Source organism: Paenibacillus phocaeensis (genome assembly GCF_900021165.1).
Lineage (GTDB): Bacteria > Bacillota > Bacilli > Paenibacillales > Paenibacillaceae > Fontibacillus > Fontibacillus phocaensis.
The window spans coordinates 1-57,671 of record NZ_FCOQ01000005.1 but is presented as its reverse complement, the minus strand read 5'-3'; the positions used below and the strand labels follow the sequence as shown (position 1 = coordinate 57,671).

Below are 57,671 nucleotides of genomic sequence, written 5' to 3'. Positions count from 1 at the left end.
GCTCCCGTGTGGGGCATGGCCGTAGAAAGTTGGTTTGGAGCGCTAAAAGAACTAGGCAGCACTGTGTAACAAGGGCGAGGGACTAATTAGAGGTTAGAAGTTAGAAGTAACAGGTTAGATTAAGTGGTAGTAAAACTTCACCTTATTTTCCAACCGTTCGGCGCAAATGAGAGGGAAGTGCAAGATTGCCCGACATGCCTGCGTCCCAGCAGAAACAATAGCGGTAAATTATACCGCTATTATCGCTGAGATCACCAGTTTGGAGCGGATAGCGGTAAAAAGTGGCCTTATTGCGGGCATTTTGGCCTCCAGGGACTGTGAAACGGCCCAATAAGGCCATAAATGACCGCTATTTGCGGCGAAGCTGATCGCTGGAGTCGAATAGCGGTATTTTTTACCGCTATTCGACGGCCCGGGAGCCTTGGTTGCACGACGATTGCGATAGGGAGTAGCATAACATTATAAGATCATCCTATTTGGCCCGAAACCCTGGTTTTGGGCCAAATAGCGTTAAAACTTCACCTTATTTTCCAACCGTTCGGCGCAAATGAGAGGGAAGTGCAAGTTTGCCCGACATGCCTGCGTCTCAGTAGAAACAATAGCGGTAAATTATACCGCTATTATCACTGAGATCACCAGTTTGGAGCGGATAGCGGTAAAAAGTGGCCTTATTGCGGGCATTTTGGCCTCCAGGGGCCGTGAACCGGCCCAATAAGGCCATAAATGACCGCTATTTGCGGCGAAGCTGATCGCGTGAGTCGAATAGCGGTATTTTTTACCGCTATTCGGCGGCCCGGGAGCCTTGGTTGCACGACGATTGCGATAGGGAGCAGCATAACATTATAAGATCATCCTATTTGGCCCGAAACTCCGGTTTTGGGCCAAATAGCGTTAAAACTTCACCTTATTTTCCAAAACGTTTGGCGCAAATCAGAGGAAAGTGTGAGTTTGCCCGATATGCCTGCGTCTCAGCACAAATAATAGCGGTAAATTATACCGCTATTATCACTGACNCTCCCGCGCCTTCCCTTCCTGCCGTTGCCGGGGGCTTGCCCCCGACAACGCGGTTTACATCATCCGGTTTTCCACGGATTTCATATGGTTTTGCGTGTCCGGCTCGCGGTGCTCCTCGCCCTCGACTTGGCCGAGATCGGGCGTTGCTCCGCCGCCGGTTACGCTGTGGGCAAAATTCGTGAACTGCTGCTTATGCGCATCCTCCGCATGTTTGGCGGCGAGAAGCTCCTCCGGGTCATTCGTCAATTTACGCTTTTGCTCTTGCTCTGCCATAGCTGTACCCTCCTTGGTGTGTAATGAACGCAGCGTAGCGTTATTTCTTCGCGGCTTCGTAACGGCGGTTCACTTCATCCCAGTTGATCACGTTCCAGAACGCCGCGATGTAATCCGGCCGTTTATTTTGATATTTCAGATAATAGGCATGCTCCCACACGTCGAGGCCGAGGATCGGCGTCAAGCCTTCGGAGAGCGGGTTGTCCTGGTTTGGCGTGCTGGTGACGGCAAGCTTGCCGTCCTTCCCGACAACGAGCCAGGCCCATCCGCTGCCGAACCGGGTCGTTGCCGCTTTGGTGAATTCCTCTTTGAACTTATCGAAGCCGCCCAGATCGCTGTCAATGGCGGACGCAACGGCACCGGTGGGTGCGCCTCCGCCGCCGGGGCCGATCACCTTCCAGAACAAGCTGTGGTTGGCGTGGCCACCGCCGTTGTTGCGCACGGCCGTACGGATATTTTCCGGAACGGCATTCAGATTGGAGATCAGTTCCTCTACGCTCTTGTTCTGCAGATCCGGCGCGCTCTCCAAAGCTGCGTTCAGGTTGGTCACATACGTGTTATGGTGCCGGTCATGGTGGATATTCATCGTTTGTTCATCAATATGAGGTTCCAATGCGTTTGCCGGATAAGGCAACGCAGGCAATTCATGTGCCATCGTCCATCTTACCTCCCGTTTGAATTGGCTCCAGCCTCGTTATCCGAATGTAAAATAAGCGGGGCAAGCCCCTCTCTTTAACAACCGCATAACAATCCTATTATTGGCAACGCATAAAAATATATGCATAACTGTGAGACAGATAAGGAGATTCTGTAAAAGTTCATAATTGTAAACGCTTAATCTGAAGCGCTTTCAGAAGAAAAATGATGTATTTGGGAGATATCTATGGTTTAATGGACAAGGAAGCAGTTTTTTTCTCGTTTTTTGTCTGGAATCAAATATTCGGTTGATGTAAAGACAGGGGGTCTTTTTTTACATCGACCTATCTTGCGTGAAGAAAAGGGAGATCATAGCATGCTTATTCGTTCCTTTCAGTTGAGCGATGTAAATCAAGTGATGGAGCTATTGCAGGTGGCCTTATCGGAAGATTGCTACGAAGACACCAAGTGCGCGTTTGCCAGACAACTTTCCTGGGATTCCGAACTGATTATGGTTGCGGAAGTCGAGGAAGAGATTAAGGGGGTATTGATCGGCACGATCGATCAGAATACGGGATGCATTTACCGCATGGCCGTACACCCTGAGTACCGTCGGCGCGGCGTTGGCCGCAGCCTCGTATCCGCGATGGAACAACGGTTCCAGCAGCGGAATGTCCGTCGGATTATGGTCGCTGGAGACGAACACAATAAAGCGATCATGCCGCTGTACGAAGCGATGGGTTATGGAGCCAGCAAGTTTTTGGAGGCATTTCAGAAGCTTGGCATCGCGGCAGCCCGGACGTTAACGGGATCTAATTGATGAAACTTCCCAAGGCAGAATTGGGAAATGTTGAAGCATATCTTCCATCCGTTGCAAATGGGTGAAGGATATGCTTTTCTATTATATAGATGCTTTAAATTTGATGAGGTGCAGAATGGAACCGGTGATGGATTCGGAAAGCAAGACCCAGGCAGCTCCCGAGGGTCCCGCTGGCAAGCCGCGGGCGGACGCCCCGCAAAGCCGTTGGGCTGCAGAGCTGTGGGAGATGCTGAAGACGATTGTGATCGCCTTCGCCATTATGCTGCTGTTGAATGTATTCGTATTTAACTTATCCCTGGTCAAGGGGCAATCGATGGAGCCAACCTTGGAAGAGCAGGAGCGGCTGTTCGTGGACAAGCTGGTGTATCGGTTGGGCCATCCCAAGCGCGGCGAGGTTGTCGTGCTGAAGGATCCCAGCGTGGATGCCGATCGCAAGCCGTATCTGGTCAAGCGGGTGGTCGCCGTGCCCGGAGATACAGTCGAGGTACGAAGCGGAGAACTGCTCGTCAATGGAATTCCCCAGAATGAGCCGTACACCGATTCGCGGATTGAGGACGGCAACATGGCGGAGGTTCAGCTCGGTGCAGGGGATTATTTTGTGATGGGCGATAACCGCCATGCCGGACGGAGCAAAGATAGCCGTTACTTTGGCAGCGTCAAGGAGAAATGGATCGTAGGCCGCGCCGAGTTCGTCTTTTGGCCGATTGCCAAGATCCGTGATTTATAAGCCGTTGGCTTGGGAGGATGAACAGTGAAGGAAGTTACCATTTATACAGACGGGGCCTGCTCCGGGAACCCGGGACCGGGAGGATGGGGCGCGGTGCTGCTGTTTAACGGGCATCGTAAAGACCTGTCCGGCGGCGAAAAAATGACCACCAACAACCGCATGGAAATTCAAGCGGTCATCTCAGCGCTCAGCCAATTGAAGGAGCCTTGCCAGGTGAAGGTGTACAGCGACTCGGCCTACGTGGTCAACTGCTTCCAGCAGAACTGGATTCGCGGGTGGCTGAAGAACGGCTGGAAGAACAGCAAGAACCAGCCCGTCGAGAATCGCGATCTTTGGGAAGAACTGTGGCGGCTAATGGGTATCCACAAGGTGGAGTACGTCAAAGTGAAGGGACATAGCGATAACGAGCTCAACAATCATTGCGACCTGTTGGCACGGGAAGCGATCAAACGCTTGTCTTCCTAAAAAATAAAGGCGGATTGCCCTAGCGGCAACAGGAGCTGCCACATCAACTGCGAGAGGAGGGCGCACACATGTCAATGGCGGAAACCGGCTTGAGCCGTTTGCCGGCAGGGGATCCCCGCTGGGCCGAGCTGAAGCGGGAGATCCAGGAAGCAGCGTCGGAGCTCGGCATCGACGATATCGGCTTTGCCAGCGCCGATCCGTTTCTGTCGCTGAAGGCGATCTTGCAGGATCGGCGCGACAAAGGGTACGAATCGGGCTTCGAGGAGCCGGATCTGGATAAGCGGGTCTACCCGGAATTGTCGTTAACCCAACCGGCCTCCCTGATCTCGATCGCAGTCGCGTATCCGTCGAAGATGGAGAATCCCCCGAAGTCAGCCCCCGGAGAGCGGCGGGGGATTTTGGCCCGATCGGCCTGGGGGAGGGATTATCATCAGGTGCTCCGCGAAGCGATGGAGAAGCTTGAGAGCTTCATTCGCGAACGGGTGCCCGAAGCTCGGATCGAGAGCATGGTAGACACCGGGGCTTTGGTGGACCGGGCCGTGGCGGAGCGCGCAGGGATCGGCTTCAAAGGCAAGAACTGCGCGATTATCTCCCCCAAATGGGGATCATGGATTTACCTTGGCGAGCTGATCACCAACGTTCCCTTTCCTCCGGACACCCCGGTAACGGAGGATTGCGGGGAATGCACCAAATGCATCGACGCGTGCCCGACGGGAGCGTTAGTTGGCCCGGGTGAATTGAACGCGCAGCGGTGCATTTCTTTTTTGACGCAAACCAAGGGGTTTCTGGAAGAAGAATTTATGGTAAAAATCGGCAACCGCCTCTATGGCTGCGATACATGCCAGGTCGTCTGCCCGAAGAACAAAGGCAAGTCCTGGAACCACCGGCCGGAGCTGGCGCCTGATCCCGAGAAGGTCAAGCCGTTGCTGCTGCCGCTGCTGGACTTAAGCAACCGTGAGTTTAAGGAACGCTTCGGAGACAGCGCTGCAGCCTGGAGAGGCAAGAAACCGATTCAACGCAATGCGGTCATTGCGCTCGGCAACTTCAAAGATCCGACCTCCGTGCCGAAATTAATAGATATACTGCTTCATGATCCGCGGCCGGAGCTAAGGGGAACCGCAGCCTGGGCGCTAAGTCAAATCGGGGGCACAGAGGCTGAGCAGGCAATCCGCCAGGCCCTTGACGCGGAGCAGGATGAAGAAGTACGGGTTCGGCTTCGGGCCGCCAAGCAGAAGTTGCAGGCTTCCATCGGGGACTGATATCCGGCAAGGGGGATAAAACGATTATGCGTTACATCAGTATTGAGGATATCGAACCGGGGCAATTATTGGGCAAAACCGTGTATTCCGCAAATGGAACCGTGCTGTTATCGGCGGGGGTTCAGCTTACGGTTTTTATGATCAATACGCTGAAGCGGATCGGCGTGACGATGTTATATATCAAGGATCCGGATTTTGAGGATATCAAAATCGAGGATGTACTCAGCGAGTCAACCAAACAAGCGGTGTTCCGGGAAATGTCCGAAACGCTGCAGGCGATCCGTTCCGGCAAGGACTGGAGCACGCGCAAGATCAGTGCCAGCGTCGATTCCCTGTTGACCGATGTGCTGAATAACAAGGAAGTGCTGCTGCAGCTCACCGACATTCGAACGGTGGACAATGCCTCTTATCTTCACGCGGTTAATGTCAGCCTGATCTCCTCGATGATTGGATTGAATCTGGGGTTGGGGTATTCCCAGCTTAAGGATTTGGCGATTGGCGCGCTGCTGCACGATATCGGCAAATCGCTGGAACTGCCGGAAGGAGCCAATCCGGAAGATCCCAAAAACCATCACACATGGCGGGGATACGAGCTGCTGCGCCATAAGCGCGAGTTCAATCTGTTGATTGCCCACACGGCGCTGCAGCATCATGAACGCCCGGATGGAGGCGGTATCCCGCGGGGGATCGCGGGAGACGAAATCCATCTGTTCCCGCGGATCGTCGCCGTCGCCAATATGTATGACAATCTGATCAGCGGCGGGGGCAAGGACGGGCGGGTCTTACTGCCGCATGAGGCCTGCGAGCATTTGCTGGCCGGCTCGGAACAGGAGCTGGACCACGAGGTGCTGGTGGAATTTATGCGCATCATCTCCGTTTATCCGAATGGAACCTCCGTTCGGCTCGGGACCAAGGAGATCGGTGTGGTAGTCAGGCAGCACCGGGGGCTACCGGGCCGGCCGGTCATCCGGATCGTGCGGGGCACCGGCGATGAACTGGACGTAAACGAGGTTGACCTGGCAACGGAAACCACGTTGTTTATCGAGGCGGTTTTGGCTTGAATTCTTGAATCGCGTCAGGCGGGATGCTATGATATTTGAAGTGCGCCGGCCTTAGGGCAGGGGCAGCACGATTATAACCCAGGGGTGGCTGAAACATGGATATCGTTATTCCAATCATTACTTTAATCGTCGGTCTGGTCGGCGGCTTCGCGATCGGGGTCTTTTACCTCCGCAGACAGCTTACGAAGATGCAGAACGACCCGCAAATGCTGCAGAAGATGGCGAAGCAGATGGGGTATAACCTCAACAGCAAGCAGATGCAACGCGCGCAGCAAATGATGAAGAACCAAGGCGGACAAGCGCCGGGAGCGGGACATCCGACGAAGAAGAGAAAATAAAGTAAGTTTCGCCATACTTTATTGAAAGGAGGAGGCGCTGAAGATGGCTGGATTGAAGGATTACGTGAATAAGCAAGTAGGCGACAACCGGGAGCAGATCGAACATCATGTTCGGGAAATCCTGAAATTGATCGGGGAAGACGTGGAACGCGAAGGACTGCTCGAAACGCCGGCCCGGGTGACCCGGATGTATGAAGAGATTTTTGCCGGGTATGAAGTGGATCCGCGGGACGTGCTGGGCGTGACCTTTGAGGAGAACCACGAGGAGCTTGTTATCGTGAAGGACATCGTCTACTACAGTCAATGCGAGCATCATATGGCGCCTTTCTTCGGTAAAGCCCATATCGGCTATATTCCGAGCGGCCGGATCGCCGGGCTCAGCAAGCTGGCCCGTCTGGTTGAGGCGGTAACCCGTCGTCTGCAGGTGCAGGAGCGGATTACTTCGCAAATTGCGGACATTATGGATGAGGTGCTGAAGCCCAAAGGCGTGATGGTTGTCGTCGAAGGCGAGCATCTGTGCATGTGCTCCCGCGGCGTCAAGAAGCCGGGCAGCAAAACCGTGACCTCCGCCGTACGCGGAAGCTTCCGCAAGGATGCGGCTTCCCGGGCAGAGTTCTTGTCTTTGCTGAAGGAATAGAGTCCACTTGTCGAAAAAAATGGCAGCCGTTTAAAACGGTTGCCATTTTAATTTTCTCGCGGCTTCGTAACGTTTGGCGACCGCCGGCCAATATACGACGTTCCACCATGCTTTAATGTAGTCGGCACGCACGTTTTGATGCTTCAGGTAATACGCATGCTCCCAAACGTCCAGCGGAAGCAGCGGGACAATGTCCCATTGCGACAGGTTCTGGTGCTTCTCGGCGGTGAGGATCTCCAGCCGATGGCTGCGCGGGCTCCACACGAGGATCGCCCAGCCGCCGCCTTCAACCTTCGCGGCCGCCTCGGAGAATTGTTTATGGAACGCGTCGTAGCTGCCGAAATCCCGTTTGATTTGCTGAAGCAGCTCGCCTTCCGGTTTGCCGCCCCCCTGCGGATTCATAATGTCCCAGAAAATCGTATGAAGGTAATGCCCCGCTCCGTTAAACGCCAGCTCCCGCTCCCAATGCTTCACTAAATCGAAGTTGCCGGATTTGCGAGCATCCTGCAGCTTAAGCTCCGCTTTGTTCAAATCGTCGACATACGTCTTATGGTGTTTGTCGTGGTGAATGCGCATCGTCTGCTCATCGATGTGGGGCTCCAGCGCGTTATACGGGTAGGGCAGGGGCGGCAGCGTATGACCGCCAATCGGGACGGGGCGTTCCGGTACGAGCGCTGCGTCCGCTGCGGCGGCGTTCTCGACAGCCGCCGGCTCCCGGCGAAGGGAGGGTTCTTCCGGCGCGGCTTCCAGCCCGTCATTGGCGGTGTCATTCGCCGCATCGCTCCCCCCGACTGCGTCTGCACGGTTTAACACGTCGGAAATGGCGGCCGCCGTTGGCGCTTTCAAGACCGGCGGCTCAGGCGTCGCCGTCGTCTCTTGTTCATCCCGATTATAAGGCAACGGTGCTCCGGGTACCGGGGGAGAAGGATAGGTTGGCGTCCCGGCCATACTGCCGGCAATTTCCCCCGGCCGGTTCAGCCGCTCGAGCACCTCGAGGAAATACGCCGATTCGCGAATAATGTGCAGCAAGACGACGGGGGCAAGCGGTACCTGTTTGACAGCAGGACTATGCTTCAGCATGAACTCGAGCTGGCGGATGAATTCCCGCGACTGCTGAAATGAAGCCTGCAGAAGCCGTTCCGTCTGCCGGATGACCTCCGGGCTCGAGGGGCCGTGAGGGGTGGCTAAGGCATAACGCAGCAGCCTGTCGGCCGCCGCCTCCGTCCCCGCAAAGATCGGCTTCCATTCTTCCAGCAGCCGGACGTAATTGGCCTCCAGGCCGGGGACAATGGCCTGAATCACCTCCGTATGCTCCGCCTCTTGCTGCTTCCAGAAGCGGATTTCCTCCAAAATGCGTACAGGCAAAAAAGGCCCGTATACGAACAACATCGGCCTACCTCCTCAGGATTAAGAAGTCATTATTACCAGCTTATGGGCGAGGAGGGTTGGCTTATGCTATTCAGATACGGACCCGGTAGGTACATTTGTATGATCGGATGTCAGCTTGATCTGACCGAGGAACAGCGACACCTTGCGTAAATACTCTTTAGGATGCTCGCGAAAAATCATCTCATGATGGGCGCCGTCCACGATCCACACGCCGGAATTCGGGTTGGTCTGGTTCGCCGCCAGCTTTTCGGCGATCGGGTAGGGCGCTTTTTCATCCTCGGTGCCGTGAATGAACAAGGTCGGAAAGGGATAATCCTCCGTTTTGACCTGGGCGTACGGAATTTGCCGCAGGCTGGTCCCGTTGAGCACCGGAAGCAGCATGCCGATGATCTCCAGCGACGGATGGCGGGGCAGTCCGATATGCTGACGGAGGTTATGGTACATCGTATCCGGCTCTAAAAGGAAGGTGCTGTCGAGGATCATGCCGTCGATGTCCGGGCTTTTCAAAGCGGCTTGCAAGGCGGTTCCGGCTCCCATGGAGAAGCCCCAGACGATGATCTCCTGACCCCCTCGCTGCTTGGCAACCTGAATCGCTCCGAGCAGCTGCTGCGCTTCCTTCTTGCCCCCGGTGGCGACTTCTTTGCTGTTCTGGGCGGCAAAGCCGTAATCAAACATCAGGACATTGAAGTTCAACCGATGGGCGAAATTGGCCAGATCATACATCGGAATCCAGGATTCCTCGCGATTGGCCCCATATCCATGGCTAAACACGATCGTTTTGACGGAATCCTCCGCGGGGATATACCACCCTTGCATTATTCGGCTCCCGTCGGCCGCGGGAAAAGCGATGTCCTCGTATTCGAGGTTGATGGACAGCTTTGGATTGGAATATAGCGGTGCCACCTTCGGGTTGGACAACACCCAGGCGATATAGCCGTGCAGGGAGACGAAACAGAAGATCAGGAAAAACAGCACGGACAGCAAAAGCGCTACGAGGATATTCTTGACACGGATGCGCCGGGCGACGGCCACGGGAGCATCGCCGGTAACGTAAGCCGAAGAAGGCAAGGGAAGGTCATTTCGGCCGGTGTGGCTCATACGCTTCCCTCCCATTACTAGATTATATGATGGCGTTCTGGACAGTTTCCCATTAGAAAAACGTTTTGATTAGCAGATAAATCCGAGGAATTGTCGAAATAACACGATTCTCCTGAATTTAATCGTAAGTCGATCCTTTATCAATGTCAATGGCATGTCGATGGAAGGTGTTTCATTGACGGAAATTCGCTTCTTTCATATAATTTATGTAACTGAGTTTCATATGGTGAAACCTAAGGGGGATGCCGGATGGAAGACCGGAAGCTGACGGTGCGCGCGGTTGAGCGGGCGTTGGATATATTGGGTTGCTTCACGAAAGCAAGCGATTTGGGGTTGACGGAGATTGCCGCCGAAATCAGTCTGCATAAAAGCACGGTCCACCGCTTGTTAACCACGCTGGAGGAACGGGGGTTTGTCGTTCGCGATCCAGCGACGGAGAAATACCGCCTGGGTCTCAAGGTGTGGGAACTGTCGACGCATATGTCCCACAGCGACGATCCGGCCGTGCTGTTGCTGCCGCAGATGGAGCGGCTGCGCGACCGGCTCGGCGAGACGGTCAGCCTGTATTTGCGCGATGGCATCGAGCGGCTGCGAATCCAGGCGGTGCAGAGCAACCAGGCGATCCGCCGGGTCGCGCCGGTCGGGGCACGGCTGCCGCTGTACGTGGGCGCGTCCAGCAAGGTGCTCGTCGCCTACTCGGGCGACGAGGTGCTCCAGGCGGTGCTGGACAGCCCGGATTGGCCGCCGGCGGTTGACCGGGCGGCTTACGTGGCGCAGCTGGAGGAGATCCGTGAACACGGATATGCCACCAGCTACGAGGAGCGGGAGCCGGGGGCGTCCGCCGTCTCCGCGCCGATCTTCGACCGGACGGGGAAGCTGGCTGCGGCCCTGTCCGTGTCGGGGCCGGTCAGCCGCTTGACGCTGCAGCGGCTGGAGGAATACGGGCCGATCCTGGTGGAAGCGGCCCGGGAGATGGGAATGATGATGTAGCCGGTGACATCCGATGGGGAAATAAGGTGATTTGTTCACCTTATTTTTTTGTGCCTGCTCCTGGCTGCGGCAGGCTGCATCCGGAGCACACCCAAGCCGCGATATCGTCGATGATCTCCTTGGAGACGTTGGACGGCTGGGCGTATTCGGCGCCGGTAGAGAGGCTGTTCACCTTGGCCAGCAGGTGATTGACCTGCGGGTACGACTTGAACGTGACGTCGTTGCGGTTCTGAAGCGCTGCTTTCCAGCTCTCGAATTGCTTCATCGTCACCTGCCAGTCGTTTTCACCTTGCAGGATCAGCATCGGTCCGGACTGCTGCTTGGCGAGCTCGGCCGGGACGTAATTCTTCTGCTCAAACCACCAATATGCGGGTTGGGCGGGGAACTGCTCCGGCATATGGTCGACCGTATACTGCGGATCGTTGACCATCGCGGCGATCGACGTATAGACAGCGGCTTGCTGCTCGTACGGCGCCGGGTCCAGTCCCAACTGCTTCACGCGGCTGACGAGTTCGGCTTGCTGCTCGGTTAATACGTCGGCGAATTTGCCGCTGGGCCCGGACAGCAAGATCGTTCCGGCGATGTCGCCGTTCGCATCGCCGGCGGTGATCAGCGGCATTGCGTAGCCGCCCTGGCTGTGGCCGGCCACGAAGATGCGGGAAGCATCGACTTCCGGCGTCCGCTTCAGTAACTCGACGGCCTTCAAGGCATCGTCGACGGTTTCTTTTTTCAGCGTGAACTTTGAATCGGCGGCCACTTTAAACGTATGTTCGTACGTGACTTTGTCGTATCGCAGCACGGCGATCCCTTGTGCGGCCAGGCCAACCGCGAGGTCGCGGAACGGCTTGGCGCTGCCGATCGTCTCGTCGCGGTCGTTCGTGCCGGAGCCGTGTACCAGCACGATCGCCGGGAACGGGCCGTCGCCCGCCGGCAGCGTCAATGTGCCCGGCAGAGCCATGGCCCCTTCGCCAATGGTCACTTCCCGCTCGATGTAGGCGGCAGCGTCTTCGTAGGCGGGCTTTTGATACGCCGAGTTGGCCTGGGCCGCGATATACATATCATCGATCTCCCCGGCGGCGTTGAGCCGCAGGGTCAGGTTCACCGGAACCGCGGAGGTTTGGAAGGTATACGTTACGTTGCGATGAACCTGATTAACGGTTTCGCTCTTGGAGGGTGCGCCGACCGCTTTGCCGAACACCGCCTCATAGTTCGCCCACAACGAGTCCAGCATGGCGGCGGGGAGAGCGTACGCCGACGAAGCGCTGACGTATTTCGCCGCTTCAGCCCCGTTTCCGGCCAGCAGCGCCTCCAGGAACAAGTCGGCGTGATCGCGGGCCTCAGCGGTTTCCGTCTGCGCAGAATCCTTCACCTTAAATGCTTCGGCCAGGAATTCAGCGTCGACAAGCGCGCGCCCCTCGGCAATACGTACCGGCTCCTCTAAAGCAACGTGCTTCCCGTCCAGCAAGGCCTCCGCCGAACCCAGGGTCAGCACCAACTTATGGCCGTCCTTCGTCACAAGAATTGTAGCGCTGCTGGATTCCCAGTGAACCTGCGCGCCGAAGCTCTCGGCGGTTTCTCGAAGCGGGACCAGCGCTGTGGCGCTTTGCTTCGCCGCGAGGACGGAAGCCGAAGGCAAGGCCAGGCTGAGTGCCAGCGTGGCGGCAGCCGCATTTTTAAACCATGGGGATCGTTGGGTCATAGGAAATTCCTCCTTAAGGTAAGATCTATTTGGCAAACCAGGCAGAACAGGCGATAACGACCAGAATGCCCAGCAGGGTGAGCCAGGAAATCGGGTTGGCGAAGTTCAGGGTCCAGCCGATCCCGGATCTTTTCTCCACAAACAGGGAGGGGTCTTGAGGATTGAAATAAATGGATCCCAGCTTCCAGTAACGGTCATCCTTAACCGGCGCGGTGCCCGAGCGCACAGCGGACGGCCTGCGGCCGATCCGGCTGCCGCCTTGTCCTGTCGTGAAGGACAACACCAGGGCAAACAGCACGATAAACATGGGGACGGCCAGACTGACCAATGAAACGATGCCTATATCCATGGGACGAATCATATTGATTTGCATGAACGAAAACATCAGGACCATCGCCAGGGACGAGCTCAGCGTAAATACGGACCATCTGCGGCGGAACGCGGCGTTTTGGCGAAGCGAGCGCTCCGGATCAGCAGCTTGAAGCTGCTGCTTGCTATGATGGATCGACCAGTTCACAAACCAGAATAGAAGGGTCATGATCAACTGCATCACGTTAGGAAATAACACGACGCGGTACGATTTGGCGGCACTGCTGACCACTTGACCCGTAAAATCAAACTTCATCGCGACCGGATCGGGAATGTCTGCGTAATGACTTATAGTCAGGGCGATACTTGCGAGAATGAGAACCACGTGAATCAGAAACCATTTTCCGGATAACGCCAGCTTTTGCCGGCGGAAGCTCGTGTCCACCGCAATCAGGGCAGGAGCGGACGGGACTGCGGGCAGGGTTGCACGCATTTTTTTCATCCGAAAGTAAAAGCCCAGATGAATTCCCATGGAAAGGACCACCGTTAATCCGATGTATAGGCCAAGCAACGCGCCTTGTTCATTCGTATCCTTGTTCCAAAGGCTAACTACGCAGGCGAGCAGCAGGAGCGTATAGATGGTGCCGCTAGTAAAAGCAAACTGCCGTCGCAGCCGTCGCACCGCAGGGCTCCAGTATTGCTCCTCGCTGACGGATACGCCGAAACTTACCGTCTCCCGGGTCAAATAAGGCATAAAGGCCAGGGCTGCTAACAAGGGCAGAAACATAAGCAACAATAGAAACGTAGATATCAGCTGCATATTGCTTTACTCCTCTCGGGTAATGTCTTGATGAATTTGCTCCACGATCCGCAGCAGTTCGTCCTTGTCCATCCCGCGGCAGATGGCTTCGGCCACGATCGGGCGCAGTTCAAGCCGCTGCTTCTCCCGAAATTCCGGCGTGATCGGCGGCATGGAGACCGGATCGACGACAACGCCTTTTTGGCGGTGGATCTGGATGTAGCCTTCCTGCTTCAGGAGCGTATAGGCTTTGTTCACCGTATGCAGGTTGACCCCAATATCGGAAGCCAGGCTGCGGACCGACGGGAGGGGTTCTCCCAATTGAAGCCGCCCGCTGGCAATCCCTTCGATAATTTGGTTGACCAGCTGTGTATAGATCGGGATGTCCGATTGTAAATCCAGCTGAATAATCACAGTTGGCATCTCCTTCGTTATATCTGTTATACATATAATATAACAGATGGTTAATATAGTGTAAAGCCGGACTCAAATGATAAACGGTTCTTAATCCCAGCCCGTATACTATCCACAGGGGGAATTTATAGAGTGGCCTACCTAACCATTGAGAAATTATCGGATTTTACATCGTCTTCTCTGGACCCCATCCGAAGTCTGGAACAGTTGTGCCGACAAGCGGACGGATCGAAGCTGAACGTTGGTCTGGACCATTTGAGACAAGAAAGCGGAGATCAGGCCTTCCTTTGCCTGGTTGAAGGGAGTTTGGTCGGCTTCTTAAGCTGGTATACCGCAGATGGGGGCGAGGCGAACGTTAACGCCATGGTTCATCCGGAGTGGCGTCGCCGGGGCGTGTTTCGGCGTTTGCTTGAGGCCGCAGCGGGGGAAATGGGCGAGCAGGGGATCCAAGCCCGGCGATTTAAGGTCCCCGCCGATTCCGCGCCTGGCCTTCGCTGTGCGGAGCACCTGGGCGCACGGTTTGATGGCTCGCAATTTGCTATGGAGCTTACCGCTTTGCAGGAGGGGGGCGCGCCCGAACCTTCGAACCTGACGCTTCGGCCGGAGGAGCTTGAGGATTTTGGCTTTATGGTACGCTGCATGTCCCAGGCGTTCGGCGATACCGAGGAATGGACCCTCCAATATTTAGGTCATACCCGAGAGCCCAGCCGCCGCAACTACATTGGCTTCCATGGGGAGGAGCGGATCGGCTTGATCCGCGTGAATCTTCTCGGGAGCGAGACGGCGGTGATCCATGATTTTTGCGTGCTGCCGACCTGCCAAGGACGCGGGTACGGGCGAGAGATCTTGGCCCGGACGGTGCGGCTCCTTCTGGCACAAGGCCGTACACGGATTCGGCTCAGCGTAGCCGCCGAGAATCGCAGCGCATTGGAGTTGTACAGGAAGGCCGGGTTCGCCCTCGTATCGGAATCGCGTTATTACATCAGCCCATAAAAAAGAGGGTGTCCCAAAAGTAAACTCTGGGACACCCTCAGCAGCCAAATTGGATGGGATTCATAAAAAACCAAGGAGCTAGGCGGTCTGTTCTCGCTTAGCTCCTTGGTTTTTGGCGTCCACCGCTGCTTTCTTGAGCAGATTGTGGGCAAGGGAAAGCCACCCCACCTCCAAACTTACTTTGGGTAAGCCTCGAAGCAGGAACCTTTTAAAGCCTCGGTTGTTCTTTACATGGCCAAACACAGGCTCCGGCTCGATCATGCGCCTTACGGCTAGGGCATGACCTTCTTCACTGCGGAGCTTTTGCCTGGCCTGGTTCTTTAGCCGCCAATACTTCATACTCACCTTGATCTCGCGATCACCTTGGGCTTGGGTACACTGCGGTTTTAGCGGACAACCCTCACAGCCGGCGCTTCGGTAATGTCGGTATTCGATTTCATACCCGCTTTCCGTTTTCTCCTTACTCCCTCTTCGAAAATGGAGCGTTTGTCCGGCCGCACATGTCCATGTATCTTGTTCACTGTTATAGGTCCAGTTGTCGATCTTGCTGATGTCTTTTTGCCAGGCCTTGCTCTTTTCGCGGTGATACGTGTTGTACTTCACCATGGCTTCGACTTCATTTCGCTCCAAGTAGTCGTAATTTTCTTCACCGCCATAGCCTGCATCGGCGATGACTTTTTTTGGCAGCTTGCCGAACTGCGATTTTATCTTCTCAAAATGCGGGATGAGGCAGCGCGTATCGGTTGGCCGCTGGTGCAAACTGTAACCGATAATGAATTGATTTTCAGTGCCAATCTGAACATTATAGGCTGGCTTTAGCTGGCCGTTTCGCATGTGGTCTTCTTTCATCCGCATAAACGTGGCGTCCGGGTCTGTTTTACTGTAGCTGTTTCTCGTGCCTAAAATCGCTTCCTGCGTCTCATACTTCTGAAGGCGAGGAAGCAAGTCTTTGCGGAGCGTGCGCATCGCCTTCTTGAGCGGCTTGTCCTTTGGTTTCTCCTGCAGACGCTCCTCTAATTGTTTGACGGCTTGCTCCAGCTTTTCACCGGTGAGGGCAGAGGACTCGCCCAGTTCAAGAAGATCCTGGCCCCCGTGAGCACGTTCTTCTTGTTTCTCAGCTTCCTCAATGGCGGCGAACAAGGTTTGGACTTTTTCTTGGAGCTTGGCTTTATGCTTCACTACCGCCTTCCCCCATACAAACGTATATCGGTTGGCATTCGCTTCGATCTTCGTGCCGTCCAAAAATAATGCTCAAGCTGCACGTAGTTTTCCTCGGCCAGAAACTGAAGAACGGCGGTAAACACCGTCTCCAGTACGTTTTTCATTCGCTCTGAACGAAACCGGTTGATGGTGCGGAAATCCGGCTTTTGCCTGGCCGCGATCCACATGAACATGATGTTTTCACGGATCGCTTTGGCGATCTGGCGAGAGGAGTAGATACGCTGCGTGTAGGCGTAAATGATGACTTTGGTGAGCATTTTAGGGTGGTAGCTGTCTCGTCCGCCTCCAGGGTAAGCTGCGTCGAAGATGGCTTCGTCGAGACGATTAACGGCGGCGTTGACCACACGAACGAGGTGATTGGCGGGGATATCTTCTTCTAAATCCATTGGTAAGCAGAGTTGATCCATGGTATATTGAATGTACAAAGAAACCGTCTCCTTTTGGTTTATGGTTGGGTGGTACCTCCATTTTACCAAAGAGTGGTTTCTTTTTGTTTGACGAAATGAAAAAGAGGGTCGCCCCTAGTCATCTATGATGACTTTTGGGACACCCTCTTTTTCAAATAGAATCTTGGGTTTAGGCGTTGGATGCGATCATTTGACGCAATACGGTTTGCAGGATTCCGCCGTTGTGATAGTAATCGACGTCGACCATGCTGTCGAGACGGGCGATGACCGGGAACTGGAACGTAGTCCCGTCCGCACGGGTTGCCGTTACCGTCAATTCTTGCCCCGGCTTCACGTCATTGCTCAAGCCTTCGATATCAAACGTTTCTGTGCCGTCGATGGCCAGCGTATTCCAGCTGACACCGTCCTGGAACTGCAGTGGGAGGACGCCCATGCCAACCAGGTTGCTGCGGTGGATCCGTTCGAAGCTCTCGGCGATCACCGCTTTGACGCCGAGCAGATACGTGCCTTTCGCCGCCCAGTCGCGGGAGCTGCCGGTGCCGTATTCCTTGCCGGCGATGACGACGAGGTTCTGACCTTCCGCTTGATATTTCATCGAAGCGTCGTAGATGGACACGACTTCATCCGTCGGCAGGTATTTGGTCACGCCGCCTTCTGTGCCCGGGGCTACCTGATTGCGGATGCGGATGTTCGCGAACGTCCCGCGCATCATCACCTCGTGGTTGCCGCGGCGGGAACCGTAGGAGTTGAAGTCCTTGCGTTCGACGCCATGCTCGGTCAGGTATTTGCCAGCCGGGCTGCTCGGCGAGATGTTGCCTGCCGGGGAGATGTGGTCCGTCGTGACCGAATCGCCAAGCAAGGCCAGTACGCGAGCGCCGCGGATGTCGGCGATGTCGGACAACCCTTCGCCAATCTTCTCGAAGAACGGCGGGTTCTGGATGTAAGTCGACTTCGCATCCCATTCGTACAGCTCGCCTTGCGGAACGGGAATCGAGTTCCAGCGTTCGTTCTGCGTGAAGACGTGCTCGTATTTGCTGCGGAACATCTCCGGGCTCACCGATTGGCCGATCGCTTCCTTGATTTCCGCCGAAGATGGCCAGATGTCCTTCAGGTATACCGGCTGATTATCGCGATCATAGCCGATCGGATCGTTCTGCAGGTCGATATTGACCGTGCCGGCCAGTGCGTAAGCGACGACAAGCGGCGGGGAAGCCAGGTAGTTGGCTTTCACTTGCGCATGGACGCGGCCTTCAAAGTTCCGGTTGCCCGAGAGCACCGCTGCAACGGTCAGATCGTTATCGGCGATCGCCGTGCTGACTTCGTCCGGCAATGGACCGGAGTTCCCGATACAAGTTGCGCAGCCGTAACCGGCAACGTGGAAGCCGAGCGCTTCCAGCGGCTCGATCAGGCCAGCCTTTTGCAGGTACTCGGTGACCACGAGGGAGCCTGGCGTCAAGCTGCTCTTCACGTAACCCGGCTTGGTCAGGCCGCGTTCCACGGCTTTCTTCGCCAGAAGGCCCGCGCCAACCATAACGCTGGGGTTGGATGTGTTCGTGCAGCTCGTAATCGCCGCGATCACAACCGCCCCGGCTTTAAGTTCGCTGGTCGAGCCGTCCGGATGCTTTACCGGTACGGATTGTTCGATCTTCTCTTCGCTGAGGCCGTAGCCGCCTTTCTCAACCGGCGTGCGGATGATCGTGTTGAAGCTTTCCTTCATCGCGGTGAGTTCGATGCGGTCCTGCGGCCGTTTCGGTCCAGCCAAGCTTGGCACAACGGAGCTAAGATCCAGCTCGATCAGATCGGAGAATTCCGGATCCGGCGTATCGTTCGTACGGAACATGCCTTGCGCCTTGTAATACGCTTCAACCAGAGCGATCTGCTCTTCGGAGCGTCCCGTGCTGCGCAGGTAAGCGAGCGTTTCGGTATCCACCGGGAAGTAACCGATCGTTGCGCCGTATTCCGGGGCCATGTTCGCCACGGTCGCGCGATCGGCCAGGCTGATGTTGGCCAGACCCGGGCCGTAGAATTCCACGAATTTGCCGACAACGCCTTTCTTACGCAGTATTTGCGTTACGGTCAAAGCCAGGTCGGTTGCCGTAGCGCCTTCGGCCAGACTGCCGGTCAACTTAAACCCGATAACTTCCGGCGCGACAAAATAAAGCGGCTGCCCCAGCATGCCGGCTTCGGCTTCGATCCCGCCGACGCCCCAACCCACGACGCCAAGGCCGTTGATCATCGTCGTATGGGAGTCGGTGCCCACGAGGGAATCCGGGTAAACCACCGTTTCGCCGTTTACGGTCTTCGTTGCGGCTACGGAAGCCAGGTACTCCAGGTTGACCTGGTGAACGATCCCTGTAGCCGGGGGCACAGCACGGAAGTTATTGAAGGCGGTTTGCGCCCAGCGCAGGAAGCGATAGCGTTCCTCGTTGCGCTCGAACTCGACCTTCATGTTGTACTCCAGCGCGTCCGGGGAACCAAACGCGTCAACCATGACGGAGTGGTCGATCACGAGATCAACCGGCACGAGAGGGTTGATCTGTTTCGGATCGCCGCCGGCTTTCTTCACGGTATCGCGCATGGCGGCAAGGTCGACGACGACCGGCACGCCGGTGAAATCCTGTAATACGATGCGAGCGGGGATAAACGGAATCTCTTTGTTCTCATCGCGGCCCTCGCTCCAACCGGCGATTTGCTTCACATGCTCCTGAGTGATGGCTCTGCCGTCGTATTGACGGACAGCGGCTTCAAGCAGCACTTTAATGGAGAAGGGCAGTTTGGAGATGCTGCCGAGCCCTTGCTGTTCGAGTGCCTGCAGGTCATAGTAGCGGTAGCTCTTGCCGCCGACCTCCAGCGTACGGGCAGAGGAGAAAAAATCGTTCGCTGACATGAATGTACCTCCTTGATTGGTTTCACCTGATGAAACATAATTTCAAATTTCTTTGATTTAAGTATACCTTCCCTCACGTGGCGAGTAAAGAACTTTTTGCACCCAAATCTTAGCTTGTCGAGGCTGTTCCGGCGCGGATGTACAGGCTTTCAAGCCGATGCGGGACAGGTGCAAAACATACTCCCTCCGGGGTGCTCATATAATGGCTAATAGCGAAAAGGAGGCGTGGATGTATGACGGATGAATGGAAGAAGACATTATCGGTTTACGTGAACGAACAGAACCAGGACGAAGTGGACTATCGCACGCCTAGCGGAGGCACGGTCGTAACCGATGTGGATTATTTGCTGCGGCGGGGCGAACGGAAGCGCAGACTGGAGAGCTGGTATCGCCACCGGGGGGCTGCGCCGCTTCGCTGCGAGACCCGGGCTAAGCTGGTACGTGAGATTGAAAACCGGGAAGGCGAGATCGAGGTCGATTTGCAGCTGTCGCGGAAAATTTATTACGAAAAAGGAGGCGCCCGCCACCAGGAGGAGCGGATCGAGAAGCAGCGTCTCACTTTGGCGCGTGACGGCTCGGGCTGGATCGTCATCAAGGTAGAGCAGCCGATTCCAGAGCGGCATCCGGCGATGGTACTTCCCGTTGAGGAGGAGAGGGAAGAGATGGGCCGCATGAGCGCTTTGCCGCGGCCTTTTCTGAACCGCGAGCTCCTTGGGGAGGGCGGTGCCCGCAGCATCGCTTACCGTCGAGAGGATGCGGTGATTTATGCCGACCGTTGGTGGGATGGCTTTAATCCGGAATTCTCCGCTTTCGAGGTCGACTGCACGAACTATATCTCCCAGTGCCTCTTTGCAGGCGGAGCCCCGATAAACTATACTGGAAAAAGAGAATCGGGCTGGTGGTACAAAGGTTATGTCGGCGGCCGGGAGTTGTGGAGCTACAGCTGGTCGGTGGCCAATGCGCTGGAGCGTCACCTCGGCCAGAGCCGAACCGGACTTCGCGCCGAATTGCTCGAGCGTCCGGAACAGCTTCAACTCGGCGATGTCATCGCCTACGATTGGGACGGGAACGGTACGTTTCAGCACAGCACCATCGTGACCGCGTTTGATGCCGGCGGCATGCCGCTGGTTAACGCGCATACGACGCCAAGCAAGCACCGCTATTGGGACTACCGGGATTCCTACGCCTGGACCGACAATACGGTGTATCGTTTTTTTCATATCGCGGACCGGTTCTAGATGAAGGAAAAGAGGTTAACAATGGGACAGGACAGAATCACCGTAGCTCTCATCTACGGGGGCAAGTCGGGAGAGCATGAAGTTTCGCTGCAGACGGCTTTTGCCGTATCTAAGGCGTTTAACTATGACAAATACGAACTGCTTCCTTTTTATATCGACAAGCAGGGCAAATGGAAGGTTGGCGATAAGCTGAACGCGCCGTTTGCGGCGCTGGAGGAGCTGAAGCTTGCGCAAAGCGCGGGCGGTACATCTGCCGCGATGGAACTTTTGTTCAGCAAGCTTTCGGCGGGTCAATCCGAAATTGATGTGGTGTTCCCTCTGCTGCACGGCACGAATGGTGAAGACGGCACGATTCAGGGGTTGTTCGAGATGGCCGACTTGCCCTACGTCGGTGCCGGAGTGCTGGCTTCCGCAGCCGGCATGGATAAGGTTATCATGAAGAAGCTGTTTGCCGAGGCGGGACTTGAGCAATGCGCCTACTGCTACTTCACCGCATCCGAGTGGGAGCGTGCCAGCCATACGCTGGTTCAGGGCGTCGAAGAGAAGCTCGGCTACCCGTGCTTCGTCAAGCCGGCGAACCTGGGCTCCAGCGTTGGCATCTCCAAAGCAAGAAATCGTGAGGAGCTGTTGGCTTCGGTGGCGCTGGCCTTCCGCTACGACATGAAGGTGATCGTTGAGGAGTTCGTCGACGCCCGTGAGGTGGAGGTCGGAGTGCTCGGCAACGACGAACCGCTGGCTTCCGTGCCGGGCGAAATCGTCTCCTCCGGAGAATACTACGATTACCAGGCCAAATACTTGGACGGCAAATCGCAGATGCTGATTCCCGCCCCAGTCGATACCGAGATGGCTGAGCAGATCCGCGAGCTGGCGGTTAAGGCGTTTAAAGCGATCGCCGGCAGCGGATTGTGCCGAGCCGATTTTTTTGTGCGGAAGTCGGATCTCAAGATCTGGATCAACGAAGTGAATACGATGCCGGGCTTCACGCCCTTCAGCATGTACCCGCTGCTGTGGCGGGAAACCGGGGTGGCTTATGAGGTGCTGCTCGATCGCTTGATCGAGCTGGCTCTGGAGCGCTACGCAGCCCGGCAAGCTCTCGAATTCGAAAGCGGCGTGTAACGGCGGCGGACATCGCCGCCCGAACGACCGGTAAGGGAAAGGAAGGGATGACGGTGGGATTTCAAACGGAATTCAACTCGGTCTGTAAATTCAAGAAAGAGCAGGAGCTTTATGAACTGATGGAATACGGCCGCGGCAAAATGCTCAAAGAAGGGCTGCGCGTATTTCCTACTGGACAGAAGGTCATTGCTTATTCGCCCGATAACCAGGCGGTAGCGATCGTGAAGATCACCGCCTGCGTTGCCGAAATCAACTTCAATGGAGAGGAAGTCACCTCGGTTGAACTGGAGCTGATCCGTCCGCTGACGGATGAGGAGTCTGCCGTACAGACCGCACTGGCGCACGAAATGTTCTTTGGCGATCCTGCTAGAAAATGATTGTGCGCGCATCAGGCCTTAGGTTGAGGACAAGCTGTCGCTTGGCTCCGTCTCTCTTGAAAAATGCAGGGAAATAAGGTAAGTTGTACAAAATGACGGTGTATTTTAGAGGAGGATTTTCATGGGTGATTTGTTAGCGGGGAAAAATGTGATCGTAATGGGGGTCGCCAATGAGCGCAGCATCGCGTGGGCGATCGCGCAGAGCTTGGCGGAGCAAGGCGCCCGTTTGGCGTTTACATATGAGAGCGAACGCGTGGAAGGCCGGGTACGCAAGCTGGCCGAAACGATCCCGGGTTCGCTGATCCTGCCGTGCAACGTGGCGGTGGATGAGGAGATCGACAAGCTGGCCGATACGCTGCGCGGTGAGTTTGGCGTGCTGCATGGTCTCGTGCACAGCATCGCGTTCGCGAAAGGCGAGGACTTGGCTGGTGAATTCGTGGATACGTCCCGCGAAGGCTTCGCGTTGGCTAACGACATCAGCGTCTATTCGCTGGTTGCCGTGTCCAAGCGTCTTGCCCCGCTCATGACGGAAGGCGGCAGCATCATGACAATGACGTACATGGGATCGGAGCGTGTGATGCGCAACTACAATGTGATGGGCGTGGCCAAAGCCGGACTGGAAGCTTCGGTTCGCTATCTGGCGAACGACCTTGGACCGAAGAACATTCGCGTCAACGCGGTATCGGCCGGCCCGATCCGTACGCTGGCTGCCAAGGGCATCAGCGATTTTAACTCGATCCTCAAGCAGGTCGAAGAGAAAGCTCCGCTGCGCAGAACGACAGAAACCGCGGAAGTCGGCGACACCGCGATGTTCCTGATCAGCCACCTGTCGCGCGGGATTACCGGTGAGGTTATTTTCGTAGACGGCGGGTACAATATCGTAGGTGCATAACGAGGAGACCGCAAGCGGTCAGTCAGCAGAAAGTTCGTTTCCGGCGGGGCCAAGCCCCGCTTTTGGACACGGACTTTTTGCATATAAAGTAACGCGGCTTTCGCTTGTATTCCATGGCAAGCAGGCGAAAGGACGCAACTTTGCGATATCACGGACGTATAGTTTTTAGTGAGTAGATTATTAGTTTAAGATGAAAGTAGAGTGAATCGATTGGAATCCAATCCGAAAGTTCCATATGTGGTAGGCAGCAAAAGTCCGATGGCCGTTGCGATTAACTGCGCCGCGAAGGCGGGAGAATGGATTAAGAGCCGGCTTGGGGACTACCGGGATCTAAATACGAAGCAATCGCCGCAGGATTTGGTAACGGACGTGGATAAAGGGGCGGAGGCGATGATCCGCAAGCTGATTCTGACGCATTTTCCGGACCATGATATCCTCGGGGAAGAAAGCGTAGCGCCGGGAGCGGCAGCATCAGCGGCAGCGCTGAAGCAGGCCAGCGAATCGGAGTATTTGTGGATCGTCGACCCTGTAGACGGAACGACCAATTTTGTGCACGGGTTTCCGTTTTTTTGCGTATCGATAGCGCTGGCTTATAAAGGCGAAGTGATCATCGGCGTCATCTATGACCCGATCCGTGATGAAATGTTTGTGGCGGAGAAAGGCAAGGGCGCTTATATCCACGGTCAGCCATCGAGGGTGTCTGCCGATGCGTCTTTGTCCGGCAGCATTATCGCGGTGGGTTTTAACCCGGATCGGGAGTTTGCGCTGCCGGTAAACATGCGTGGACTGAACGCGTTGTCCGGTGAAGTGCGCAGTCTGCGCGCCGCCGGGTCGGCAGCCCTGCATCTGGCCTATGTGGCTGCCGGGCGGCTAAGCGGCTATTACGAGGTGGGGTTGAATGCTTGGGACGTTGCCGCAGGGGCGCTGATCGTGAAAGAATCGGGAGGAATAGTGACCGATACTACAGGCAACCCTTATCACATCGGCGTACGCCATTTAATTGCCAGCAATGGTAAAATCCATGAGGAGCTGCTTGGCGTGATCCGAGCTGCAGATGCGACCGGGCTTTAAGGGCAGCTTAATGACAGGACGCCGGCGCGGAGGTTATGGAAGGAATGAGCGCAATCGGACGTACGCTTAATCCAGAATACCGGAAGGAGTGTCAAGAGTGAGCGATAACAAGGAATTGGAACGCGAGCTCAGCGAGATGCTGACCGAAGGGGAATACGGCAGTGAGGAAGAACGCCGCGAGGAGGAGCGCAGAAGATTGTCACCGAAATACGAAATTCGCATCCAGACAACGTTAGACCCGATCGTAGAGGAGACGCTGAATTACCGGAAGATGGCTAAGGAAATCGATGGCCGTTATGATCAATATTTGAACAAAACCAAGCGCGCGCAGGAGAAGCCGGAATAACGGCGAGAAACGCCCGCGCCCAAACAGCATTAACGGGACCTGAGGACGCTATCCCTAACCTCAGGTCTTTCGCAATTTTATAAGAGGAGTTGAAAAGCTTGAAGGATTCTCGCTTGAACAAAGCTTCCATCTTGGCGGGGGCGCTCGCACTCATTCTATTGTGGTTCAGCGGCCTCGCCGCAAAACCAATCCAAGCCGCCGAGTCTGCCCAAGCTGACGGCTACCTTATTGTGGCGCTGGGCGATTCGATCACCGCCGGGTATGAGCCGGGCATGACGGATACGAGCGTTCCGTACGGCTTCGTTGATCGCCTGAAGGAACAAGGGCTGTTCCACGGGCCTGCCTCCGCAGTTAATTACGGCATCCTCGGTTTGACCAGCGAAGGTTTGAAAAACTACGTGACGGCAATTCTGGCGGGTTCACCGGTTGGCGTTGCGGACATTCAAGCCAATGTGCCGGATCCGAGGATTGCATCCTTCGGCTCCGGCATTGCTCAGGCACAAGCCGACTTGCAGAAGGCCGATCTGATCACAATCACGATTGGCGGGAACGACTTGTTAAAACTGCTGCCGGATGTGAAGAACATCTCGCTGGAGCAGCTCCGCGCTCAAAGCGATGAGGTACTGAAGGCTTATGGAGACAATCTCCGCGAGGTCGTCCGTATCCTGACAGAGCTTAATCCATCGGCGCAAATCGTAATTGCCGACCAATATCAGCCTGTGCCGAAGCTGGCGGGCGCCTCCATTTATGAGGAGCTGCAGCAGATTGCCGGTAAGTTCACCGCGATCGTGGATGGGGTTGTTGCCAATCATGCGACCCAAGCGAAGCCGGTGAAGGCGGCTCATGTGGCAGCAGCTTTCACGGGACGGGAAATTTCGCTGACGCATATTTTTTCCGACACCGATATCCATCCGAATCAAGCCGGGTATGAAGAAATCGCGAAAATTTTTACCGAATCGGTTTGGGGCAGCTACCGGACAACTACGGCAAAGACCGGCGGAGCGCCGATATCCGTTGTCGTTAAAGGCCAAGAGCTGAACACGCCGTACCCGCCGATCTTGAAGAACGGGCAAACGTTCGTGGCAATCAAAGACATAACCGATGCGGTTGGGGCGCAAAGCAAATGGGATTCCCGCAAGGCCACCGCCACCGTTACTTATGGCAGCCGGACGGTGGTGATTCCGGTGGGTTCGAAGCAGATTCAGGTGGACGGCACGCCAGCTGCCACCGCTACACCGGCTTTTCTGCAGAAGGTCGGAAAGGAGAACAAAACCTATGTACCATTGGCCCTGCTCGTACAAGGACTGGGCCTTGATGTTCAATACAGCGGTAAAATGAAGACGGTATTTATCAACGTATTGTAATTTGGGGTAGCCGGAGCGCGGGGGCGTTTCGGTTTTTGTAATTGGGGAGGGGGGGCTGTTGCTGTTTCAGGGGCCTTTGCAAGATTATCCCGTTTGATCAGGTCGCAGCGAAAACGGTAACCCAGGAGTTGGCCGGCCGATCAACAAGTGACAGAGAGACTCAAATTAAAGGTAAATAGGGGAAACGGGTAAGGGAGCCATGATGTAAGTGATGTAAGTGGTGATGTAAGTGATGTAGGCTATGGTTTCTGCGTAAAGATCAGGATCTTTCCTTTCCCTGTTAGCAGCATAATCAGGCTGCAGGAGCGAGAGGGGGATTCGCTTGGTTCGCAATGAGCTGGCGATAAGAAATGCTCTGACTAGCCATACAGATCTGCAGCAGTTTCTGACGCATCGTATTGATCGCTCTGGGCAAGCGAAGTTGGCGTCGAACGGTGAACTCGTTCAGGTACGCCTGCAGATACTTCATTCCTAAAGCCACGTAAGTACATTTTAGCGATTTCCATGCCTCTCGGACCACTTTCCACAAGGGCGTATAAAGCCGAAAAGCCAGGGGGAACAGCTGTACCTCCGACGAACCAACAAGCACATCATTGGTGACAAATGCGGTGAGCTCGCGGCGGTCTGCTCTTTGGCCGTACCCTCTCTTATGGGGTAAAAGACGGATTTTGACCTGCTCCGGTTCTCCCGAATCCGCTACTGTACATCCGGCTACGACCGCCGTCACACCGGACTGAGGAAGCTGGCTCCGTAACGGATCTCGTCTATACTGATCACTGTTTACCTTCACATTCCCGCTCAGCAACTCCCTGGCATCGAATTCCCCAATGGCATGACGAATTTTGTGCAGCATCAACCAGGCTGTCTTGTAGGTGACCCGAATCACCTGGCACAGCCGCATCGCCGAGATACCATCTGGGAGCAAAAATAACTCCAGAGCCTGAAACCACTTTAACAAAGGCAGATGAGTTCCTTCAAAAATCGTACCGACCAATGGGGATGTCTGATGTCTACAACTTCCGCATTCGAACAAGGGGATACGTCGGGAAGTCAGCCGGCTGCATTGGGGATGCGCACAGCGCGGGCATACAAAGCCGGTTGGCCATTTCATCGCAATCAACGCCTCTACGCAATCCTGCTCGTTCGTAAAACGGCTACTGAAGGTTTGCAGATCCATTTCCGTTCCATTCTCCATCTCGTCCACCCCTTATCGTCTCAGAATACGTACATGTGTTCTCTTTTTTTAATTATACCAAACATATGATCCCCAATCAAGAAAAAAATACCAACCTTATTGTCGTGCTTTTCCTGCTCCAAACTCCCAAACTCCATTTCACATCTTGATTAACGAATTCCCCTTTCTCCGGATTCGCCTGACGACCGCCCTGAATGAAAGGGATAATCTTGCAAAGAGGCGGGCGAGAAGGGAACGGGGGCGAAAAGCAGCGAGGGACTTCAACTCCGTATAAACGCACATAAGCTTCTTACTCCTGGACATTTGGCGGCGGCGAACGTTCCGTTAATCTGGATGGGGAGCGGTCTTGTTGGCTACGAAGACAGATCGCAAGCGTGTCAAACACATAGAAGGAGAGGGCGGAGCATGCCGAAAATCGCAGACAAATATTTGCAGGTCGACCCCTGGAAGGTCGTGGAGGAAGGCTTTGATCCGGGACGCAATCGGGTCAGCGAGTCGATTTTTTCGTTGGGGAATGAATATATGGGGGTCAGAGGTTATCCGGAGGAAGGGTATGGCGGGGACACGCTGCTGGGCAGCTATTTCAACGGGTTGTTCGAGGAGAGTCCGGTTACGGCTCACTATAAAGGAATCATCAAACGTTTACGATTCATGGTGAACGCAGTAGACTGGCTGCATACGCGGATCATGTTGGACGGGGAGATGCTGGATTTGGCGGCGAGCCGGTTTAGCGGCTTTCGGCGGGAACTGGATTTGCGCACGGGGGTCTACACCCGGGAGTTCGTGTGGCATACCGCCAGCGGAAAAGACGTCCAGCTCACGTTCGAGCGCTTCGTCAGCATGAAGGTGTCGCATCTCGGGGCGCAGCGGATCACGTTCATGCCGCTGAATTTCTCCGGTTCGATTCAGGTGCGGACCGGACTGAACCTAGCGGTGATCCATGAGGATCAGCAGCGCTGTTATTGGAACCCACTGAAGCAAGGGGAAGAAGCAACAGCTGATGGTTCCAGGATCGCGGGGATGTTGGGAGGAACGGTGAACACGGGGAACCGGCTGTTTTCCGGATTCCGCGTTATTGCACCGGACGCCGTGAACAATCAGCTGGTGCAGGAGGGAAGCTACATCGGCCGAGACCTGACCTTGGAGCTGAAACAGGGGCAGCGCAGCAAACTGGATAAGCTCGTCGTTAACGTAGCGGAGAAAGACCGCTCGATCGGGGACAACGACCTTTGGACGCGGGGGATCGAGCTGTCGGCGCGCTATACACACGCAGGGTACGATGCGGCGGCGGCCGAGCAGCGGGCGTACTGGGCCGAGGTATGGGCGGAATCGGATATCGCAATCGATGGGGATCCGGAGAATCAGCAGGGGATTCGCTTTTGCATTTTTCAGCTATATCAGACTTACCACGGGGATAATCCCGGATTCAATATCGGAGCGAAAGGGTTGACCGGCGAGGCGTACCGGGGACTGGCCTTCTGGGACACGGAATCGTATTGCCTGCCATTCTATATCTTCAACAATCCGAAGGCGGCGCGAAGCTTGCTTGAGTTCCGCTACCAATCGCTTCCCGAAGCTCTAGAACGGGCTAAAGAGCTGGATTGCGAAGGGGCGTTTTATCCGATTGCCACGATCGACGGGACGGAAAGCTGCGACCTGTGGCAGCACTCGAACCTGCAGCTGCATGTAGGCACGGCGGTGGCATACGGGCTTCGCCATTATGTGAACATCACAGGCGACAAGGCGTTCTTGCATGAAAAAGGCGCGGAAATGCTGATTCAAATCAGCCGATTTTACGCGACCCGGGGGCAATGGGGGCAACAGTCGGGGAAATACGGCTATTTCGGCGTAATGGGTCCCGATGAGTTTCAACTCATGGTGAACAACAACTGCTATATCAATCTAATGGCGAAAAAGCTGTTCGAATATACGCTGGAGGTGCTGGAGGCGATGCGGGGTGAAGCCCCGGCGGCATACGGCGAGCTGGCCGCGCGGCTTGGCCTGACCGAGGAAGAACAGAACGATTGGCGTAATAAAGCCCGTCACATGAAAATACCCCGGGACGAACGGACAGGGGTTTTCGAGGAGCATGACGGCTTTTTTGACCTGCCGCATCTGGACATTCACGCGATTCCGGTGACGGAATTTCCGCTGTATTCGCACTGGTCCTATGATCGACTGTACCGGTACGACATGATCAAGCAGCCGGATGTACTGATGTTCATGTTCCTGTACAGCAGCGAATATTCGCTGGAGGAGAAACGCGCCAACTATGATTACTATGAGCCGCGCTGCATCCACGAATCCTCGCTGTCTCCGTCGATTCATTCCATTTTGGCGGCGGAAATCGGGCGAGCGGAGGAGGCGTATAAGTTCTTCGAGTTTGCGACCCGGCTGGATCTCGACAATTATAACCGCAACACGCGGGAAGGCCTGCATACGACCTCGATCGCCGCGGCCTGGATGAACATTGTGTACGGATTCGGCGGGATGCGTTCGGACGGAGACCAGCTCATGCTAAATCCGAGCATTCCTGAACGTTGGAAGAGCTACTCGTTCAGGGTCACCTACCAAGGGGTGAAGATCCTGGTGGAAGTGGATCAAGACCAAGCCTGCATTCGCGCTACATCGGGCGGCGAAGCGGAAGTTTCCGTGTATGGGAGCCCGGTCACCGTCGGTGAAGCGGGGATTCGTGTGCCGCTGCGAAAGGCGGTCATTCAATGAGCTGGATGATTAAGGAAAGCGGGTTCGACCGGGAGCGAATCGCACACCACGGCAATAAGTTCATGATTGGAAATGGGGTGCTGGGCTACCGGGGAACGTTGGAGGAGTTCGGCAAGAATGAGCTGACCGCTACGATCATCGCCGGGTTGTACGACAAGGTCGGGAACAAGTGGCGCGAGCCGGTGAACGCGCCGAATGGCCTGGCGACGGCGGTCCAATGGGACGGGGTGCCGTTAAGCGTGCTAGACGCCGGGAGCCAGACTGAAGCCGGGGGCCAGGGCAAAGCCAGCGGAGGAAACGGCGCAGGGAATGGCAGAGAGAATGGCAGAGGGAATGGCAGAGAGAATGGCGGAGGGGACGCCAGTCCGCAGTTGGCGGCCCATGAGCAGGCGTTGGACCTGCGGCATGCGGTGCACCGCCGCCGATCTGTATTCCGCACCGCGGACGGTGCGGAGGTGTCGATGATGTCGGAGCGGTTTTGCAGCGCGGTGCGCTCTGAGCTGATCGTGAGCCGCTTGACCGTAGAGAGCAGCCTGGACGGCACGCTGACGATCGTCACCGGCATTGACGGGGATGTCTGGGACATCAACGGCCCGCATCTTGAGCGCATAGAGAGCGGCGCGGACGAGGCTGGAGAGGTCTTGCGGGTAACCGCACAGACGCAGGAGCTGGGCGTACCGGTAACGGTCGCGGAAGCCGTGGAGGTGCAGGGCGGCGAAGAGGAGCAGCTTCTCCGCGGGGACCTCTCGATCCGCCGCCGGATCCAATTGCGCTGCCGGGCTGGCGAACCGGTTGAGCTCGTCAAATACGTCGCTGTAGTTACCGGTCAGGACGGGGCACTGGCAGGCGATGTACAGACGGCGGCGGAACAGGCCGCCCGAGAGGCGCGGCAGCTCGGATACGATGTGCTGCTGCGCGAGCACGCCGAGCGCTGGGAGCGCAAGTGGGACGCCTCCGACATCACGGTCGAAGGCGACGAAGAAGCCCAGCTGGCGCTGCGCTACAGCATGTACCAGCTGCACATCATCGCGCCGGACCGCTCGGAACGCGTGTCCATCCCCGCTCGCGGCTTGTCCGGTCAGGTGTACAAAGGCGCGGTTTTCTGGGACACGGAAATGTTTATGCTGCCTTTTTTCCTGCATACGGAGCCGGAGGTGGCGCGCAATCTGATGATGTACCGGGTCCATACGCTGGAAGGCGCGAAGCGCAAAGCGGCGGAATACGGTTATGACGGGGCCTTCTATGCTTGGGAAAGCCAGGAGACGGGGGACGATGCTTGCACGCTTTTTAACGTAAACGATGTGTTTACGGGTCGCCCGATGCGTACTTACTTTCGGGATAAGCAGGTGCATATCAGCGCGGATGTGGCTTACGGGATATGGCAGTATTATACGTTTACCGGAGACGAGAGCCTGCTTCTGGACGGTGGGGCCGAGGTTGTGTGGGAGTGTGCCAAATTCTTTTACTCGTATGGGTACTTCAATTCGCGAAAGCAGCGGTTCGAAATCCTTGACGTCACCGGGCCGGATGAATACCATGAGCGAGTGAACAACAACGCGTTTACTAACCGGATGGTTAAGGAATGCCTCCGCATCGCTTTGAATGCGATGGACCTCCTGCGAAGCCGCGACCTCAAACGATACGAAACGCTGCTTGAGGGCAGCAGCGTGCAGTTGGAGCAAATTCGCGATATGCACGACCGATTGTATGTTCCCCAGCCGGATGCCGAGACGGGACGAATCGAACAATTCGACCGATATGATAAATTGGAAGATGTGACGCTGCAGGAATTAAAGGCGCGGATGCTTCATCCTCACGAATATCTCGGCGGGGGAAACGGTCTTGCGACGACGACGCAAATCCTGAAGCAGGCCGATGTGGTGCTGATGCTGCACCTGTTCAAGAGCGATTATGCACTGGCCGTCAAACAGGCAAACTGGGCTTATTACGAACCGCGCACGGAGCATGGATCAAGCCTCAGCGCTTGTATTTATGCCCTGGTGGCAGCGGATACGGGCTCGCCGGATTGGGGATATCCTTACTTTATGCGAACGGCAAGAATTGACTTAACCGGGGAATCGAAGCAATATGTTGGAGATCTCTATATCGGCGGCACGCATCCTGCAGCGAATGGCGGGGCATGGATGGCAGCTATTTTGGGATTCGCGGGCTTGCGATATGATGGAGACAAGGCGGAGCTTCGGCCGGCATTCCCCTCCGTCTGGCAGGCAATCGAGTTCCCGGTCCACCTTCGAGGGGGATCTTACCGGGTACGTGTCAGTCGGGAAGAGGTCACGGTTATCGCTCAGGCCGGGAACCCGGAACCGATGCGGCTTGTCGTGGAGGATCGGGAGCTGTTGGTGGCGCCGGGCCAGGAGTTTCGCGTCCCCTATGATTCTGCCGGGAGGCTTGGACAGTCTGCTCGGCCAAGTTAAGCTAAACTAAGGGCTGGTGGCGGGTGCCGGCGATATATATACGAAAAATCATATAGAATTCGTTGTTTCCCACGTATTCTGGCAGAATATATATGAAATTTCATGCTTAATTGGGCCTTTGGGTGACGGTAGCCGAGAATCTATCTGAAATATCGAATAGAATTCGCCATTTATGTCGTTTGTGACGAATTGTATTCGAAATATCGAATTCAATTGTTAGAGTGCCTGGCCGGAAGCCGGAAAAGCTGCACATTTAAAATGATCAAAGGAGAATCACAGCATGCTGGAAACGATGAAAGGGGCCATCTTCGACCTTGACGGTGTAATCGTCGATACGGCCAAGTACCACTATCTCGCATGGCGGTCGCTGGCGCATCGGTTGGGCTTCGAGTTTACGGAAGCTCATAACGAACGGCTCAAGGGCGTCAGCCGCATGGAGTCACTGCGTATTTTGCTGGAGGTCGGCGGCGTAGAGGCGACGGAGGAGGAACGCCTGCAGATGGCCGCGGACAAGAACCGGGAATACGTCGAATTTATTTCCAAGCTGGAGCCGTCGGAAATTTTGCCGGGAGCAAAGGCGTATTTGCTGCAACTGCGCGAGCGCGGGGTGAAGATCGCCCTCGGCTCAGCGAGCAAGAACGCCGCGTTTATCTTGGAGCGGCTTGGCATCGCCGAGCTGTTCGACGCCGTCATCGACGGCACCAAGGTGTCCAAGGCGAAGCCGGATCCCGAGGTGTTCCTCGCCGCCAGCGCAGCGCTGGCGTTGCCGCCGTCCGACTGCGTCGTGTTTGAGGACGCGAAGGCGGGGGTGCAAGCGGGCAAAGCCGCCGGCTGCCGCGTCGTTGGCATCGGCAGCCCGGATATTCTGGGCGAGGCCGACCTTGTCGTCGGCGGGCTGGATGAGCTGGTGGTTTAACAGACAACCGCCCAGGCACATCGCCTTATGACAAAGCAAGGCGTCTCCTATTTAGTCCGAAAACCAAATAGGAGACGCCCCCAACGATTAATAATGAATTATGCTAGCGAGACATGTTGAACTCGGGCAATCCGATGGAAGTAAACCATTGACGGACCTGCTCGGGATTGTCGGAGAAAGTGAGTCCGAGCTGCAGCAGAATGCGCGCTTTCTGCGGCAAGAGGTCGGCTCCACCGATAATTCCGGGCGTTTTCGCGTCATAGACGGCTCCCGAGCCGGTCCGGGTAGTGGTAACAAAAACAACGCCTTTCTCAACACCTTCCGCACGGGCCGCCTGCTGCTCTACCGAAATTCCTCCTGCCCCGTGTCCGGCGGTGACGATCCCGTCCACTCCTGCGTCTACCAATGCTTTTATCGGTAAACCGCTGGCTTCGGTATAGCTGTACACGATTTCCACCTTGGCGATATCCTCAGCCTTGATGGTGGACAGATCAAATGGTGTTTTCCAGCCGTTCTTGCCGCATTCCAATACTCTTGCAGGTGCTCTGACGGAGCGGATGCGGTCTTCATCAACGGTACCCAGTGCTCCGTAACGTCCTCCATCGAAAGTATCCAGACGGACGGCGTCCGTTTTCGTGACTTCACGAGCGGCGAAAAATTCATCGTTCATCATTAGAACGGTACCGTAACAGGCCGTCTCTTGGCTGGCCGCCAGACGGATCGCGTTGAACAGGTTCGCCTCCCCGTCAAAAGAGAAGGTGTTGGACTGTCTCATGGAGCCGGTAAATACAACGGGCTTGGGGCTGCGTACGGTCAGATCTGCAAAGTAAGCCAACTCCTCCATAATGTTGGTACCTGCAGTCACGACAACCGCATCGGTATTTTGATCGGCCAGCACCTCGTCAATAATCAAGCTTAGATTGTAAAGATGTTCCGTTGTCGTTTGGGCAGACCCGATGTTCTCAAGCTCCTTGATGCTGACGTTTGCAACCTTGGAAATTTCGGGTTCAAGACGGTCGAGAATACTTTGGATTGAAACTCTTTCAGAGCCATAAGATTGAAACATCTCCCGCCCGACCGCCGTACTAGTAATCGTGCCTCCCATTGCGACAATCGTTACGTTCGGCACAGAACTCTCGGCGGAGCCGGATGCCGACTCTGAAAAGGTGCTCGGAACGCTCGTAAAGAACAACACCCCGACAAGCAAACACAACGTAAACCACCTTTTAATTTTCATAGCTGCCTCCCTATCATTGTGTTAAGTAAATTAACACAATAGTACTGTTTAAAATGAAAAATAGCAATATATATGTCAGGTATTGTTTCCTCAAAATCTAAAATTTTATATGATTATCTAAAACAAGAAACATATATAGTTACTAATGACATATTCTATTACATAGAATGTTATAATAAATGTTGCCCTGAATTTTGCTATTGGAAGACACTTTCCGATTCTTTTGGTTCCAACGAGAGTCTAAATTTGTAGCTGGCAAAACGCGGAAAATGCTCTAAACTATGAGCAGTGGCAGTAGAAAGGCAGGGTTGCCAATGAATCAGCGATCCGCGAATCTTGGGAAACGCCACGATATCCGTAGAAATGCGCATACCTTGCGGGGTTTCAAGCTTGCTATAGTTAAATGAGGCTTCCAAAAAGCCGGTGCTTTTTGGAACTCGTACTTAAAGTGACCGGAGGTGCATGACAGGTGAAATCGGGATTCAAGAATCCGTTGACACAGATCGGTTTAAAGCAGCAGTTGATCCTGGTTTTTCTGGTGCTGGTCGTCCCTCTGTTTATTTTGAATTCGTACGGAAACTATCGGGCGGATCAAATTTTGAAACGGAATGTCACCAATGCCTACATCGAGCTGAACAATCAAAATTTCCGGCTGATCAACCGGGATATCGAATCGATCAACAAGGTGGCGTCGACGGTGTTTCAGCATCCGCTGGTCCAGCAGTTAAACCCGGCCGAGGACAACACGACGACGGAGCGGGTGAAAAACTACGAGAAGCTGGAAAATCTGTTGAACAGTTATTCCAATGAGACCGGCCAGCATGAGCCGCTTTATTATTCGCTGTTCGTGTACGACCCGTCGAACTCGTATTCTTTTGCGCCGTATTATCCGGAGTCCAAGAAAGCCGGGGTTTATTTTTTTCTTGAACGGGAAAAGCCGGAATGGTTTGATGAAGCCGTCGCCAAGAAAGGGAACGGCTATTTGCGCTTAATTGAGCACTTGTCGCCCCCGGCCCAAGGGCAACAAAATCAGCGGACCCTCGCCTACGTCCGGGCGATCAACAACATCGACAAGGGCGGAACGATCGGCGTGCTGGTTGTCTCCAATGTCGACGGCCGCATCGGCGAATCGCTGCAAACCGTCTCGATCCCGGAAGGGGAGCTGTACTTCACGGATTGGGACAATCGTATTCTGACCTCGACGCCAACCGAGGCCGCTTCGACCGGATCGCTGCTTGAATTGCCCTCGGAGGCTGATCTGGGGGATTCCAGGGATTCCCTGATCGGGGTGAAGGACGTCATTACCGATAAATTTATTTATGTCATTAATTATAACTATGTCCTGCAGCAGAAGCTGGTGTACAAGGTGCCTGTCAAAGCGCTGCTGCAGCAGCAAAACGAAATCAAACGGATCATTCAGCTCATCTCCATCGCCTATTTCGCGGTGGGGCTGGCGCTGATCTTGTATTTCTGGCGGTCGCTGATGACTCCAATCCAGAAGCTGGTCTATTTCGTCCGCCGCTATGAGCCGGGAAATGTGGTGCCGGAGACGCCGCACCGGGATCGCAGCGATGAGGTCAGCGTGCTGATCTCCACGATCTACGCGATGGCGCGCCGTTTGAACGGGCTGGTGCATTACAAATATCAGATGGATATCAAGCAGAAGGAGGCCCAGCTGCAAATCCTGTACCAGCAAATCAACCCGCATCTGCTGTACAACACGCTGGAGAGTATCTATTGGAAAAGCACCATGGAGGGGAACAACGCCTCCGCAGAGATGATCAAGGAGTTGTCCAAGCTGATGAAGATCAGCCTTAGCCGCGGCCGGGAGCTGATCACGCTGGAGGAGGAGCTGGAGCACGCTTCCGCTTACATTAAGTTGCAGGAGCATCGGTACGAGTACGGATTCCGGGTAACCTGGGACGTTCCGTCCGAGCTGCATGCCATCATCATCCCGAAAATCACGCTCCAGCCGCTTATCGAAAACGCGATCTTTCATGGCGTGAAATATATGGGCGAGGACGGTGAAATCGCCATTCGCGCCGAAGCGGACGAGGCGCAGGGCCTGGTCCGCATTAGGATCACCGACAATGGATATAAGCCGGTGGATTTTGAGGCGATCGACAGACTGCTTAACGATGAGACGCCAAGCCCGTCGTTTGGTTACGGAATCCGCAATATTCATCAGCGGCTCCGGCTGCATTTTGGGCCGGAGTACGGCCTCAAATACGCGAGCCTGCCAGAAGGCGGTACCGCCGTCACCATTACCCTGCCTATCGCAGCCGAACGGAATGAATAACAAACAGGGGGAACAAGCGTATGTATAACATTTTGGTCGTGGACGACGAACCGCTGATTTGCCGAGGGTTATCCGGATTGCTGACCGCTTCGGGACTGGATATCGGGCAGATTTTCACCGCGTATAACGGGCATGAAGCGCTGGACTATGTGCGGATGGAGGATATTGATCTGCTGGTCACCGACATCCAGATGGGGGAAATGAACGGGATCGAGCTGATGCAGCAGGCGAAGCTGATCAAGCCTTGGGTGCAGACGATTATTATCTCCGCGCATGAAACGTTCCAATACGCTCAAATGGCGATTCGGCTCGGCGCCAAAGACTATCTGATCAAGCCGCTGAACAGCGAACAGTTCCTCGATTCGGTGCGCAATGCGCTGCTGAAGATGGATAAGCCGGTCCCGCAAGCCGAGGAGTGGCTGTCCGGGGGAGCGGAGCGCTTCCGCATGGTGGAACCGCTCCCGGAATCCGGCGAACGGTTGAACCGCTTGTTGACGGACACCGCCGAGGGAGATCAGGAGGAACGGTTCGCCGAAGCCGAGCGGCTTGGGCTGACCGGGCCGTATTTTTCCGTGATCAAAATCAAGCTGGCCATTCCCGCCGAGAAGGAACCATCCCAGGACCAAGAGGAGCACCCCCGCCTGTTCCGCTATGCGGCGCTGAATATCGTTAATGAACTGCTGCATCAGGAGTGGCGGGCGGCGGCTTTTTATACTCAGAGCCTGGAAATGGCCCTTATTCTGCAATGGAATGAAACGGAGTACGCCGAACCGAATCTGAACAAAATCAACCAGCTTGAAATGCTGGGCCGCAGCCTGCACCACCATATTCACAAGTATCTCGGCCTTCTGTGCATGGTGGGGATCAGCCAAATTCTCAAGGGCGTGGGGTTCCTGGGCGTGCTAAGCCGACAGGCGGACAAAGCGATGTTATGGGGCGGGGGACACGGGGATTATCACGTGTTTTATTATGGCGATTTCAATTGGCACAACTATGCCCAGGATCCTTCCACCGAGGAATTGACGACGCAAAGCAACCGAATCGTAGAGAGTGCCAAGAAGTATATTGAGGAGAATTACCGGCAGAAAGGGTTAACTATCCACGAGGTGGCCCGCAGCAACCACGTCAGCCCGAATTATTTGAGCTACCTGTTCAAGAAAAACACCGGGTATAACCTTTGGGAATACGTCATCAAGCTGCGGATGGAGGAAAGCAAAGCGTTGATCCTGAACACGGATCTGCGCCGTTACGAGATCGCCGAACGCGTGGGTTATGAGTCGCCCGAGCATTTCAGCAAGATTTTCAAGAAGTATTTTGGCGTCAGCCCCACCGAACTGAAGAAATAACGATGAAGTAAGAACGACCATAGTTCACATAGTTTTAGACATGTTCGCCGGAAGAGCCCTTTTCTACAATGGATAGAGACACTACGTAGAAAAGAGGGAGAAAGATGGGGGAACCCGTGATTTCACCGGGGAACATGCAGCAGAACACGGTTAAGAAGGCGGCCGCCTCACGGGCGCCGCGGCGGGGATCGAACTGGAAGAAGTATATGTGGGGGTATCTGTTTCTGGTTCCGGCAATCGCCATATTTATCGTGTTCCTATGGGTCCCGATCATCAAAGGGATGGTTTACAGCTTTTATAACATCGATTTCGTCAAAGGCAACACGTTTGTCGGACTGGACAATTATGTGAAGGTGTTTCATAACCCCGACGTGCTTCTATCGGTTCGCAACACCTTGTATTATATGCTTCTATGCTTGGTGATGGGCTTTTGGGTGCCGATCGCCGCATCGATTGCCATTTCCGAATTGCGCTGGTTCCAGGGCTTTGCGCGCATTGCGGCTTACCTGCCGTTTGTCGTGCCGGGTGTCGTCCTGTACGGGATGTGGCGCTGGATGTACGATCCGGTCGGGCCGATCAACGCGCTGCTCGGATGGTTCGGGGCCGATCCGGTTTCGTTCGTCTCCGACGGGAGGTGGTCGATGGTCTCGATCGTCTTCATGGAGACGTGGCAGCAGTTTGGTTCGGCGATGCTGATTTATTTGGCCGGGGTGCTGAGCATTCCGCGGGACTGGTATGAAGCGGCGGAAATCGATGGAGCCGGCGTCTGGGCCCGGATCAAGTACATCACGTTGCCGTCGATGCGGAACCTGATCGTGCTGATGTTGATTTTGCAGCTGATCGGCACTTCCCAGGCGTACCAATCCCAGCTGGCTTTGCTGGACGGCGGGCCGAACAAGGCCACGTTGACGTATGCGCTCCTGACGGTCAAGTATGCTTTCACTCAGCTCGACTACGGGGCGGGGACCGCGCTGGGCGTCTTGATGTTCCTCGTGCTGAGCGTGCTTGGCGTGCTGCAATACAAGCTGAACAAGGAGGAGTACTGATATGAAAGAAAGAGGCATCCTGTCGCCCTCCGATCTGCAGAAGCCGCTCAATAAGGTGGTTTACGGGTTTATGGTGCTGTGCATCGCGGTCATGGCTTTTACGATGTTGTATCCGATCGCGATGACGATGTTCAACGGGCTCAAAAGCAATCAGGAGGTCAACTCGTTCCCGCCGCGATTTTTCCCGCAGGAATGGCATTGGGACAACTTTCCGAAAGCCTGGAATTATATCGATTTGCCGATGTTCTTGAAAAATACGCTGCTGATCTTCGGCGGCAACCTGCTGATGACCATCCTGGTGCTGGGGCTGGCCTCGTTCAGTATTTCGCGTATCCGCGTGCCGTACAGCCGGGCGATTTACTTCTTTATCCTGCTGACGTTGTTTATTCCGGCCTCAAGCTACATGATCCCGAACTTCGTGAACCTGAAGGAGCTGGGGCTGCTGAATTCCTATTGGGCTTTCTGGCTGCCGGCCGGGGCGAATGCGTATTATTTTCTGCTGATGAAAAATTTCTTCGACGGAATCCATCCGGAGATCTTTGAAGCGGCCCGGATCGACGGGGCTTCGGAATGGACCAGTTACCTGCGGATTGCGGTGCCACTGTCGGTGCCGATTTTCGCTACGCTGGCGATCTTTATTTTTTCCACGGCATGGAACGACTGGTTCTGGCCTTCCCTGGTCATGCATACGGAAGACAAGTACACGCTGGCGACGGCGATATACAAATACGTCATCAACGCGCGGAACATGGACAGCAGCATCAAGTTCAGCATTTTGTTCATGGTCATGATCCCGCCGATCTTCGTGTTCCTCGGCTTCCAGAAGTTTATCATGCGCAGCGTCAATTTGTCCGCAGTCAAAGGATAGGTAGCGTTTACAGGATCGTAGGCCTGCACATGAAAGTCATAAGATCACACATCGATTGCTACCGGGTTCTCTTTTATGATGAACATGCAAGATATACTAACTTTAAGAAAAGGGGAGTTTCAATGCGCAAGTTTTCAGCGGTGTTGATGTGCCTGATGCTGTTCGGTTCGCTGCTCGCGGCCTGCGGCGGAGGAGGAAACAAGGAAACTCAAAATAACGTCGGCGGGAATACGGCGGCTACGGGCAACAACGGGGGAGACAATGCCACGTCGGCTGCGGGAGAAGCCGATGACATTACGCAGCGCAAGGTTACGATTAAAATCCACTATCCGCTGCCGGACGAAACGACGCTCCGCCAGCAGGAAGACGATAAAATCGCCCGCTTCCAGGCCAAGTATCCCAACGTAACGATCGTGAAGGACGACTGGCAATACAGCGTCAATGAAATCGGCGTAAAAATGGCGTCCAACGAAGCGCCGACTTTCTACAATACGTGGGCGACGGAAGCGCAGTTCCTGGTCGAACGCGGCTGGGTCGCCGATATCACGGAGCTGTGGAACAACTGGGAGTACAAGGACGAGATTAACCCGGTATTGCAAAACCAATTTATCGTTGACGGCAAGGTGTACGGAATTACGCAAAACGGCTACGTGACTTCAACCGTGGTCAACAAGAAGTTGCTTGACGACAAAGGCGTCGCCGCGCCGTCGCTGGACTGGACCTGGGACGACATGTACAACGTTGCCAAGGGGGTCGCCGATCCGAAGAAGGGCATTTCCGGGATCGCACCGATGGGCAAAGGGAATGAAGCGGGCTGGAACTGGACCAACTTCCTGTTCGAAGCCGGCGGCGACATCGAAACGAACGATAACGGCAAAGTAACCGCCGTATTCAACTCTGACGCCGGGGTGAAGGCGTTGGATTTCTACAAGAAGCTGAGATGGGAAGCCAACGCGATTCCGCAGGACTGGGCGCTGGGCTGGGGCGATGCGATCAGTTCCTTCCAGCAAGGCCGGACGGCTATGGTGATCGCCGGGGCGTTTGACGTCATCCAGGCGGCGCTGAACGAAGGCGGCATGAAGCCGGAGGATGTCGTGGCCTATCCGATGCCTGCCGCGGAAGCGGGCGGCAAGCATTACGGGATTCTGGGCGGCAACTATCTCGTCATCAATCCGAACGCCACGAAAGACGAACAGGAAATGGCGTTCCGCTATATCACGTTCGACTATTTCACTGACGACGCTTTGAAATCGGTTGAGGACACGATCAAAGCCCGTCAAGCTGAAGGCAAATACTTTGTACCGACGCCGCTGGAGTATTTCAGCGAGGATTCCGAATACGCCGGCAAAGTGAAAGCGATTTACGACAAGTACGACAACGTATACAAGTACGACCCGCAGCTCTTCAGCTTGCTGGAAGGCAAGCCGGAGGCGCAATTCGGCACGCAGGACTACTATGCGGCGATGTCCAACGTCGTACAGGAATCGTTCTCGAAGAAAGGCACTGATTCCAAGCAGCAGCTGGATGTCGCGGCCAAATACGTGCAGGAGAATTTCTTCGATAAAATTCAACAGCAGCAATAAGCGAGAAGTTGCCAAGGCGCCTCCCCTGATGTCCGGTTTGGACTGGGGGAGGCCTTTTTGCGTTGGATGCGGCTGGGTGGCGAGCGGTGAAGGGAAAGATGTGGGCTGGTGGCGAGCGGACGAAGCGAAGGACGCGGGTTGGCGACGAGAGGTGAATCGAAGGATGTGGCAGGGTGGCGAGCGGCGAAGGGAAAGATGTGGCTGGTGGTGAGCGGTGAGGCGCAAGTAGCCATGGCGGAGTAGAGAGGCGGGGAAGGAATGAAGGTGCGGCGGATGTGCGGGGTGCGGTGTTTCAGTACCGCTAACGGAACTCAGAGACCTTACTTGAGGCTGCTGCGTCCTTCTAGAGATTTAACGGAACTGAGAGACGTTATTCCGGGGCTTGGGCGCTGTTCAGCGCTTGTTTAGGCCAAATAACGTCAACTGATTCCGTTAGGCTGGGAAATAACCGGGAAATGAACGGATAACGTCATCTGGTTCCGTTAGAAGGGAGCGGCGGAGAGCGCTTGGCACGTTAGTGCGGGTGAACAAGCAGTGTCGAACGCGACCAATCACCAATCACGCCGCCGTCGCCGTGTTGTCCTTCTGCTGGCGTGCACGGGCTTGTCGTTCCAGCACCAGGCCAACAAGGGAGGCCATCATCTGCTGGAACACCATGCCCAGCACGACCGGCACGGCGACCGGGGCGGGGAAATAGGTGACGGCCAGCACCGCGCCGGCGCTGATGTTGCGCATGCCGCCGTTGAAGACAAGCGCCACCTTGTCGGCTTCGTTCAGGCCGATCAGCCGGGACAAGCCGAAGCCAAGCAGGTAGCCGATCGCCGCGAGCGTGACGATGATCGCGGCGAGGCCCAGCAGCCGCGGGCGGAAGTCGGTCAAGTAAGGCGCGACCACCGCGCCGTTGATCGCCACAACAGAAGCCATCGCGAGCTTCGAGACCGGGTTCATCCACGGTCCCCAGGAAGCGATCACGCGGCCTTTGCTCCATTGGTTCAGCAGCATGCCGAGCAGCGACGGGACGACGATCATCCAGAACAGGCTGGCCATCATCGCCGCCGCATCAAGCCGGACGCTGGTGCCGACCAGCAGCGACAGGATGCCGGGAACGACAAACGGGGCCAGCAGCGTATCGATCAGGATAATCGACAGGGTTAAGGCGATGTTGCCCTTATAGATGCTCACCCAGACAAAGCTGCTAACTCCGGTTGGGATCGCCGCAGCGAGAATGAAGCCGGTAATCGTATAGAAATCCCCCGGAAATGCCAGATGCCCCATCCCCATAGCGATCAGCGGCATGGCCAAATGGAGGATGAACAGGCAGAGTAGGAGGGGGAGCGGTTTTTTGAGTACATTCAGGAAATCCCTGAAGCTGAGGCTGATGCTCCCGGCAAAGGTCATGAAGGCAAACAGCCACGGGGACAGGTACGTATAGGGGGCCAGACGACTCCCGAAAAGGACGCCAATCAAGATGCTGGCAGGCGTGATCAAAGGCATCCATCTGTTCAGTTGTCGATTCAACGTTTGCAGCATAGGCATAGTCACGACATCCTTTAGTATTTAAGCTTCTTGTAGTATAGAACGTTCCCGCAGAATCGTAAATGGGACGAAACCAGGGGAACCTCTGATCGAAAAAAAAGTCTGTCAGGATCGTATCCAACGAACCGGGCAGACTTTGTTATTTTATCGGGCGATTTCTTTGAACGAAGCCTCGGCGGCTTCCAACGTGAAGTCGATATCGGCTTCCGTGTGCGCTGTCGTCAGGAACCAGGCTTCGTATTTGGACGGAGCGAGGTTGACGCCGCGGTTCAGCATGGCGCGGAAGAAGGCGGCGAACGCTTCGCCGTCGGTGTCTTGCGCCTCGTCGTAATTCGTGACCGGGTGGTCGCAGAAATGCGTCGAGAACGAGCCGCGGATCCGGTTGATCGTCAGCGGCACCCCGTGGCGACGGGCCGACTCGGCCAGGCCGTCGGTCAGCTTCACGGCGAGGCGGTCCATCTCGTCGTAGACCCCGGCGCCCTGCAGCACCTCGAGGCAGGCGATGCCGGCGGAGATGGACGCAGGGTTCCCCGCCATCGTTCCGGCCTGATAGGCCGGACCCAGCGGCGCCACCTGCTCCATGATCTCCTTGCTGCCGCCGTACGCGCCGATCGGCAGCCCGCCGCCGATGATTTTGCCGAGGGCGGTCAGGTCTGGCCGGATCGCTTCGTGATTCGAGAGGCCGGCGTAGGTTTGCGCCGAGCCGTAGTGGAAGCGGAAGGCTGTAATGACCTCGTCGTAGATGACGAGGGCGCCGTACTGCCGCGCGAGCCGGCAGAGCTCTTCCAAGAACCCGGGCTTCGGCATCACCATGCCGAAGTTCCCGACGATCGGCTCGACCATGACGGCGGCGACGTCGTCGCCCCAACGGTCGAGCGCCTCTTGCAGCGCCGAAGCATCGTTAAACGGCACGGTGATCACCTCGTGCGCGATGCTGGTCGGAATGCCGGCGCTGTCGGGGATGCCCAGCGTGGACGGGCCGGAGCCGGCGGCCACGAGCACGAGATCAGAATGGCCGTGGTAGCACCCGGCGAATTTGATGATCTTGTTCCGCTTCGTATAGGCGCGGGCGACACGGATTGTGGTCATGACCGCTTCCGTGCCGGAGTTGACGAAGCGCACCTTATCCATCGAGGGGATCGCTTCCTTGAGCATGACGGCCAAGCGAATCTCCAACTCGGTTGGCGTGCCGTACAACGTGCCGTTCGCCGCTGCCTCCTGGATCGCTTTCGTGATGTGCGGATGGGCATGTCCGGTAATGATCGGGCCGTATGCTGCCAGATAATCGACGTAACGGTTCCCGTCCACGTCCCAAAAGTACGCGCCCTCGGCTTTTTTCATAAAAACAGGCGCCCCGCCGCCAACCGCCTTGAATGAGCGGGAGGGGCTGTTGACGCCACCTACGATATGCTGCAACGCTTCTTCGTACAATCGTTCCGATTGCGATCGATTCATCTTTCTATACTTCCTTTCTGGTTAAATCGCCGTTATGATGAGCTAAACTTGAATCATGGTGCGACCCAACTGCAAAAGTGCATCTGATTTTCCGCGAAATCGGCATTTTCGAGCGGTGAGATGCAAAAGTGCATCTCATCTAGCGTCATGCGTCCCCAAAATTCCTTTATGGCGAAAATGAACTGCACTTTTGCATCCGACGGGTGGGATGGAGCCTAATTAGCGAAAATGAACTGCACTTTTGCATCTGGTTGCGGTTGGGGGACGATTCGCGGCAGTTAGGTGCTCACCGCCAACGGCCGCCGAGCGCCGCGGCTCAATGCGATCGCTGTTGATCAGCGCGCCGACGGATGCCAAGGGCCACGGCCCACCATGGTCGTCGTCGATCAGCGCAGCCAACGGCCATGAGGGCACGGCCCACTGTGTGCCAACGGCCGCCGAGCCCGCGGCTCAATGCGATCGATGTTGATCTGCGCAGCCAACGGATGCCAAGGGCCACGGCCCACCATGGTCGTCGTCGATCAGCGCAGCCAACGGCCGTGAGGGTACGGCCCACTGTGCGCCAACGGGTGCCGAGCGCCGCGGCTCAATGCGATCGCCGTCGATCAGCACAGCCAACGGATACCGAGTGCCGCAGGCCAGCACCGACCGGCCAAGACCGCCGCCAACGGCCGCCATAGAGAGGCGACCTTCTCTCTGTGGCGGCCCCAGCGCTACGGGCTCGTCGCTCGCCTCGAGCAAAGTCTCGCCCGGCCTGACCGGAGCGAGCTTCCTGGCCAACTCCGGCCAACGCCCCCTATGGAGTAGGCTTCCCCAGCCCTAACCGGCCGGCGCTCCTCTCCGCAGAAGGCTCCCCCAGCCTCAAGGGCTGGAGGACGAAGCCTCCAGGTTCCCGTCGCTTCCGGCGTTCGCCCCCGTTCGGCCGGTGCCACCACCACCGTCACCGGCATCGCGGCCACTGTCGCTGCCCTCGGCTCCGCCAGCCCCGCTGCCGTTTTCGGACCCATCGCCGGTGCCTGTTTCTTCGACTTTATTAAATACGTCCTGCACGTATTGCTTCAATTCCTCTTCACTGCGAACGCCGAGCACGGACGAACCGCCAACGGTTTTCTCGACCAGCAGGTCCATCGGCGGGATCTGCTCGCTGGCGCTCATTTGCGCGTCATACCCGACGGTAGCCAGCTTCCACATATCCTGAACCGACAGGTTCGTGTCGATGTAAGGATTGATTTTCTCGAGAATCGAAGGCAGCTTCATGATCGAAGTCGTCGATTTCAATTTATCCGCGACCGCCTTCAGGAAGTTGCGCTGCCGCTCGGTCCGGGTGTAGTCGGACAGGGCATCGTGCCGGAAGCGGACGTATTGCAGCGCCGTTTTACCGTCGAGGTGCTGCTGTCCTTTTTTCAGATCGATGTCGTATTCATGGTTATCCGCTTTGCTGGTGTAGTGCATATCTTTTTCCACGTAAAAATCCACCCCGCCAACCGCATCCACCAGCTCGATGAATCCTTGGAAGTCGGTATACACATAATATTGGATCGGGATGCCCAGCAGATCGGAGACCGCCTGCATCGCCGTATTCGGGCCGTGGGTGATCGCCGTGTTGATCCGGTCCGAGCCGTGTTCCGGAATTTTCGTGTACGTATCGCGCAGGATCGAGAAGAGGTAAGCCTTCTTGCCTACCGGATCCAGAGAAGCGACCAGCATCGTGTCGGAGCGGGGGATTTCCCCCTTCTTCAAGCCGCGCGCATCCACGCCCATCAACAGGATGTTTACGCGTTCCGTACCCTCCCATTTAGGCGGCTCCGGCACCTTCGTTTCGGTGGGCTGCACGTTATAGAAAGGAGACTGCTCCCCTTCTTTTTGAAAATGGTCTACCTGGTTGTAGATGGCGGTAAAATAGTAGGCGGCAAGGGCGGCCAGAACGACAACTACGCCGATCACCGACCAGAGAATCGCCCGTTTTGTGCGTTTGGTCATTGGGTTCGTTCCTTTCAGATCGTACGATAAATTCGGTTGCTATTACAGATACTGATACTACTATAGATACTACATGCATCTTTACATTATAATTTTTTTTGTAAATACAATCAATTTCAGGGTTGGATAGGCCAGAGGAGGAGTTAAGATGTCGAAACAACTGCAGCAAGTGCAAATCGGCAAGCCCGTTCCCGATATTCGTCTGCCCGCAGACAACGGGGAGGAAATCACGCTATCGCAATTTCGCGGCCGCAAGGTCGTTCTTTATTTTTATCCCAAGGATTCAACTCCGGCTTGCACTCAGGAAGCTTGCGATTTCCGCGATCTCGCCCAGGCGTATGGCGAATACGGGGCCGTGGTGCTTGGCATCAGCGGGGATTCGGTGAAATCGCACGGAAGGTTCGCCCAGAAGCAGGGGCTTAACTTCCCGCTTCTCTCGGACGAGTCCCATGAAGTGTGCCGGAGCTTTGGCGTGTGGCAGTTGAAAAAAATGTACGGCCGCGAATTCGAAGGCATCGTCCGCTCCACGTTCCTCCTCGATGAGGAGGGCAAGCTGCTCCGCGAATGGCGCGGGGTCCGAGTGAAAGGGCATGCCGAACAGGTGTTGGAGGCCCTTCGGGAGACGGAGACAAGCTAACCGTCCGAACGAACTGACATCTATTAACCTAACGCTCCATCTTGCGCTTTGGGCAGGAGGGGGCGTTTTTTTTCATGTACTCAACTCGATGAGCTGCGGTTGGAGAAAATGAAGCATCGGCGGATGTTCGGAACAATTTTAATGGAGGAAGGAAGTCTATATTATTCTCTGCCTTCATACAATCTACCAGATAGCCAACGGATTCATAGAAAAGAATTTGATCCTAGCTGCGGAGGTAGAAAGTAGATGAAACCCAAACGAATTTCCGGACTTATGCTGGTTCGTATGCTGCTGCTTACTTTGGTATTGATCGCTGCGGTCGGTGCACCGCTGGGCTTCCAGCCGCAAGGCATGCCCGAGCTGAAGGCCCATGCCATGAAGGAGCAAACTGCGGGCCGAACCGCAACAAATAAAGGGAATAGCGCTGCAATTTCACCTGTAATTGCACCTGCAACTACAACTGTCTCTGCTGCATCCCGGAAAGTGCAAACCATAACTATGCCGGTTACAGGCAGGGCGGCAGCGCCGGGGGCTTTGGCAGGGGTGAAGCCCAACAAAGCGGATGTCCCAAAGGCAACGAAGCAGGAAGCGCAAGGCAAGACGGTCTATTTGACGTTTGACGACGGGCCAAGCCCGCATACGGACGAGGTACTCGAGATTTTGAAAAAAGAAGAGATCACTGCCACCTTCTTCGTACTTGGCGAACAGGTCAAACGGTATCCGGAGGTGATCCGGCGGATCGTCGACGGCGGCCATACCTTGGGGAATCACACCTATAACCATGATTATGCCTCGCTGTACGACAGCTTTGGCCATTTCTGGAAGCAGGTCAAGGCGACAGAAGAGGCGCTGCGGGAAATTACGGGGGAACGCACGCCGCTGGTGCGTGCGCCGGGCGGCACCTACGGGCATTTTGACAAGACGTATTTCAACCTGTTGGAGCAAGGCGGATATAAAGTGTTCGACTGGAATGTGGATAGCGGCGATTCTAAACGCAAGGGCGTTCCGGCGAATGAAATCTTAAACAACGTCAAGAAGGAGAAACCTCAGGACCAGGTCATCGTGCTGATGCATGACGGCGGAGGACACGCGGAGACGGTCAAGGCGCTGCCGGAGATCATCCGTTACTATAAGAAGCTGGGTTACGAGTTTCGTGCACTGTCAGCGGAACAACAGCCCGTTCAATTCAGGCTGGATCCCGGGACAGGCAAGAAAAACCGCCCAACCCCGTCGGCCGAATGGATCGCGTCCAATGTCGTTCCGAATGCGGCTTGGTTTAAACCGGAGCTGCCGTTAACAGTAGAGGCGGGCGGCGTGCAAATGCGCCTTGCGGCCGGGGAATACGAGATGCAGGACGGCCAGTATCTGGCGCCTGTTCGCACGGTGATGGAACGGCTGGGCGCCGAGGTTTACTGGAGCGGAGCCACGCAAAGTGCGTTTATCGTCTGGGGGGACACTTCGGTCATTGCCGATACGCGGCGCGGGGTGCTGACCGCCGAACACAAGGACGGGGCTGCCTCCGAATGGAGTGTGACGTTTGATCGCAAAGCGCAGGCGTTATGGATTCCGCTTCGCCCGCTGCTGGAGGCGTTGAACCATCCGATCGTCGAAGCGGTCTCTACTGCAGAGGAACGGCGGGTCACAGCTTCATAGTCAGGGCAGACGGAACCCTTCTCTCTTCCATGTCTATTTCCTCTAGTTTCTGGAGAAACTGGTTGATAGATTACGACCATGGTTTGAGAAATGGAGGGGGAAATCTCGATGAATCACGATCAAGCACAGGCGCTGTTGGAGCGGCTTGTTCATAAGGTAGATCGGGTAATTGTTGGAAAAAAAGCGGAGATCGAGCTCGCGGTGGTGGCAATGCTGAGCGGCGGACATATTTTGCTGGAGGATGTGCCCGGCGTGGGCAAAACGATGCTGGTACGCACGCTGGCAGCCTGTATCGGCGGATCGTTCGGACGCATCCAGTTTACGTCGGATCTGCTGCCTTCGGATGTGACGGGAGTCACGGTGTACCATGCGCAGAGCGGCCAGTTTGAGTTTCGGCCCGGCCCGGTGTTTGCCAATGTCGTGCTGGCCGATGAGATCAATCGGGCGGCGCCGCGGACACAATCGGCTTTATTGGAAGCGATGGAAGAGCGGAAAGTGACCATTGACGGAGTGACGCGGGCATTGCCGAAGCCGTTTTTGCTCCTGGCTACGCAAAATCCGCTGGAGTACGAAGGAACCTACCGCCTGCCGGAGGCGCAGCTGGATCGGTTCTTGATGCGCCTGACGCTGGGTTACCCGAAGCCGGAGCAAGAGGTGGATATGCTCGGCCGGATGCAGGATCCGCCGAACCTTGCTGAATTGAAGCCGGTACTGCTGCCGGAGGAAATGGCCGCTATGCAGCGTCAAGTGCGCGGCGTAATAGTAGACGAGGTGATCAAGCGCTACATGGTTGGAGCCGCGGACATCTCCCGACGCCATCCGCAAATCGCGCTAGGTTTAAGTCCCCGGGCAACGCTCGCTTGGATGGGGGCAGCGCAGGCGATGGCGTATTTCAAAGGACGTTCATTCGTCACGCCGGACGATGTGAAGACGGTCGCCCCCGCGGTGTTGACGCATCGAATCGTGCTTCGAACGGAAGCGAAGCTCGCCGGAATCGGAGGGGAGCAAGCGCTGGCCGAGGTGTTGGCCAAGGTGAGTGTGCCGATTTTTGCGCGGGCATCGGGGGCCTCCTCATGAAGAGGGCAGGATGGGGATGGACAATCGCGATCCTGTTTGCTGGGGCGCTTTGGGGGTGGTACGCTTGGCGCGGCGGGGCATCGGCTTTATTTTTGCTGGTGCTGGCCGGGTTGATCCTGCTGCAAGGCGCATTGGCGCAAGCCTTTGGCCCGCGACGATTTAAGGTCGAGCGGGCGTGGCAGCCGGCCTTCCCGGTTGCCGGCGAACCGGTCGATATCACGCTGACGGTCCGCTGCGAAGGAGGCCTGCCGCCGATTTGGCTGCAGATTGAGGATGAGCTTACAGAGGCTGACGCCGCAGCAGGAGCAGGAACCAACCGCCCGGGAGTCCGGGGCGGCAGTTTGTTTTTTAACGGATTTCGCCGCGATTACCGGGTGACCTACACGATTCAGGGATTGCCTCGAGGGGTTTACAAAGACACGTTCGTTCAACTGACCTGGGGAGATTCGTTCGGCTGGTTCAGACGCAGCCGCCGGGCAGTTGCATCCGAGGTGGTGGTCATTCATCCCCTGCCTTTGGCGGCTGATCCGCCGGAGATGGAGGAGCGGGGTGAACAGGAGGGCGGCGGGGCTTGGCGGCCTCAGCTCGTCATGTCTTCGCCGGCTCCCGGCCGATTGAGACCTTATACTCCAGGGGACCCTCTGCGGCGAATTCATTGGAAATACTCTGCGAAAAAAGGGGAGCTGCTCTCGCGTATCCCCGAGGAGCAAGGCGTCATGCCAAAGTATTTGCTGCTAAGCGCGCAGCAAGGAGACTATGCCACTCCCGCCGGGTTTGAACTGGCGGTTTCGGCGGCTGCAACTTGGCTCGCGCGCGAGGCGGGAGACGCCGCTTCCGGCGAGCTTCGGTTTAGTCACGGCGCGATGGCCGGGGCTTGCCGGGTTGCCGGCCGCGAAGGCATGCTGGGCGGCCTGGAGCAGCTCGCCGGCCTTCGCTTGGGGAGCGGCTTGTCCGCCGGAGAATTGTTGCGGCGAGATTGGTCCGAGCTGCTCTCCCAAGGGCAAAGCCTCACCGTCGTCACAGGTGCCCTTACGCCTGAATTGGCGGGGGACTTGCTGCATTTGGCCGAGCTGGGCGTGGCTGCGGAGGTGTGGTGCGCCGGCGGGCTTGGCGGATCGGCGCCATCGTCACAGTTGGCTGCCCGGCTGCGAGAGCGGGGCCTCCCGGTGGCGGATTTAACCTCCTTTCGGACGCAGTCCAAGTGGAAGGAGGCGAGCGGACATGTCAGCGCCTAAGCATGTAGAGCTTACGGCCAGCGGCCCATTGGCCGCGGCAACTGCGCCTCACCGAGGCGGTTCCTCGGCACCTTCCGTCGGCTTGCGTATGGTCATCACGTTGTTGTTATTTGGCATGTTCGGGGAATGGTTATATCCCCTGCACGCCATGATGCCGGACGGGCGAACGGAACTGATCCCGTTGTTTTTTACTTTGACCGGGATGCTCCTGCTGTTTGGCTGCCTCAGGCTGCCGTCCAGTGTATTTGCCCCACTGCCGCCGCTTCTGATCGCCGGTGCGATGTTGTATCTGTTCGGGCGGGAGGAAGGGGTGTCGTGGTTTGCCGAGTACGCGCAGACGATTGCCGCCGATCTGGAGGTGTTTCTGGGGACGGGCCGACTGTACGCGATCAGCATGGAGACACGGGCGCTGCTGCTCCTGATCGGCTGGACGTTGCTGGTCGTGTCCGTACAGATGCTGGCGCTGTCCCGTCAGAGCATTTTGCTGTTCTTGACGGCCACGGTGATCTATTTGCTCGTGTTGGAAGCCGCCGCCAGCCTGGAACTGTATCTGGGCGTCATCCGCTCGGCGGCGCTGGGCTTAGCGCTGCAAGCGGCAGCGTTCCATCGCGGCGAGTCCGGGCCGGGCGGGCCGAGCCGGGGGACCGGGAGCGTGGCCGGCGGGGGCGTCGTGCTCGTCTGCGTGGCTGGTGCGGCGCTGCTCAGCTCGCTGCTGCCGCTGCAGCCGGTGCGGGCGATCTCCTGGGAGCAGGTGGCCCGCAGCTTGTCGGACTGGAGCGGAGCCGAGTTGACCGGCAAGCCGGGCAGCGCCGCGGCGATCAGCGTATCCGGCTACGGCCGGGACGACTCCAAGCTGGGCGCGCCGCTGCGCCTGCGCCATGACCCGTATTTTACGGCGTTGTCGCCGTATAATACGTACTGGCGCGGCGAAAGCAAAAGCGTGTACACCGGCCGGGGCTGGATTCAACCGGCCGGGGAAGGTGCGCCCACGATCGCCGGGACAGAGCGCTCCGGCGATCTCACGGGCGAAACGGCCGCGGGCGAAACCTCCGTTGCCGCCGTCGCCGGCGTCGATACGAGCCGGGAGTTGATCCGGCAGACGGTCACGTTCGAAGCGCCGTTGACGGGCCGGGTGGCGCTGCTGTCGGGCGGGCTCCCGGTTCAGGCGGAACGGATTCTCGCCGGTGACCGGGATGAGCCGGTGCAGGTGGAACCCCGGTTCGACGCCTGGGCCGATGCCTTGATCGTCGACTACGCCGCTCCGGCGGAGCAGATTTACGGCTATGAGCTGACATCGGCGGTGCCGACGGCGTCTGCCGCCGAGCTGCGTCAGGAGGAGGGGCCGGACCCCGTGGAGATCCGGAACCGTTTTCTGCAGCTGCCGGATACGTTGCCGGAGCGGGTGCGGAAGCTGGGCGAACAGCTTGCCGCCGGAGCAAGCAGCCGCTACGATGTCGCTGCTGCCGTCGAGAGCTACCTGAAGCACCGTTACACTTATAGCCTGGATTCCCGCCAGCCGCCGGAAGATGCCGATTTCGTCGACCGCTTTCTGTTCGTTGACCGCATCGGCTACTGCGACCATTTCTCGACAGCCATGGTGATCTTGCTTCGCAGCAGCGGAATCCCGGCTCGTTGGGTGAAGGGCTTTGCTCCGGGAGACCCTGCGCCTTCCGCCGCTACGGCTGCTGCCGAAGCGGCCAGCGGAGTTGTCCCCGCTTCCGCAGCCGCTGGCGGCACAGGTTCGACAGAGCTGCATCGGTATACCGTAACTTATGCCGATGCGCATTCGTGGGTGGAGGTGTATTTTCCCGAGACCGGCTGGGTGCCCTTTGATCCAACCCCGGGGTTTGGCGAATCCTTGACTTTAAGCGTCAGCGCCCTGACGGATCCGGGGCCTGGCAGCACAACTGCTGAGGGGGCCTTTCCGCTGTTGGCCAAAGCAACCGAAGTAGTCAAGCTCTTGCAGCCGCGGCTGACCGAGCTGGCCTCGGAACAGCTGGCCGGGATGAATCCCCGCCTGCGTCTGTTCGATTGGACTGCCCTGACGTTGGGTGTTGGTTTCGTCTTGCTGCTGGCCAGGGAAGTGAAGCAGCGCATCCACTTGTTGCAGCTCGTGCTTGGACGGTTGGCTCTGCGAAGGACCTTCCCCGGCCGCCGGGAGCTGCTGGTTTCGGCGGATCGGGTATGGCGCGAGCTGGCGTTCGTCTATGGACCGAAACCTGCGGCCATGACAGCGCGGGAATATATGGAGGCCGCTTTTCAGGGGGATCCGGCACAGGCGGAGTCGGCTGAGCAGTTCGTCCGGACCTGGGAGATGATCTATTACGGGGGCCTGCGTCCGGAGCGTAAGGAAAGTGTGAAGTTCCTGGAACAATGCCGGAAGTTGGCCTTTCACCGCCGCTGAATTTGGCGTCCGGGCTTCCTTGACGACCTCTTTTGTCGTTTCGTATAATAGGTGTCATAATTTGAGGGAGGCTCGGTCATGAATAAGCCAAATGAAATGATTGTGGTCCTTGATTTCGGAGGACAATACAATCAGTTAATTGCAAGAAGGATCCGCGACTTGGGCGTGTACAGCGAACTGCTGCCGTTTAATACGCCGGTGGAGCGCCTGCGGGAAATCGCGCCGAAAGGCATCGTCTTTTCGGGTGGACCGTCCAGCGTTTACGCGGAAGAGGCGCCGCATATCGACCCGGCCGTGTACGATCTCGGCGTGCCGATCTTCGGCATCTGCTACGGTATGCAACTGATGGCGCATCAACTTGGCGGCAAAGTGGAACGTGCGGAGAAACGCGAATACGGCAAAGCGGACGTTGATTTTGCCGAACATTCGGCTTTGACCCGCGGACTGGATGCGAAGCAGACGGTATGGATGAGCCACGGCGATCACGTGACCCAGCTTCCGAACGGCTTCGTGGTCGACGCTTCAACGGAACATGCGCCGATTGCCGGGTTCGCGAACCCGGACCGCAAGATGTACGGCGTGCAATTCCATCCGGAAGTCCGGCATTCCGTGCACGGGAACGAGATGATTCGCAACTTCCTGTATGAGATCTGTGGCTGTGAAGGCAACTGGAGCATGGAGACGTTTATCGAAGATGCCGTGCGCGATATTCGCGACCAGGTTGGAGACGGCAAGGTGCTGTGCGCTTTGAGCGGCGGCGTTGATTCTTCGGTCGTAGCCATGCTGATTCATAAAGCGATCGGCGATCAGCTGACCTGCATGTTCATCGACCACGGACTGCTGCGCAAGGGGGAAGCGGAGAGCGTGATGGAGACCTTCGTCGGCAAGTTCGACATGAAGGTCGTCAAGATCGATGCGCGCGAACGTTTCCTCACGAAGCTGGCCGGCGTAGATGATCCGGAGCGGAAGCGGAAAATCATCGGCAACGAATTTATCTACGTATTTGATGAAGAGTCGGCCAAATTCGACGACTTCAAGTTCCTGGCCCAAGGAACGTTATATACGGACATCGTCGAGAGCGGCACTGCGACGGCTCAAACGATCAAATCCCATCACAATGTGGGCGGGCTGCCGGAGGATATGAAGTTCAAGCTGATCGAGCCGCTGAACACGCTGTTCAAGGATGAAGTTCGCAAGGTCGGCGAAGAGCTGGGATTGCCACGGGAAATCGTGTGGAGACAACCGTTCCCGGGACCGGGGCTGGCCATCCGCGTCTTGGGCGAAGTCACCGAGGAGAAATTGAAGATCGTTCGGGATTCCGATTATATCCTGCGTGATGAAATCGCCAAAGCCGGACTGGATCGCGAGATTTGGCAATACTTTACGGCGCTGCCGAACATGCGCAGCGTAGGGGTTATGGGCGATGCCCGCACCTACTCCTACACCGTCGGCATCCGCGCCGTAACGTCCATCGACGGCATGACCGCCGACTGGGCGCGCATCCCGTGGGATGTACTGGAGAAGATTTCCGTGCGGATCGTCAACGAAGTCGACAACGTCAACCGCGTGGTATACGACATTACGTCGAAGCCGCCGGCGACGATTGAATGGGAATAGGTGCTTTGATCAAGACTGCTTGCTCCTTTTAAGGGACGAGCGGTCTTTTTTCATTTTTGGCCGAACAAATGGCGATGCTGCCCGAGAAAGTAAATGATTAGTAAACTTTTCACGATTTATTCAAATGGCGAACAATATAAGCTAGATCATTATCGAATATTCGTTTTTTCTGTTGACAAGATGGGGGCCTCGGCCTAGAATAAATCATGTGATAAGCCCTCGTCACGGGGCTTGTCAGGATATCGACAAAATCACATAGTCCTTTTCGTATAATTCCGGGAATGGGCCCGGAAGTCTCTACGAGGTCACCGTAAATGATCTGGCTACGAAAGGAAGAAACGGATTTTGAAGCATCCTAGGCAGCGGTTCGGGGGCACCCGGGCTTGGCCGCCGGCTTGCTTCGCTGAGAGCCTTAGGTTTCTCGGAACGAATAGGTTTCTTCCGGATGTACGGTACCCGAGGGATGTTGCCTCGGGCTTTTTGTCGTTTTCCGAAGGGAATGCAGGCAAAGTGGTGCTGTAATGCCAGCTTTTTGAACCTGGATTGTCATATTCTAAGGGGGAGTAATTTTATCATGGATCGGTTCTTTAAACTGAAACAGAACGGTTCGACGGTACGTACGGAAATTATGGCAGGCCTGACCACGTTTATGGCGATGGCTTACATCCTTACGGTCAACCCGAACACGCTGACGGCTTTTGGTCAGATCGAGATGGGTTGGTATTCCGTATTTTTGGCGACGGCACTATCCGCCGGGATTTTCACGATCGCCATGGGCCTGTTCATTAATTTTCCTGTAGCGCTTGCGCCGGGTATGGGTCTTAACGCATACTTTGCTTCCGTTGTTCTCTCGTCGGCAACAACAGATCATCCGTTTACTTGGGAAATGGGCTTGACCGCCGTATTCATTTCCGGTCTGATCTTTATTTTATTGACCTTAACTAAGGTGCGCCAAATGCTGCTGGACGCGGTTCCGGACTCGCTGAAGCATGCGATCACGGTTGGGATCGGGTTGTTCATCACCATTATCGGTCTGAAAAACAGCGGCCTGATGACGATCGGCGTGGAGGCCGGCAACGATATTGCCGCTCACACCTACACCGATGTGTTATCCTTCGAAACGGTCATTCACTTGGGCAGCCTAGGAAATACCGATGTCCAGCTTGCTTTGATCGGCTTGTTGCTGATCGGAATCTTGATGGTCCTGCAGGTTCGCGGTGCGATCTTGCTCGGGATTCTGGGAACTACGGTCGTTGCTTTGTTGATGGGGGTAGTGGATTTCGGCACCTTGTCCGATCCGCAAACGCCTTGGGTTCCGGACTTTACGCAGATCAACTTCGCGCGGTTTGACTGGGATGGCATTCTGCATACTGGGATTATCTCCGCTATTGCGACCTTTACTTTCGTGGAATTGTTTGATACCTTCGGTACTTTGGTAGGTACGGCTTCTCGCGCCGGGATCATGAAGAATCCGGAAGAAGGCAAGAAACGCGTCGGCAAAGCCATGCTGGTTGACGCAGCGGCTGTTACTGGCGGCGCTCTGCTCGGGACTTCCACAACGACGGCATATGTAGAAAGTGCAGCGGGCGTTGCAGAAGGCGGACGTACCGGACTTACCGCCGTTACGACTGGTCTTTGCTTCCTGGCGGCGCTGTTCCTCGCTCCGATCGCGGCCTTGATTCCAGGCTCCGCTACGGCGGCCGCTTTGATTATCGTCGGCGTATTGATGGTTCAATCGATTCGCGAGATCGATTTTACGGATATGGTCGTAGCGATTCCTGCTTTCTTGACAATAACCATGATGCCTTTCACCTATAATATTGCGAACGGGATTTCGTTTGGTGTTGTATTCTATGTGGTGCTGGCTTGCGCAGCCAATTTGCTCGGCAAAAAGAAATACAGCATCCACTGGCTGATGTGGGTATTGTTCGTACTTATTATTCTTCGCTACATTTTCCTTGGCAGCCAAGGATAAGGATTTTAACGAAGGCCTCTCAAGCCTGTAGTCCCTTAGGGATTGCAGGCTTCTTTTTATATAGTAGATTCTCGTTTCGTTCGGGAACTTCCAGGTATTGCATTTGTGTTTGTTCTTAAGGTTTGGTATATTATAAAAGTCGCTCGCAGCGATGAGGGGTTTGCAAAAAAGATAGAACTTGCTGTTGAAAAAAAGTTCTTGCAATTGAGCGGACATCCTGATATACTATAAAAGTTGTCGCCGATAAGACGATGACGAAGTTGATCTTTGAAAACTGAACAACGAGTGAGTAATAAACTGAGATTTAAATCTCGTCAGTTTGTTTAAATGAGCAAGTCAAACACCTTAGATGGAAGACCTCGGCGCCTTCGGGTTCGAGATTCCTTCCATCCTTTATTGGAGAGTTTGATCCTGGCTCAGGACGAACGCTGGCGGCGTGCCTAATACATGCAAGTCGAGCGGACTAATAGGTTCTTCGGAACCTGTTGGTTAGCGGCGGACGGGTGAGTAACACGTAGGCAACCTGCCCGTAAGACTGGGATAACTACCGGAAACGGTAGCTAATACCGGATACGCAAGTTCCTCGCATGGGGGATTTGGGAAAGGCGGAGCA

At 56.0% G+C, this 57,671-nt stretch carries 44 protein-coding genes, 1 rRNA gene, 2 pseudogenes and 1 riboswitch; of the genes and pseudogenes, 33 read left to right on the top strand and 14 right to left on the bottom strand.

Annotation, left to right across the window (positions count from 1 at the left end):
* Nucleotides 1-1,068: 1,068 nt before the first annotated feature.
* Nucleotides 1,069-1,287 (bottom strand): hypothetical protein, encoded by a 219-nt coding sequence (locus tag BN3795_RS00405; protein WP_068782777.1) that lies wholly within the window; start codon nucleotides 1,285-1,287, stop codon nucleotides 1,069-1,071.
* Nucleotides 1,288-1,327: 40 nt separating this feature from the next.
* Complete coding sequence (locus BN3795_RS00400) at nucleotides 1,328-1,942, bottom strand: superoxide dismutase (RefSeq protein ID WP_068782776.1); 615 nt, start codon at nucleotides 1,940-1,942, stop codon at nucleotides 1,328-1,330.
* 357 nt (nucleotides 1,943-2,299) lie between these two features.
* On the opposite strand from BN3795_RS00400, the gene BN3795_RS00395 reads away from it, so the two are divergent.
* The 7 genes and pseudogenes from BN3795_RS00395 (at nucleotide 2,300) to folE (ending at nucleotide 7,230) form a co-directional block, all read left to right on the top strand.
* Nucleotides 2,300-2,743, top strand: coding sequence for a GNAT family N-acetyltransferase (locus BN3795_RS00395; RefSeq protein ID WP_059042598.1), 444 nt, complete (start codon nucleotides 2,300-2,302; stop codon nucleotides 2,741-2,743).
* A gap of 115 nt (nucleotides 2,744-2,858) precedes the next feature.
* Nucleotides 2,859-3,470, top strand: a complete 612-nt coding sequence (gene lepB, locus BN3795_RS00390) for a signal peptidase I (RefSeq protein WP_068782775.1) — start codon at nucleotides 2,859-2,861, stop codon at nucleotides 3,468-3,470.
* 24 nt (nucleotides 3,471-3,494) lie between these two features.
* The gene (gene rnhA, locus BN3795_RS00385; RefSeq protein ID WP_068782774.1) at nucleotides 3,495-3,935 is read left to right on the top strand and encodes a ribonuclease HI; all 441 of its coding nucleotides are present in this window, start codon (nucleotides 3,495-3,497) and stop codon (nucleotides 3,933-3,935) included.
* Between the two features lie 74 nt (nucleotides 3,936-4,009).
* A pseudogene (gene queG, locus BN3795_RS00380) lies at nucleotides 4,010-5,176 on the top strand (tRNA epoxyqueuosine(34) reductase QueG); the annotation flags it as partial.
* A gap of 44 nt (nucleotides 5,177-5,220) precedes the next feature.
* Nucleotides 5,221-6,255 (top strand): HD-GYP domain-containing protein, encoded by a 1,035-nt coding sequence (locus tag BN3795_RS00375; protein WP_068782772.1) that lies wholly within the window; start codon nucleotides 5,221-5,223, stop codon nucleotides 6,253-6,255.
* A gap of 95 nt (nucleotides 6,256-6,350) precedes the next feature.
* Nucleotides 6,351-6,593: a YneF family protein gene (locus tag BN3795_RS00370; RefSeq protein WP_068782771.1), complete on the top strand. Its 243-nt coding sequence runs from the start codon at nucleotides 6,351-6,353 to the stop codon at nucleotides 6,591-6,593.
* 43 nt (nucleotides 6,594-6,636) lie between these two features.
* Nucleotides 6,637-7,230, top strand: coding sequence for a GTP cyclohydrolase I FolE (gene folE, locus BN3795_RS00365; RefSeq protein ID WP_068782770.1), 594 nt, complete (start codon nucleotides 6,637-6,639; stop codon nucleotides 7,228-7,230).
* A gap of 30 nt (nucleotides 7,231-7,260) precedes the next feature.
* Here folE and BN3795_RS00360 read toward each other — a convergent pair whose 3' ends face one another.
* On the bottom strand, nucleotides 7,261-8,619 hold the full coding sequence (locus BN3795_RS00360; RefSeq protein ID WP_068782769.1) for a Fe-Mn family superoxide dismutase: 1,359 nt from the start codon (nucleotides 8,617-8,619) through the stop codon (nucleotides 7,261-7,263).
* 66 nt (nucleotides 8,620-8,685) lie between these two features.
* Entirely contained in the window at nucleotides 8,686-9,717 is a 1,032-nt protein-coding gene (locus BN3795_RS00355; RefSeq protein WP_068782768.1) for an alpha/beta hydrolase, read from the bottom strand.
* A 249-nt stretch (nucleotides 9,718-9,966) separates the two neighbouring features.
* On the opposite strand from BN3795_RS00355, the gene BN3795_RS00350 reads away from it, so the two are divergent.
* Nucleotides 9,967-10,707: an IclR family transcriptional regulator gene (locus BN3795_RS00350; RefSeq protein ID WP_068782767.1), complete on the top strand. Its 741-nt coding sequence runs from the start codon at nucleotides 9,967-9,969 to the stop codon at nucleotides 10,705-10,707.
* Nucleotides 10,708-10,747: 40 nt separating this feature from the next.
* On the opposite strand, the gene BN3795_RS00345 is transcribed toward BN3795_RS00350, so the two are convergent.
* The 3 genes from BN3795_RS00345 to BN3795_RS00335 are packed head-to-tail and all read right to left on the bottom strand — an operon-like array spanning nucleotide 10,748 to nucleotide 13,928.
* A complete protein-coding gene (locus tag BN3795_RS00345; protein WP_068782766.1) occupies nucleotides 10,748-12,406 on the bottom strand; it encodes an alpha/beta hydrolase family protein in 1,659 nt (552 codons plus the stop codon).
* A 25-nt stretch (nucleotides 12,407-12,431) separates the two neighbouring features.
* Entirely contained in the window at nucleotides 12,432-13,535 is a 1,104-nt protein-coding gene (locus BN3795_RS00340) for a DUF1648 domain-containing protein (protein ID WP_068782765.1), read from the bottom strand.
* A 6-nt stretch (nucleotides 13,536-13,541) separates the two neighbouring features.
* Nucleotides 13,542-13,928, bottom strand: coding sequence for a GntR family transcriptional regulator (locus BN3795_RS00335; RefSeq protein ID WP_068782764.1), 387 nt, complete (start codon nucleotides 13,926-13,928; stop codon nucleotides 13,542-13,544).
* A gap of 132 nt (nucleotides 13,929-14,060) precedes the next feature.
* Between BN3795_RS00335 and BN3795_RS00330 the strand changes: the two genes are divergently transcribed.
* On the top strand, nucleotides 14,061-14,921 hold the full coding sequence (locus BN3795_RS00330; protein ID WP_068782763.1) for a GNAT family N-acetyltransferase: 861 nt from the start codon (nucleotides 14,061-14,063) through the stop codon (nucleotides 14,919-14,921).
* 78 nt (nucleotides 14,922-14,999) lie between these two features.
* On the opposite strand, the pseudogene BN3795_RS00325 reads toward BN3795_RS00330, so the two are convergent.
* A pseudogene (locus tag BN3795_RS00325) lies at nucleotides 15,000-16,567 on the bottom strand (IS1182 family transposase).
* 151 nt (nucleotides 16,568-16,718) lie between these two features.
* The gene (gene acnA, locus BN3795_RS00320) at nucleotides 16,719-19,436 is read right to left on the bottom strand and encodes an aconitate hydratase AcnA (RefSeq protein ID WP_068782762.1); all 2,718 of its coding nucleotides are present in this window, start codon (nucleotides 19,434-19,436) and stop codon (nucleotides 16,719-16,721) included.
* A 233-nt stretch (nucleotides 19,437-19,669) separates the two neighbouring features.
* Here acnA and BN3795_RS00315 point away from each other — a divergent pair, with 233 nt between their 5' ends.
* The 7 genes from BN3795_RS00315 to BN3795_RS00285 all read left to right on the top strand — a co-directional run bounded on the left by BN3795_RS00315 (nucleotide 19,670) and on the right by BN3795_RS00285 (nucleotide 25,840).
* Nucleotides 19,670-20,674, top strand: coding sequence for an amidase domain-containing protein (locus BN3795_RS00315; protein WP_068782761.1), 1,005 nt, complete (start codon nucleotides 19,670-19,672; stop codon nucleotides 20,672-20,674).
* Between the two features lie 21 nt (nucleotides 20,675-20,695).
* Nucleotides 20,696-21,790: a D-alanine--D-alanine ligase gene (locus tag BN3795_RS00310; protein ID WP_068782760.1), complete on the top strand. Its 1,095-nt coding sequence runs from the start codon at nucleotides 20,696-20,698 to the stop codon at nucleotides 21,788-21,790.
* Between the two features lie 53 nt (nucleotides 21,791-21,843).
* Complete coding sequence (locus BN3795_RS00305; RefSeq protein WP_068782797.1) at nucleotides 21,844-22,167, top strand: hypothetical protein; 324 nt, start codon at nucleotides 21,844-21,846, stop codon at nucleotides 22,165-22,167.
* A 121-nt stretch (nucleotides 22,168-22,288) separates the two neighbouring features.
* Nucleotides 22,289-23,059, top strand: a complete 771-nt coding sequence (gene fabI, locus BN3795_RS00300; protein WP_068782759.1) for an enoyl-ACP reductase FabI — start codon at nucleotides 22,289-22,291, stop codon at nucleotides 23,057-23,059.
* A gap of 201 nt (nucleotides 23,060-23,260) precedes the next feature.
* Complete coding sequence (locus BN3795_RS00295; protein ID WP_232729807.1) at nucleotides 23,261-24,130, top strand: inositol monophosphatase family protein; 870 nt, start codon at nucleotides 23,261-23,263, stop codon at nucleotides 24,128-24,130.
* A 97-nt stretch (nucleotides 24,131-24,227) separates the two neighbouring features.
* Nucleotides 24,228-24,476, top strand: a complete 249-nt coding sequence (locus tag BN3795_RS00290) for a hypothetical protein (protein ID WP_408634986.1) — start codon at nucleotides 24,228-24,230, stop codon at nucleotides 24,474-24,476.
* Nucleotides 24,477-24,574: 98 nt separating this feature from the next.
* Nucleotides 24,575-25,840 carry a stalk domain-containing protein gene (locus BN3795_RS00285; RefSeq protein ID WP_068782757.1) on the top strand — a complete coding sequence of 422 codons (1,266 nt, stop codon included), beginning with the start codon at nucleotides 24,575-24,577 and terminating at the stop codon, nucleotides 25,838-25,840.
* 292 nt (nucleotides 25,841-26,132) lie between these two features.
* Here the strand turns inward: BN3795_RS00285 and BN3795_RS00280 are convergent, their stop codons facing one another.
* Nucleotides 26,133-27,035 carry a transposase gene (locus BN3795_RS00280; RefSeq protein ID WP_068782756.1) on the bottom strand — a complete coding sequence of 301 codons (903 nt, stop codon included), beginning with the start codon at nucleotides 27,033-27,035 and terminating at the stop codon, nucleotides 26,133-26,135.
* 405 nt (nucleotides 27,036-27,440) lie between these two features.
* Between BN3795_RS00280 and BN3795_RS00275 the strand changes: the two genes are divergently transcribed.
* The 3 genes from BN3795_RS00275 to pgmB all read left to right on the top strand — a co-directional run bounded on the left by BN3795_RS00275 (nucleotide 27,441) and on the right by pgmB (nucleotide 33,110).
* Nucleotides 27,441-29,759, top strand: coding sequence for a glycoside hydrolase family 65 protein (locus BN3795_RS00275; protein WP_068782755.1), 2,319 nt, complete (start codon nucleotides 27,441-27,443; stop codon nucleotides 29,757-29,759).
* Entirely contained in the window at nucleotides 29,756-32,194 is a 2,439-nt protein-coding gene (locus tag BN3795_RS00270; RefSeq protein WP_068782754.1) for a glycosyl hydrolase family 65 protein, read from the top strand. Before BN3795_RS00275 ends, BN3795_RS00270 begins: the two co-directional genes overlap by 4 nt.
* Nucleotides 32,195-32,474: 280 nt before the next feature.
* A complete protein-coding gene (gene pgmB, locus BN3795_RS00265; RefSeq protein ID WP_068782753.1) occupies nucleotides 32,475-33,110 on the top strand; it encodes a beta-phosphoglucomutase in 636 nt (211 codons plus the stop codon).
* A 103-nt stretch (nucleotides 33,111-33,213) separates the two neighbouring features.
* Here the strand turns inward: pgmB and BN3795_RS00260 are convergent, their stop codons facing one another.
* Nucleotides 33,214-34,347, bottom strand: a complete 1,134-nt coding sequence (locus BN3795_RS00260) for an asparaginase (protein ID WP_068782752.1) — start codon at nucleotides 34,345-34,347, stop codon at nucleotides 33,214-33,216.
* A gap of 469 nt (nucleotides 34,348-34,816) precedes the next feature.
* Between BN3795_RS00260 and BN3795_RS00255 the strand changes: the two genes are divergently transcribed.
* The 6 genes from BN3795_RS00255 (at nucleotide 34,817) to BN3795_RS26040 (ending at nucleotide 41,732) form a co-directional block, all read left to right on the top strand.
* Nucleotides 34,817-36,646 carry a sensor histidine kinase gene (locus BN3795_RS00255; protein WP_068782751.1) on the top strand — a complete coding sequence of 610 codons (1,830 nt, stop codon included), beginning with the start codon at nucleotides 34,817-34,819 and terminating at the stop codon, nucleotides 36,644-36,646.
* Nucleotides 36,647-36,666: 20 nt separating this feature from the next.
* Entirely contained in the window at nucleotides 36,667-37,992 is a 1,326-nt protein-coding gene (locus tag BN3795_RS00250; protein ID WP_068782750.1) for a response regulator, read from the top strand.
* Between the two features lie 104 nt (nucleotides 37,993-38,096).
* The gene (locus tag BN3795_RS00245; RefSeq protein WP_068782749.1) at nucleotides 38,097-39,038 is read left to right on the top strand and encodes a carbohydrate ABC transporter permease; all 942 of its coding nucleotides are present in this window, start codon (nucleotides 38,097-38,099) and stop codon (nucleotides 39,036-39,038) included.
* 1 nt (nucleotide 39,039) lies between these two features.
* Nucleotides 39,040-39,906 (top strand): carbohydrate ABC transporter permease, encoded by an 867-nt coding sequence (locus BN3795_RS00240; RefSeq protein ID WP_068782748.1) that lies wholly within the window; start codon nucleotides 39,040-39,042, stop codon nucleotides 39,904-39,906.
* Nucleotides 39,907-40,028: 122 nt separating this feature from the next.
* Nucleotides 40,029-41,489, top strand: coding sequence for an ABC transporter substrate-binding protein (locus BN3795_RS00235; protein WP_068782747.1), 1,461 nt, complete (start codon nucleotides 40,029-40,031; stop codon nucleotides 41,487-41,489).
* Between the two features lie 108 nt (nucleotides 41,490-41,597).
* Nucleotides 41,598-41,732 carry a hypothetical protein gene (locus BN3795_RS26040; RefSeq protein ID WP_269800202.1) on the top strand — a complete coding sequence of 45 codons (135 nt, stop codon included), beginning with the start codon at nucleotides 41,598-41,600 and terminating at the stop codon, nucleotides 41,730-41,732.
* 315 nt (nucleotides 41,733-42,047) lie between these two features.
* Here BN3795_RS26040 and BN3795_RS00230 read toward each other — a convergent pair whose 3' ends face one another.
* The 3 genes from BN3795_RS00230 to BN3795_RS00215 all read right to left on the bottom strand — a co-directional run bounded on the left by BN3795_RS00230 (nucleotide 42,048) and on the right by BN3795_RS00215 (nucleotide 46,460).
* The gene (locus BN3795_RS00230; RefSeq protein WP_068782795.1) at nucleotides 42,048-43,019 is read right to left on the bottom strand and encodes a bile acid:sodium symporter family protein; all 972 of its coding nucleotides are present in this window, start codon (nucleotides 43,017-43,019) and stop codon (nucleotides 42,048-42,050) included.
* Nucleotides 43,020-43,169: 150 nt separating this feature from the next.
* Nucleotides 43,170-44,480: a glutamate-1-semialdehyde 2,1-aminomutase gene (locus BN3795_RS00225; protein WP_068782746.1), complete on the bottom strand. Its 1,311-nt coding sequence runs from the start codon at nucleotides 44,478-44,480 to the stop codon at nucleotides 43,170-43,172.
* Nucleotides 44,481-45,341: 861 nt separating this feature from the next.
* Complete coding sequence (locus tag BN3795_RS00215) at nucleotides 45,342-46,460, bottom strand: LCP family protein (RefSeq protein ID WP_068782744.1); 1,119 nt, start codon at nucleotides 46,458-46,460, stop codon at nucleotides 45,342-45,344.
* Between the two features lie 148 nt (nucleotides 46,461-46,608).
* Between BN3795_RS00215 and bcp the strand changes: the two genes are divergently transcribed.
* The 8 genes from bcp to BN3795_RS00175 all read left to right on the top strand — a co-directional run.
* Nucleotides 46,609-47,097 (top strand): thioredoxin-dependent thiol peroxidase, encoded by a 489-nt coding sequence (gene bcp / locus BN3795_RS00210; protein ID WP_068782743.1) that lies wholly within the window; start codon nucleotides 46,609-46,611, stop codon nucleotides 47,095-47,097.
* Between the two features lie 246 nt (nucleotides 47,098-47,343).
* The gene (locus BN3795_RS00205) at nucleotides 47,344-48,750 is read left to right on the top strand and encodes a polysaccharide deacetylase (RefSeq protein WP_068782742.1); all 1,407 of its coding nucleotides are present in this window, start codon (nucleotides 47,344-47,346) and stop codon (nucleotides 48,748-48,750) included.
* A gap of 108 nt (nucleotides 48,751-48,858) precedes the next feature.
* Nucleotides 48,859-49,827 (top strand): AAA family ATPase, encoded by a 969-nt coding sequence (locus BN3795_RS00200; RefSeq protein WP_068782741.1) that lies wholly within the window; start codon nucleotides 48,859-48,861, stop codon nucleotides 49,825-49,827.
* The gene (locus tag BN3795_RS00195) at nucleotides 49,824-51,062 is read left to right on the top strand and encodes a DUF58 domain-containing protein (protein WP_068782740.1); all 1,239 of its coding nucleotides are present in this window, start codon (nucleotides 49,824-49,826) and stop codon (nucleotides 51,060-51,062) included. Before BN3795_RS00200 ends, BN3795_RS00195 begins: the two co-directional genes overlap by 4 nt.
* Complete coding sequence (locus BN3795_RS00190) at nucleotides 51,049-53,466, top strand: DUF4129 domain-containing transglutaminase family protein (RefSeq protein ID WP_068782739.1); 2,418 nt, start codon at nucleotides 51,049-51,051, stop codon at nucleotides 53,464-53,466. Before BN3795_RS00195 ends, BN3795_RS00190 begins: the two co-directional genes overlap by 14 nt.
* A 78-nt stretch (nucleotides 53,467-53,544) precedes the next feature.
* Complete coding sequence (guaA, locus tag BN3795_RS00185; protein WP_068782738.1) at nucleotides 53,545-55,083, top strand: glutamine-hydrolyzing GMP synthase; 1,539 nt, start codon at nucleotides 53,545-53,547, stop codon at nucleotides 55,081-55,083.
* A gap of 245 nt (nucleotides 55,084-55,328) precedes the next feature.
* Nucleotides 55,329-55,429: riboswitch (purine riboswitch) on the top strand.
* A gap of 228 nt (nucleotides 55,430-55,657) precedes the next feature.
* Complete coding sequence (locus tag BN3795_RS00180; RefSeq protein ID WP_068782737.1) at nucleotides 55,658-57,058, top strand: NCS2 family permease; 1,401 nt, start codon at nucleotides 55,658-55,660, stop codon at nucleotides 57,056-57,058.
* A gap of 393 nt (nucleotides 57,059-57,451) precedes the next feature.
* Nucleotides 57,452-57,671 (top strand): 16S ribosomal RNA (locus tag BN3795_RS00175); the annotation flags it as partial.

Excerpts from the sequence above, each read along its gene's own strand:
- BN3795_RS00250 (WP_068782750.1), top strand. The coding sequence starts at position 36,667 with ATGTATAACATTTTGGTCGTGGACGACGAACCGCTGATTTGCCGAGGG.
- BN3795_RS00310 (WP_068782760.1), top strand. The coding sequence starts at position 20,696 with ATGGGACAGGACAGAATCACCGTAGCTCTCATCTACGGGGGCAAGTCG.
- BN3795_RS00405 (WP_068782777.1), bottom strand. The coding sequence starts at position 1,287 with ATGGCAGAGCAAGAGCAAAAGCGTAAATTGACGAATGACCCGGAGGAG.
- BN3795_RS00360 (WP_068782769.1), bottom strand. The coding sequence starts at position 8,619 with ATGTTGTTCGTATACGGGCCTTTTTTGCCTGTACGCATTTTGGAGGAA.
- BN3795_RS00200 (WP_068782741.1), top strand. The coding sequence starts at position 48,859 with ATGAATCACGATCAAGCACAGGCGCTGTTGGAGCGGCTTGTTCATAAG.
- BN3795_RS00315 (WP_068782761.1), top strand. The coding sequence starts at position 19,670 with ATGACGGATGAATGGAAGAAGACATTATCGGTTTACGTGAACGAACAG.
- fabI (WP_068782759.1), top strand. The coding sequence starts at position 22,289 with ATGGGTGATTTGTTAGCGGGGAAAAATGTGATCGTAATGGGGGTCGCC.
- BN3795_RS00340 (WP_068782765.1), bottom strand. The coding sequence starts at position 13,535 with ATGCAGCTGATATCTACGTTTCTATTGTTGCTTATGTTTCTGCCCTTG.
- lepB (WP_068782775.1), top strand. The coding sequence starts at position 2,859 with ATGGAACCGGTGATGGATTCGGAAAGCAAGACCCAGGCAGCTCCCGAG.
- BN3795_RS00195 (WP_068782740.1), top strand. The coding sequence starts at position 49,824 with ATGAAGAGGGCAGGATGGGGATGGACAATCGCGATCCTGTTTGCTGGG.
- BN3795_RS00260 (WP_068782752.1), bottom strand. The coding sequence starts at position 34,347 with ATGAAAATTAAAAGGTGGTTTACGTTGTGTTTGCTTGTCGGGGTGTTG.
- BN3795_RS00280 (WP_068782756.1), bottom strand. The coding sequence starts at position 27,035 with ATGGAGAATGGAACGGAAATGGATCTGCAAACCTTCAGTAGCCGTTTT.
- BN3795_RS00395 (WP_059042598.1), top strand. The coding sequence starts at position 2,300 with ATGCTTATTCGTTCCTTTCAGTTGAGCGATGTAAATCAAGTGATGGAG.
- BN3795_RS00350 (WP_068782767.1), top strand. The coding sequence starts at position 9,967 with ATGGAAGACCGGAAGCTGACGGTGCGCGCGGTTGAGCGGGCGTTGGAT.
- BN3795_RS00245 (WP_068782749.1), top strand. The coding sequence starts at position 38,097 with ATGGGGGAACCCGTGATTTCACCGGGGAACATGCAGCAGAACACGGTT.
- acnA (WP_068782762.1), bottom strand. The coding sequence starts at position 19,436 with ATGTCAGCGAACGATTTTTTCTCCTCTGCCCGTACGCTGGAGGTCGGC.
- pgmB (WP_068782753.1), top strand. The coding sequence starts at position 32,475 with ATGCTGGAAACGATGAAAGGGGCCATCTTCGACCTTGACGGTGTAATC.
- BN3795_RS00190 (WP_068782739.1), top strand. The coding sequence starts at position 51,049 with ATGTCAGCGCCTAAGCATGTAGAGCTTACGGCCAGCGGCCCATTGGCC.
- bcp (WP_068782743.1), top strand. The coding sequence starts at position 46,609 with ATGTCGAAACAACTGCAGCAAGTGCAAATCGGCAAGCCCGTTCCCGAT.
- BN3795_RS00345 (WP_068782766.1), bottom strand. The coding sequence starts at position 12,406 with ATGACCCAACGATCCCCATGGTTTAAAAATGCGGCTGCCGCCACGCTG.
- BN3795_RS00275 (WP_068782755.1), top strand. The coding sequence starts at position 27,441 with ATGCCGAAAATCGCAGACAAATATTTGCAGGTCGACCCCTGGAAGGTC.
- BN3795_RS00375 (WP_068782772.1), top strand. The coding sequence starts at position 5,221 with ATGCGTTACATCAGTATTGAGGATATCGAACCGGGGCAATTATTGGGC.
- BN3795_RS00400 (WP_068782776.1), bottom strand. The coding sequence starts at position 1,942 with ATGGCACATGAATTGCCTGCGTTGCCTTATCCGGCAAACGCATTGGAA.
- BN3795_RS00355 (WP_068782768.1), bottom strand. The coding sequence starts at position 9,717 with ATGAGCCACACCGGCCGAAATGACCTTCCCTTGCCTTCTTCGGCTTAC.
- BN3795_RS00215 (WP_068782744.1), bottom strand. The coding sequence starts at position 46,460 with ATGACCAAACGCACAAAACGGGCGATTCTCTGGTCGGTGATCGGCGTA.
- BN3795_RS00370 (WP_068782771.1), top strand. The coding sequence starts at position 6,351 with ATGGATATCGTTATTCCAATCATTACTTTAATCGTCGGTCTGGTCGGC.
- guaA (WP_068782738.1), top strand. The coding sequence starts at position 53,545 with ATGAATAAGCCAAATGAAATGATTGTGGTCCTTGATTTCGGAGGACAA.
- BN3795_RS00235 (WP_068782747.1), top strand. The coding sequence starts at position 40,029 with ATGCGCAAGTTTTCAGCGGTGTTGATGTGCCTGATGCTGTTCGGTTCG.
- BN3795_RS00230 (WP_068782795.1), bottom strand. The coding sequence starts at position 43,019 with ATGCTGCAAACGTTGAATCGACAACTGAACAGATGGATGCCTTTGATC.
- BN3795_RS00240 (WP_068782748.1), top strand. The coding sequence starts at position 39,040 with ATGAAAGAAAGAGGCATCCTGTCGCCCTCCGATCTGCAGAAGCCGCTC.
- BN3795_RS00225 (WP_068782746.1), bottom strand. The coding sequence starts at position 44,480 with ATGAATCGATCGCAATCGGAACGATTGTACGAAGAAGCGTTGCAGCAT.
- BN3795_RS00270 (WP_068782754.1), top strand. The coding sequence starts at position 29,756 with ATGAGCTGGATGATTAAGGAAAGCGGGTTCGACCGGGAGCGAATCGCA.
- folE (WP_068782770.1), top strand. The coding sequence starts at position 6,637 with ATGGCTGGATTGAAGGATTACGTGAATAAGCAAGTAGGCGACAACCGG.
- BN3795_RS00205 (WP_068782742.1), top strand. The coding sequence starts at position 47,344 with ATGAAACCCAAACGAATTTCCGGACTTATGCTGGTTCGTATGCTGCTG.
- BN3795_RS00180 (WP_068782737.1), top strand. The coding sequence starts at position 55,658 with ATGGATCGGTTCTTTAAACTGAAACAGAACGGTTCGACGGTACGTACG.